Genomic DNA, 57,450 nt, shown 5'->3' on the forward strand with positions numbered 1-57,450 from the left:
GCACGCAGCCACCCCCGAGGCGGACGCGACGAGGTAGATGTTGGCGACCTTCCGGGAGCGCGGGTCCTGACGGAGCACCATCAGCGCCCGCGCACCGTAGCCCAGCAAGTAAATCAGGGTGGCGCACAGCAGCAGCCAGTACATATTGAGCCAGAAGTCGGTGGGCACCGTGAAGAAGTCGGGCCGGTAGATCTTGGCGCCGTTGCCGAGCGTGAAGGTCACCAGCAGCAGCGGGATGCACAGCGTTGCGGGTAACTCGACGTACTGCTTGAACGAGCGCTGCAGGTCATGGTCGTCTTGAAGCCGGCCGAGGGTGTTGTAGACGACCGCGGAGGCGGCGACGATGTAGAGGTCGTGGCCAATGTAGTCCTCGAGATTGTATTTGCCGGTGAGCGAGTGCAGCACGACGCCGACCGTCTCGGACGCCCACGGCGACATCAGCAAAACGGCGCCGCCTTGCAAGGCGATGTTCAGTGTCGCCGCAAACTCCCACCGTGATGACCACGTGACCCGGCGAATCCACAAGCTCCATGCGATACAGCAAAGGGTGATCACGATGAGTGTCGCCAGAGCCATTTGATTCGCCTTAGAACTGCGGTGTACTCAGCAAAGTATAGGGCTAGAGCGGGGGTGCGTCACTGCGTGGCTTGAGTTCAGAAAGTTTGGGACGTCGCGACGTACGCGTGGCTTTCGTTTCGCGTACAGCAGTGACGGTGAAAGCGGGAGACTCGACGTAGCTCCACACCTCTTGGCGGCTCATCAGGCCGAATCGGATTTGCAGGTCCGGATAGCTGAGATCGAACCTCTCAGCCACCCGCCGCAGCTCCTCGGCGTTGGGATAGTCGGATTCCTTGATGCGCCGGTAATACGTGCTGCTCGACGTTCCCAGCGCGTCGTAGATGTCCTTGGCTTCGACCTCGCCGTCAAGGAGATAGTCGAGCAAGGCCTTGAGCTGTCTGCCGTTCTCGTCGGTGCGTGGCACCCCATCACCTTAAACCAATCTCCTGGTCTTGGGCAGTGCCAACCGCAAACAGGAAAAGGTTGCTTTAATTGACACAGCCGTCACAGTTTTGGGAGGGGTCTCCCATATTTGGGACATGTCCGCTATCTTGATGCCCATGGTTGCTCCTTTTCTGGACACGCCCGCAAAACAGGTTGGGTACCCGGTCGGCAATTTTGCTCTAGCAACAGTCAGCATCGCCGACTACGACATCGCCGAAGCTGCGAGTACCGACACGTCGGCCGCGATGGCGAAGGTGTCCACCCCGGCGAACGACGAGTTGACCGCTGAACTCGACGGCGCCACCGAGTGGCTGGGTCTGGCCCCGGGCGAGATCCTGCTGGCCGCACTGACCCGGACCATCGCCCGCACCCTGGGTGAGGGCATCGTCGCGGTGGATGTCGCCAGTGGGCGCGGACCGCTGCTCGACGCCGTACCGCTGGTATGCGCGACCTCGCACCAGATGAGCGCCACCGACGTCCTCGCCGGCGTGCACCGCGCGCTGGCGGCAGGCTCCGAAAGCCTCGCGTCGGCGCCCTCGGAGGTGTACTTCAACTTCATCGGCGAGGCGCCGGACGAGGCGCAGCCCGTGCAGGAGACGCCGCCGACCCTCGGCCACTTGCTGGAGGTCCGGATGTACCGCGCCGACGGCGACATCCACATCGACTGGTGGTACGACACCCGCCGGTTCACCGGCCACACGATCACTGAACTGTGCGAGCAGTTCCCGCTGGCCCTCTACGAGATGACCTCGGACGCGCTGCCGCCGTTCTGACGATTAGAATCGGGTCATCGGCGTCGAACCGGCCATCACCGGGGAGCCTTCGGAAGAACAGCTGAGCCAGCCCAGTAGAACCGAACGGGTGGGTCCGTCATCGCCCGAAGTGAGTGGCGCACATCAAGTGCGCAAGCGGGGTGGTACCGCGGCGCTCGCGTATCGCGCGACGTCGTCCCCGTGCCTGGACTTGTGGCACAGGAGACAACGCAGCACCGTGACCGCCTATCCGAAGCCGAGCAGCGGAGCGCCGGACTTCCCGGCGCTCGAAACCGACGTCCTCGACTACTGGGAGCGCGACGACACGTTCCGGGCGAGCATCGCCCGACGTGACGATGCGCCGGAATACGTGTTCTACGACGGCCCGCCGTTCGCCAACGGCCTGCCGCACTACGGGCACCTGCTCACCGGGTACGTCAAGGACATCGTGCCGCGCTACCGCACCATGCGCGGCTACAAGGTCGAGCGCCGGTTCGGCTGGGATACGCACGGCCTGCCCGCCGAACTCGAGGTGCAGCGCCAGCTCGGCATCACCGACAAGGCCCAGATCGAAGAGATGGGCATCGAGAAGTTCAACGACGCCTGCCGGGCGTCGGTGCTCAAGTACACCGACGAATGGCGTGCGTACGTCACCCGCCAGGCGCGCTGGGTGGACTTCGACAACGACTACAAGACGCTGGACCTGGGCTTCATGGAGTCGGTGATCTGGGCGTTCAAACAGCTCTGGGATAAGGGCCTGGCCTACGAGGGCAACCGGGTGCTGCCGTACTGCTGGAACGACGAGACCCCGTTGTCCAGCCATGAGCTGCGCATGGACGACGATGTCTACCAGAGCAGGCAGGACCCCGCGATCACCGTCGGCCTGAGAGTCACCGACGGCCCGTTCGAAGGGGCCTATCTGTTGATCTGGACCACCACGCCGTGGACGCTGCCGTCCAACCAGGCCGTAGCCGTCAATCCGGATGTCACCTATGTCCAGGTCCAGGGGCCCGACGGAAGGCGCTACCTGCTGGCCCAGGCGCGGCTCGCGGCGTACGCGCGCGAACTCGGCGAGGAGCCCGAGGTGCTGGACACCGTCGCCGGCCGCGACCTGCTCGGCGCGCGCTACCTGCCACCGTTTGCGTACTTTGTCGATGATGACAAGGCGCACAACGCATTTCAAGTGCTACCCGCCGAGTTCGTCAGCACCGAGGACGGCACCGGGATCGTGCACATGTCACCGGCCTACGGCGAGGACGATATGGCCACCGCTCAGGCTGCGGGCATCGTCGCCGTCACACCGGTCGACGCCAAGGGCCGGTTCGACGACACCGTGCCCGACTACACCGGCCAACACGTCTTCGACGCCAACCCGCAGATCATCCGCGATCTGAAGGACGGTGCCGCGGGCGCAGCCGTCAATGGCGCGGTGCTGCTGCGCCACGAGACGTACGACCACTCCTATCCGCACTGCTGGCGGTGCCGCAACCCGTTGATCTACCGCGCGATGTCGTCGTGGTTCATCAAGGTCACCGACTTCCGCGACCGCATGGTAGAGCTGAACCAGGACATCACCTGGTATCCCGAACACGTCAAGGACGGTCAGTTCGGCAAGTGGCTGGCCGGCGCGCGGGATTGGTCGATCTCGCGAAACCGCTACTGGGGCACGCCGATTCCGGTGTGGAAGTCCGACGATCCAAGATATCCGCGCATCGACGTCTACGGCAGCCTCGACGAGTTGGAACGCGATTTCGGGGTGCGCCCCAAGGACCTGCACCGGCCCTACATCGACGAGTTGACCCGGCCCAACCCCGACGACCCCACCGGCCGCTCGACCATGCGCCGCATCGAGGATGTGCTCGACGTGTGGTTCGACTCCGGATCCATGCCGTTCGCGCAGGTGCACTACCCGTTCGAGAATCAGAAATGGTTCGACGGGGTCAGCGCCGGCGACGGGGCCGAGGACTCTGACCAGCGCGTCGAAGCGCACTTTCCGGGCGACTTCATCGTCGAGTACATCGGCCAGACCCGCGGCTGGTTCTACACGCTGCACGTGCTGGCCACCGCGCTGTTCGACAAGCCAGCGTTCAAAACCTGTGTGGCACACGGGATCGTGCTGGGCAACGACGGGCAGAAGATGAGCAAGTCGCTGCGCAACTACCCCGACGTCACCGAGGTGTTCGACCGTGACGGTTCCGACGCGATGCGCTGGTTCTTGATGGCGTCGCCGATCCTGCGCGGTGGCAACCTTATCGTCACCGAGCAGGGCATCCGCGACGGCGTGCGCCAGGTGCTGCTGCCGCTGTGGAACGCCTATACGTTCTTGTGCCTGTACGCGCCGAAGACGGGCACCTGGCGCACCGACTCCACGCACGTACTGGACCGCTACATCCTGGCCAAGCTCGCCGCGTTGCGCGACGATCTGACCGAGGCGCTGGATGTCTGCGACATCTCCGGCGCCTGCAACCAGTTGCGCCAGTTCACCGATGCGCTGACGAATTGGTATGTGCGGCGGTCGCGTTCGCGGTTCTGGGAGGAAGACCCCGACGCGATCGACACGCTGCACACCGTGCTGGAGGTCACCGCCCGGTTGGCGGCGCCGTTGCTGCCGTTGACCACGGAGAAGATCTGGCGTGGCGTGACGGACCAGCGGTCGGTGCACCTGACCGACTGGCCGGAAGCCGATCTGCTGCCCGCCGACACCGACCTGGTTGCGACCATGGACCTGGTTCGGGAGGTGGCCTCCGCGGGCTCGTCGTTGCGCAAGGCCAAGAAGCTGCGGGTGCGGCTGCCGCTGCCGAAACTGACTGTGGCGGTGGAGAACCCGCAACGTCTGCAGCCGTTCATCGACCTGATCGCCGACGAGCTCAACGTCAAGTCGGTGGAGCTGACCGACGATATCGCGGCGTACGGTCGCTTCGAGCTCACCGTCAACGCCAAGGTCGCCGGGCCGCGGCTCGGCAAGGACGTACAGGCGGCGATCAAGGCGGTCAAGGCGGGCGAGGCGGTGGTGAATGCCGACGGCACGCTGACGGCGGGTCCGGCGGTGCTTGGGCCCGAGGAGTACAGCTCGCGGCTGGTGGCCGCGGATCCCGACTACACTAGTGCGCTGCCCGACGGGGCGGGCCTGGTGGTGCTGGACGCGACCGTGACACCCGAACTGGAGGCCGAAGGCTGGGCGCGCGACATGATTCGCGAGTTCCAGGAAGCCCGGCGGCGCTTCGCCCTCGATATCGGCGACCGCATCGAACTGGAGTTGACCATTCGAGATTTTCCCGATGGTTGGCGCGGCGGCTTGTCGGATCTCATCGCCAACGAGCTGTTGGCGACGAGCTTCACCATCAAGACCGACCCGAGTCTGCAACTTCACGCACAGGATGATTCCGGGCTCGACATGGTCAGCGGTGCATTGAAGCGCGAGGATGGCGAGTGGATGACGGGGACTGTGGGCGGCGGCTACCCATTCCGCCTCAGGAGAAGGAACGAGAGCCAGAAGAGCTAACTTTCGCGCGTGCGTTAGCCCCGCTGGGAGCACGCCGCCGAGTGTGGCCTAGATATACGCGTTTCGCGAATCTGCGTGACATAACCCCACACTCGGCGCCCGGAGTGAGCGTTAGGCGCGCACGACCACCGCGGTGCGCCCGGCGAGCGATACCTCGTCGCCGGCGCTGAGCTTTCGACCGCGTCGTTGCTCGACTTCGCCGTTGACGCTGACCAGGCCGTTGGCGATGACGGCCTTGGCGTCGGCGCCGGAATCGATCAGCCCGGCGAGCTTGAGAAACTGGCCGAGCCGAATGGTGTCGTCGGTGATCGCGACTTCATCAGTAGCCACCCCGCCAGGATGACACGACCCCAATAGCATCAGCAGATGTGGACGGTCGCTGGGTGCTGCACCTCGACATGGACGCATTCTTCGCGTCCGTCGAGCAGCTGACCCGGCCCACCCTGCGCGGGCGTCCCGTGCTGGTGGGCGGGCTCGGCGGTCGCGGCGTCGTGGCGGGCGCGAGCTACGAGTCGCGGGTGTTCGGCGCCCGCTCGGCGATGCCGATGCACCAGGCGCGCCGGCTGGTCGGCGTGTCCGCGGTGGTGTTGCCGCCGCGCGGTGTCGTCTACGGGGTCGCGAGCCGCCGGGTGTTCGACACCGTGCGCACCGTCGTGCCTGTGCTGGAACAGCTTTCGTTCGACGAAGCGTTCGGCGAGCCCGCCGAGCTGGCGGGCGCGTCGGGTGACGAGGTGGAGGCGTTCTGCCGGGCACTGAAAGCCAGGGTGTTCGACGAGACCGGGCTGGTGGCCTCCGTCGGCGCGGGATCAGGCAAGCAGGTCGCCAAGATCGCCTCCGACCTGGCCAAGCCCGACGGCGTACGGGTGGTGCGCCGCGAGGAGGAGCGTGCGCTGCTCGACCGGTTGCCGGTGCGCCGGCTGTGGGGCATCGGGCCCGTCGCCGAGGAAAAGCTGCATCGGCTCGGCATCGAGACCATCGGGTCGTTCGCCGCGCTGAGCGACGCCGAAGCCGCCAACATCCTCGGCGGCACCGTCGGTCCTGCACTGCACCGGCTCGCCAGGGGCATCGACGAGCGGCCCGTCGCCGAGAACGCGCCCGCCAAACAGATCAGCGCCGAATCCACCTTTCCCGCCGACCTGATCACCCTGGATCAGCTGCGCGAGGCGGTCGCCACCATCGGCGAACACGCCCACACCCGGCTGGAGCGCGACGGCCGCGGCGCACGCACGGTCACGGTCAAGCTGCGCAAGTCCGACATGAGCATCCTCACCCGCTCGGCCACCCTGCCGTACGCCACCGTCGACGCCGCCACGTTGATCGCCACCGCCCGGCGGCTGCTGCTGGACCCGGTCGAGATCGGCCCGATCCGCCTTGTCGGCGTTGGTTTTTCAGGGTTGTCCGAAGTGCGCCAGGAGTCACTGTTCCCCGATCTGGACCTCGTCGCAGAAGAGGTGTCCGACACCGAGTTGCCGCCCACGCTGACCGACGTCGCGGCCACCGCTGTAGCCTGGCGCATCGGCGACGACGTGACGCACACCGAGCACGGACACGGCTGGATCCAGGGCGCCGGGCACGGTGTGATGACGGTGCGGTTCGAGACCCGCGCCACCGGCCCCGGCGTCGCGCGCACGTTTCCCGACGACAGCGCCGACGTCACCCGCGCCAACCCGGTCGACAGCCTGGACTGGTCGGACTATCTCGACGAGCTCAGCCGCTACCAGAGCTCGCCGTAGCCGGTTGCCAGAAGGAACCCGTGTGAGTTGTAGGTCTCACAGCGCACCAAGCCGACGTCTTCGACCGCGCACGAGGCACCCCAGTTCTCCAGCCGCTGTCCCACCGGGAGCACGTCGACGTCGCGGGTGAACGTGGCGGTGTCGGAGTGGCGGTACTGCGCGGGCGCCCAGCTGTTTACGACGGTCTGGTTGGTGCCCGGCGGCGCGTCGCCCGGCACGGCGTCGCAACCCACCGGACCTCCGTTCGGCCCGATTCCGCAGGAGCGGCCGTCGGGCGTCTTGAAGAAGACGTAATAGAAATCGTCGGGTGTGCTGTACCGGCCCTGGGCAACCGGGTAGTCGCGGATGTCCTTGACGTCGAGGTCGGGTGCCGGTTGGGCGGCCGCGACCGGTGCCACGGTGACAACCAGGCCGACGAGGGCGGCGGCGAGGGCGGCGCAACAAACAGTCACCGCTCCTCTTTATCAACCCCAGCGGGCGAAGGCATCCGCGATGGGGCAATCGGCGCCCAGCGCCGCCATCAACAGCACCCGGGCCTGCGGCGAGCGCAGCCGCGGCACCACGACGGCGCCCGCGTCGGCCAGTTCGGCGCCGGGTCCGTAGCTGGCGGTCACCCGCCCGCCGGGGACGCGCGTGGTCACTGCCACCGCGACACCCGCACCGCAGTGCCGTCGCACCCCGTCGATCAGCGCTTGCCCGGCGTTGCCCGCACCGAGCGCCTCCAGCACGATGCCCCGGGCTCCCGCGGCCACACACGCGTCCAGCGCCGCCGTGTCCGCGCCGGGATAGGCGGTGACGATGTCGACCCGCGGGGCGGCGGCCGCCGACAGCGCACCGAGGTACGGCCGTTCCTTCGAGGCGTGCAGCGTGACGTCACCGTCGGCGACGGTGCCGAGCGCCCGGCCGGCAAAACACTGCAGGTCGTCGGTCGTCTCCTTGTGCATCGCCAGCGGCTGCCAGACCGTGTGCGCGAAGCACACCGCGACGCCCAGACCGCGCGCCGTCGGGCTCGCGGCCAGCGTCAGCGCGTCACGCAGGTTGGCCGGTCCGTCGGCGTCGGCGGCGTCCGCACTGCGTTGGGCGCCGGTGAGCACGACTGGCACCGCACCGTCGTAGGTGAGTTCCAACCACAGCGCCGTCTCCTCCATCGTGTCGGTGCCGTGGGTGATCACCACACCGGCCGCTTCGGCGGGCAACGCTGAACGGATCCGGTCCCAGTCGGCCGGGGTCAGCTGCGAGCTGTCGACGGCCATCAGGTCCACGACCTCCACGTCGAGGCCCGAGGTCAGGTCCGCGCCGCTGCGGGCCGGGCGCTTGATGCCGTCGTCGCCGGCGGCCGCGGCGATGGTGCCACCGGTGGTGACGACAACGAGGCGAGCCATGGGCCGAATTCTTCCTCATCGAATCTTTGGAATGATGGGGGAGTGACTGATGAAGCCCGGCCCGTGACCGACGAGGGCGAGCACGCCGCAGTGCCGGCCGACGCGGCGCCGCAGCCTGCGCCGAAACGCCGGCTGCGCATGCTGCTCACCGTCGCTGCGGTGGTGTTGGCGGCCGACATCGTCACGAAGGTGCTCGCGGTGAAACTCCTGACGCCAGGGCAGCCGGTGTCGATCATCGGCGATACCGTGACCTGGACCCTGGTGCGCAACTCCGGGGCGGCGTTCTCGATGGCGACCGGTTACACGTGGGTGCTGACATTGATCGCGACGGGCGTGGTGATCGGCATCATCTGGATGGGCCGCAGGCTGGTGTCGCCATGGTGGGCCGTCGGACTGGGCATGATTCTCGGTGGTGCGATGGGCAACCTGGTCGACCGGTTCTTCCGCTCGCCGGGTCCGCTGCACGGCCACGTCGTCGACTTCCTGTCCATCGGCTGGTGGCCGGTGTTCAACGTGGCCGACCCCTCGGTGGTCGGTGGTGCCATCCTGCTGGTGGTGCTGTCGCTGTTCGGGTTCGATTTCGACACGGTCGGTAGGCGTAGCGCCGGCAACGACGGCGGCTGATGGCCAGCCGATCGATGCCGGTCCCCGACGGGCTGGCCGGGATGCGCGTGGACGCCGGATTGGCGCGGCTGCTCGGGTTGTCGCGGACGGCGGTTGCCGCCATGGCCGACGACGGCGGCATCAACCTGGACGGTTCGCGGGTCGGCAAATCCGACAAGCTCACGGCCGGGGCGTGGCTAGACGTGCAGTTGCCGGAAGCCCCTGCGCCGGTTGAGAATACGCCCGTCGAGATCGAGGGCATGGCGATCCTGTACTCGGACGCCGACATCGTGGCGGTCGACAAACCGCCCGGCGTGGCGGCCCACGCCACCGTCGGGTGGAGCGGGCCGACGGTGCTGGGCGGGCTGGCCGCCGCCGGGTATCGCATCAGCACGTCGGGCATCCACGAGCGCCAAGGCATCGTGCACCGCCTCGACGTCGGCACCTCGGGTGTCATGGTGGTGGCGCTGTCCGAGCGTGCGTACACCGTGCTGAAGCGGGCGTTCAAACAACGCACCGTCGAGAAGCGCTATCACGCGCTGGTACAAGGACATCCGGATCCGTCGAGCGGAACCATCGACGCGCCGATCGGGCGGCACCGGGGCCACGACTGGAAATTCGCGGTCACCGAGCACGGCAGGCACAGCATCACCCACTACGACACCCTGGAAGCCCACCAGGCCGCCAGCCTGCTCGACATCGAGCTGGAAACCGGGCGTACCCACCAGATCCGCGTGCATTTCGCCGCGCTGCATCACCCCTGTGTCGGTGACCTCACCTACGGCGCGGACCCCACCCTGGCGAAACGGCTTGACCTGACCCGCCAGTGGTTGCACGCCAGGTCGTTGGCCTTCGCGCATCCGGCCGACGGCCGGCGCGTGGAGATCACCAGCCCATACCCGGCCGATCTGCAGCACGCCCTTGACGTGCTGCGCAATCACGAACTGTGACCCAGACCCGTCGATCCGGGTTGTTGTTCGGGGTCGGCGCCTACGTCTGGTGGGGTTTGTGCCCGGGTTTCTTCCTGCTGCTGCTGCCGGCCACCGCGACCGAGGTGCTGGCGCACCGCTTCGTGTGGAGCGCCGTGTTCCTGCTGACGATCCTGGCGGTCGCGCACCGGATCGGTGACCTGCGTCGGCTCAGCAGGCGGGCCTGGCTGCAGCTGTTGGCCGCCTCGGCGTTCATCGCGATCAACTGGGGCACCTACATCTGGTCCGTCACCAACGGGCACGTGGTGGACGCCGCGCTCGGGTACTTCATCAACCCGTTGATCAGCGTGGCGCTGGGGGTGGTGATTTTCCGGGAGCGGCTGGGTACCTGGCAGCTGGTGGCGTTGGTGCTGGCGGTCGTCGCGGTGGCGATCCTGACCGTCGAGGTGGGCGAGCCGCCGTACATCGCGCTCGTGCTGGCCGTGTCGTTCGGTCTGTACGGGCTGATCAAGAAGGTGGTCGATGCCGACCCGCGGGTGAGCGTGACGGTGGAAACGCTATGGGCGCTGCCGGCGGCGATCGGCTACCTGCTGTGGCTACAGGCCGTCGGGCAGGCGCACTTCGTCAACCACGGGCCCGACCAGGCCGCGCTGCTGTTGCTGGCCGGACCAGTGACCGCAATCCCGTTGCTGCTCTTCGCCGCTGCGGCGCAGCGTTTGCCACTTGTGACGCTGGGCGTGTTGTTCTACCTGAACCCGGCGCTGCAGATGGCCTGGGGCGTGGTCGTCGGAGGTGAGCCGATGCCGCCTGCGCGCTGGCTGGGCTTCGCGTTGATCTGGATGGCGCTGCTGGTGTTCAGCGTGGACGCCGTGCGGCGCGCGCGAGACGATCGGCGCGCGTTGGCGTTGGCCGCTGACAGCTAACTTCGCGTGCCCTCGGCGACACGTTGCTGTTGACCTTGATTCAGCAATGCCCTAGCGTTTGCTCGTGACCTGTCGGAACGAGCTGGCGCGAGGTGGACGCGGACGTGGCCGTCCGGCCGGATCCGACTCAGGCGAGACGCGCGCGAGCATCCTGCGCGCGGCACGCCACGTATTCAGCGAACGCGGCTACGAGGCGACGACGTTTCAGGCCATCGCGCAGCGCTCCGGGTTCAGCCGCCCGACGATGCATTACTACTTCGACACCAAAGAGCAGATCTACGACGAGCTGGGCCGACAAGCCCATGCGATGGTGTCCGATTGCATCGCGGTCGCCAAACGCGAGCAGAACCTGCTGAAACAGTTAACGGCGTTCGTTGCCGCCGTGCGCCGGGCGGACACTCCCGACGGCTCGGCCACCCGGTTCGTCATCACGTCGCGCCTGGACCTGCACCGCAGCCCCGCGCTGCGCGGCGGCAGCTCACTCATCGCCGAAGCGGTGGGCGGATTCTACCGCTGGCTGGTCGAGGGCGCGGCACGGCGCGGCGAGGTCCCCGCCGACGTCGACGTGGCCGCCGTCGCCGATCTGCTGGCCGCGATGTTTTGGGGGGTGGGTTTTTTCGCCGGCTTCGTGCATTCGTCCACCGACGTCGACGAAATTGCCAAGCAACTACATCGACTCCTGGCGGGGAGATTGCTGAACGGTCCGTCGTGCACCCGGCCGCTCACTGCCGCCCCGACCTGAGAAGGGCCGGCCAGAGACACGCAGCGCGACACGCCGGGAAGTGTCGCAGCTCGGCCATAGACTGGCCTGCCTATGAGCGGTTCGTCTTCGCGGTCCTTCGTGCACCTCCACAACCACACCGAGTACTCGATGCTGGACGGTGCCGCGAAGATCACGCCGATGCTTACCGAGGCGCAGCGCCTGGAGATGCCTGCGGTCGGGATGACCGACCACGGAAACATGTTCGGCGCCAGCGAGTTCTACAACAAGGCGACCGAGGTGGGAATCAAGCCGATCATCGGTGTCGAGGCCTATATCGCCCCGGCGTCGAGGTTCGACACCAAACGCATCCTGTGGGGTGATCCGGGCCAGAAGAGTGACGACGTCTCGGGCAGCGGTTCCTACACCCATATGACGATGGTCGCCGAGAACGCGACCGGGTTGCGCAACCTGTTCAAGCTGTCGTCCCTGGCGTCCTTCGAGGGCCAGTTGGGCAAGTGGTCGCGGATGGACGCCGAACTCATCGCCGAACACGCGGCCGGCATCATCGCTACCACCGGCTGTCCTTCCGGCGAGGTGCAGACCCGGCTGCGGCTCGGCCATGACCGCGAGGCGCTCGAGGCGGCCGCCAAATGGCGCGAGATCTTCGGGCCCGACAACTTTTTCCTCGAGTTGATGGATCACGGCCTCGACATCGAACGGCGCGTGCGCGAGGGTCTGTTGGAGATCGGCCGCAAGCTCGGCATCCCGCCGCTGGCCACCAACGACTGCCACTACGTCACCCGCGACGCCGCCCAGAACCACGAGGCGCTGTTGTGTATCCAGACGGGAAAAACGCTGTCGGATCCCAACCGGTTCAAGTTCGACGGTGACGGCTACTTCCTGAAGTCCGCCGCCGAGATGCGCGCCCTGTGGGACGACCAGGTGCCCGGAGCCTGCGATGCCACGCTGCTGATCGCCGAACGGGTGTCGTCCTACGCCGACGTGTGGGAACAGCGCGACCGGATGCCGACATTTCCGGTGCCGGAAGGCCACGACCAGGCGTCCTGGCTGCGCCATGAGGTCGACGCGGGGCTGGCGCGACGCTTCCCGGCGGGGGTCCCGCAGCACTACGTCGACCGCGCGGCCTACGAGATCGACGTCATCTGCGCGAAGGGCTACCCGTCGTACTTTCTGATCGTGGCCGACCTGATCAACTACGCACGCTCGGTCGACATCCGGGTGGGTCCGGGCCGCGGATCGGCGGCGGGATCGCTGGTCGCCTACGCGCTGCGGATCACCGACATCGACCCGATCGAACACGGGCTGCTGTTCGAGCGGTTCCTCAACCCCGAACGCGCGTCGATGCCCGACATCGACATCGACTTCGACGACCGTCGCCGCGGTGAGATGGTGCGCTACGCCGCCGAGCGCTGGGGTAACGACCGGGTGGCCCAGGTCATCACGTTCGGCACCATCAAGACCAAGGCCGCGCTCAAGGACGCGGCCCGGGTGCACTACGGGCAGCCCGGCTTCGCCATCGCCGACCGGATCACCAAGGCGCTGCCGCCGCCGATCATGGCCAAGGACATCCCCGTCGCCGGGATCACCGACCCCAACCATGAGCGGTACAAGGAAGCCGCCGAGGTCCGCAACCTGATCGACACCGACCCCGACGTGCGCACGATCTACGAAACCGCGCGCGGCCTCGAGGGTTTGGTCCGCAATGCGGGCGTGCACGCCTGCGCGGTGATCATGAGCTCCGAACCGCTGATGGATGCCATCCCGCTGTGGCGGCGTCCGCAGGACGGCGCCGTCATCACCGGTTGGGACTACCCGTCGTGCGAAGAAATCGGCCTGTTGAAGATGGACTTCCTCGGGCTGCGCAACCTGACGATCATCGGCGACGCGCTGGAGAACATCAAAGCCAACCGCGGCATCGACCTGGATCTGGACACCGTCCCGATGGACGACCCGGCGACCTACGAGCTGCTGGGCCGCGGGGACACGCTGGGGGTGTTCCAGCTCGACGGCGGGCCGATGCGCGATCTGCTGCGCCGCATGCAGCCCACCGGGTTCGACGACATCGTCGCGGTGCTGGCGTTGTACCGGCCCGGCCCGATGGGCATGAACGCCCACAACGACTACGCCGACCGCAAGAACGGCCGCCAGGGGATCAAACCCATCCACCCCGAGCTCGAGGAGCCGTTGCGCGACATCCTCGCCGAGACCTACGGCCTGATCGTCTACCAAGAGCAGATAATGCGCATCGCGCAGAAGGTGGCCGGTTACTCCCTGGCCCGAGCCGACATTCTGCGCAAGGCCATGGGCAAGAAGAAGCGCGAGGTGCTCGACAAGGAGTACGAGGGCTTCTCCGACGGGATGAAAGCCAACGGGTTTTCCGCCGGTGCCATCAAGGCGTTGTGGGACACCGTATTGCCGTTCGCCGACTACGCGTTCAACAAGTCGCACGCAGCCGGCTATGGGCTGGTGTCGTACTGGACCGCCTACCTCAAGGCCAACTACAAGGCCGAGTACATGGCGGGGCTGCTGACGTCGGTGGGCGACGACAAGGACAAGGCGGCCGTCTACCTCTCCGACTGCCGCAGGCTCGGCATCACGGTGCTGCCCCCGGACGTCAACGAGTCCGCGGTGAACTTCGCCTCCGTGGGGGAGGACATCCGGTACGGGCTGGGCGCTGTGCGCAACGTCGGTGCGAATGTCGTTGCGTCGCTGATTAATACCCGTACGGAGAAGGGTAAGTACATCGACTTCTCCGACTACCTGAACAAGATCGACATCGCCGCCTGCAACAAGAAGGTGACCGAGTCGCTGATCAAGGCGGGCGCGTTCGACTCGCTGGGCCATCCGCGCAAGGGTCTGTTCCTGATTCACACCGACGCGGTCGACTCGGTGCTGGGCACCAAGAAGGCCGAGGCGATGGGCCAGTTCGACCTGTTCGGCGGCGCCGACACCGCCACCGACGCGGTGTTCACGATCAAGGTGCCCGACGAGGAGTGGGAGGACAAGCACAAACTCGCGCTCGAACGCGAGATGCTGGGCCTGTACGTATCGGGCCATCCGCTCAACGGAATCGCCCATCTGCTGACCGCGCAGGTCGACACGCAGATCCCAGCCATCCTCGACGGTGACGTCCCCAACGACACTCAGGTGCGCATCGGCGGCATCCTCGCCTCGGTGAACCGCCGGGTCAACAAGAACGGACTGCCCTGGGCCTCAGCGCAATTGGAGGACCTCACCGGCGGGATCGAGGTGTTGTTCTTCCCGCAGACCTACTCCATGTTCGGTGCGGAGATCGCCGACGATGCGGTGGTGCTGGTCGGCGCGAAGGTGGCGATCCGCGACGACAGGATCTCGGTGATCGCCAACGAGTTGGTGGTGCCGGACTTCTCCACCGCCGTATTGGACCGGCCGGTGGCGGTCAGCCTGCCGACGCGGCAGTGCACGGTCGACAAGGTCAGCGCGCTCAAACAGGTGCTGGCCCGCCACCCGGGCACCTCGCAGGTGCATCTGAGGCTGATCAGCGGTGAGCGGATCACCACCCTGGAACTGGATTCGTCGCTGCGGGTGACGCCGTCGTCGGCGTTGATGGGTGATCTCAAGGCCCTGCTCGGTCCCGGCTGCCTCGGCGGTTGATCCGCGGCCGTCGATCAGCGTCGGACGCCGGCCCAGGGTTGTTCGTTTCTTTCGCGCCGGTCAGCTTCGTCGGCTCGGTCTTTTATCCAGCGATCTTCGAAGCTCTCACCCGGACGCACGTTGGGTAGGCGGTTCATCACACGGCTGAGCCGCTCGGGCGCGGTGGCCGGTTCCCACTGTGGCAGCGCCATGGTGAGTGCGTACAGGGTTTTCAGCACCACAAAGATCCCGAACAACGCTGCGGGCGTATCGGTCATCGCCATACCGAAAAGACCGAAAATGAGTGTCAGATGGACGACGCCGACGCGTCCGAGGCCGCGGTAGGCCGTCCGCTCGATCCGCAAGAAGGTCCAACTGCGCACCCGAACGAGATCGACAGCGAGATCGATGACGAGTAAGACCAGCACGATCACGCACCCGGTCAGCACGCTTGGCCAGGCCACCACAGCGAGACCGCGCTGGCCACTGTGGTCGAGCAGGAGCAAAATCACGCCGAGGAAGATGCCGTGCGCCGCGCAGAACGCCAGGCTGGTGATGAGAAAACCGCTGATGAAGGACGACGACTGGGCGCCGCGCCGGTCGGGTGCCTGATACGCGAAATGTCCGCGGCGAGGACGCAACCGCTGATGCGCGGCGATGAGGACCGCGACACACACCGATCCCGCAAGGTTCTCGAACCAGTACACCGCGAGGGTCGTCCCGGCTGACCAGTCCCCGATGAACCAACCTGCAGCCGGAACAGCGTTGACTGCCAGCAGCGTGATCAACCGGGTCACGGCGAGTATCGTCGCACGCTCGCCCGGTACATCGACCGCGCCGAAGCATACGAATTTGACGCCCGACGCTGCCCCGGTGGCCGCCGGCCTATCGACGTTGCGTCAACTCGTCCAGAATCAGTCGGTGCTGCCGGAACGCTGAAACGGGCGCAGAAAAAGCCACGTCACGGTGGCTGCGGCCGCGGCGGCCAGCACAGCCGGCGCCGCCGACATCGTCGCGAACGCCACGATCGCCAGGACCACGAAACCGATGACCAAAGACAGCACCTTGTACACCGGCCAGGGAACGCCGGCGATGCTGACTTCGTCGCGTACGGTCATATGGCCACGATAGCTCGTAACCGAAGTTTCGGCTAGCCGAAACACTGGATCCGGGGATCGGATCACATAGCGGATCTAAGGTGGTCACATGGCTTTTTCCGGAGAATACGAGCCCAGCCCGTGGGACTGGGTGCGCGAACACGCCGACAAGATCCTGGAGTCCGGCACCACCACCGGCGTGGACCTGAATGGTAGGCCGATCATCCTGCTGACCACGGTGGGCGCGAAGACCGGCAAGATCCGCAAGACGCCGCTGATGCGGGTGGAACACGACGGTCAGTACGCGGTCGTTGCGTCGTTGGGCGGCGCGCCGAAGAATCCGGTCTGGTACTACAACGTCAAGGCGCATCCGCTGGTGCAGTTGCAGGACGGCGCGGTCACCAAGGACTACGAGGCGCGCGAGGTCTTCGGCGAGGAAAAGGCGCTGTGGTGGGAGCGCGCGGTCGATGCCTACCCGGATTACGCCGACTACCAGATCAAGACCGACCGGGCGATCCCGGTGTTCGTGTTGACCCCGATTAGCTGATAACCGCAGGTTGGTGGCACCATTGTCCGGTGACCGCTGAACTGAGCCAGAGTATCCGCACGCGTGCGCGGCAACTTCGTGCTGCGGACATTGACGATGCGGCTCAGCGAATTGCCGGCGTGGTGCTGCGCAGCCCGCTGCAGTTCAGCGAACGGCTCTCGGATGCGACCGGCGCCACGGTGTACCTCAAGCGCGAGGATCTACAGCCGGTCCGCTCGTACAAGCTGCGCGGCGCCCACAACATGTTGATGCAGTTGTCCTCGGAGGAGACTGCCGGCGGGGTGGTGTGCTCGTCGGCGGGCAACCACGCCCAGGGGTTCGCGATGGCGTGCCGGTCGATGGGTATCCACGGCCGCGTCTACGTGCCGGGCAAGACACCCAAACAGAAGCGGGACCGGATCCGTTATCACGGCCGTGAGTTCATCGAGTTGATCGTCGTCGGCAAGACCTACGACGAGGCCGCGGCGGCAGCGCTCGACGACGTCGCGCGGACCGGTGCGACCTTGGTGCCGCCCTACGACGATCTGCGCACGATGGCCGGCCAGGGCACCATCGCCGCCGAGATCCTCGATCAACTCGACGAGGAACCGGATCTGGTGATCGTTCCGGTCGGCGGCGGCGGCTGTATCGCCGGTATCACCACGTATCTGGCCGAACGGACATCGGGCACCTCGGTGCTCGGCATCGAACCCGCGGGTGCGGCGGCGATGATCGCCGCGCTGGCCGCCGGCGGGCCGGTGACCCTGAATTCCGTCGACCAGTTCGTCGACGGTGCGGCGGTGAACCGGGCGGGTGAGTTGACGTACGCGGCGCTGGCCGCCGCAGGGGACATGGTGTCGATCACCACGGTCGACGAGGGCGCGGTGTGCACGGCGATGCTCGACCTGTACCAGAACGAAGGCATCATCGCCGAACCTGCGGGCGCGCTGTCGGTCGCGGGGTTGATGGAGGCCGAGATCGAACCCGGATCCACCGTGGTGTGCGTGGTGTCCGGGGGCAACAACGACGTGTCGCGCTACGGGGAGGTGCTCGAGCGTTCACTGGTGCACCTCGGCCTAAAACACTATTTCCTCGTGGACTTTCCGCAGGAGCCCGGCGCGCTGCGGCGTTTCCTCGACGGCGTGCTGGGGCCGGGCGACGACATCACGCTGTTCGAGTACGTCAAGCGCAACAACCGCGAGACCGGTGAGGCGCTGGTCGGTATCGAGCTCAGCTCGGCGGCCGACCTCGAAGGGCTGCTGGAGCGGATGGCGGCCTCCGATATGCACGTGGAGGCGCTCGAACCCGGTTCGCCGGCATACCGTTTCCTGCTCTAGTCACACCGCGGCGTCCACGCGAGGCTCCACAAGCACGAGCGACTCGTCGTGCGCACGGAAGATCGGCTCGAGCGCAACCTCGTGGGCGGCAGCGGCTTCGGTCAACAGCGCCGACCACCGCCGGTCCAGGTGCGAGACCGGCCCGATGCCCGGCCGTGTCAACAGCAGTGCCACCGTGGTGCCCTGTGGAAAGTCGAGCAGGACGTCAGACACCCCGGATATGACCAATTCGGCGAGTTCCGGGTTGGCCCCCGAGCCCAGCGGAATCTGGCTGTACGCCTTGATCATGCACTGGTCGGGACCGACGAAGCCGACCCACAGCAACCGCTGGCCGAATCCGAGCGGCCCCATCAGGGCGCGCCATCGTTGGCATAGGTCGGCGGTCGAGTGGATCGGGTCGGTTGCGGTTTCGATGGGCGGCGGGGGATAGCAGTCGGTCATACCGCCGAGCATCACCCGCGCTCGACGAATTGCGCCAATCAGTTATCCACAGGGTCGTCGCCTGTGGACAGCGACTTGACAACCACGAACGAATGACCCGGCAGCCGGGTGGCTTCCGCGCCGACCGTCGGATCGTCCGAGGCCAGCACCACCTCGCCGGTGACCGGGACGTCGACGGCTTCGATGCCGAGATTGCACGCCACCGCGAACGCGCCGCGGTGCATCACGATCCACCGCTGCGCCTCGTCGTACTCGATCCGCAGGTGGTCCAGCCACGGGTCGGTGAAATCGGAGTGGTTGTCACGCAACGCGATCAGCTGCCGGTAGAGGTCGAGCAGCCGGGCATGGTCGCCGTCGTCGACTTCGTCCCAGTTGAGTTTGGACCGCAGAAACGTCCCGGGGTCCTGCGGGTCGGGGATCTCGTCGGCGTTCCAGCCGTGCTCGGCGAACTCGCGTTTGCGCCCCTCGGCGGTGGCCCTGGCCAACTCCGGCTCCGGATGGGAGCTGAAGAACTGAAACGGCGACGACGAACCCCATTCCTCGCCCATGAACATCATTGCCGTGTAGGGGGATCCGAGTACCAGCGCCGCCTTGACCGCGAGTTGGCCGGTCGTCAGGTTCTGCGACGGTCGGTCACCGACCGCCCGGTTGCCCACCTGGTCGTGGGTCAGCGTGTAGGCCAGCAGTCGGGTCGCCGGAATTGTCGACGTGTCCAACGGCCGGCCGTGGCGGCGGTGCCGGAACGAGGAGTAGGTCCCCGCGTGGAAGTAGCCGTTCTTCAGTGTGGCAGCCAGCGCGTCCAGCGATCCGAAATCGCCGTAGTAGCCCTGACGTTCACCTGATACCGCGGCGTGGATGGCGTGATGGATGTCGTCGTCCCACTGGGCGGTCATCCCGTAGCCGCCGCGGTCACGCGGCGTGATCAGCCGCGGGTCGTTGAGGTCGCTTTCGGCGATCAGCGACAGTGGGCGACCCAACTCCGCTGCCAGCGCGTCGGTTTCGGCGGACAGTTCCTCGAGGATGTGGATGGCGGTGGTGTCCACCAGCGCATGCACGGCGTCCAAGCGCAGCCCGTCAGCGTGGAAGTCCCGCATCCACCGCAGCGCGCAGTCGAGGATGTAGCGGCGCACTTCGTCGGCGTCGGGGCCGGAGATGTTGATGGACTCGCCCCACGGGTTGCTGCCCGACGACAGGTAGGGCCCGAACCGCGGCAGGTAATTCCCGGACGGACCGAGGTGGTTGAAGACGGCGTCGATCAGCACGCCCAGGCCGCGCGCGTGGCAGGCGTCGATGAGGCGGACCAGCCCGTCGGGTCCGCCGTACGGTTCGTGCACCGCGTACCACAGCACACCGTCGTAGCCCCACCCGTGTGTCCCGCCGAACGCGTTCACCGGCATCAACTCGACGAAGTCGACCCCCAGGTCGACCAGGTAGTCCAGTTTTTCGATCGCGGCGTCGAACGTGCCCTCGCCAGTGAAGGTGCCGACGTGCAGCTCGTAGATCACCTGACCCTCGATCGAGCGGCCCGTCCACCCGTCGTCCGTCCACACCGACGGATCCGGCTGCCACAGTTGCGATCTGTCGTGCACACCGTCCGGTTGGCGGGCGGAGCGCGGGTCGGGCAGCACGGTGTCGTCGAAACCAGCACCGTCGTCGAGAACGAAGCCGTAGCGGGCGTCCGGGCGGGCGGTCACCTCGGCACGCCACCAGCCGTCGTCGCCGCGGTCCATGTCGTAGCGGGTGCCGTCGACGTCGAGACGGACCCGCTCGGGCACCGGCGCCCAGACCGCGAACTCAACCATCGATCTGCTCCAGCAAGGCCACCGGCAGGTCGGCGAACAGCTCAGCGGCCAACACGTCGCCACGGTGCCGGACACCCGAGAGCCGGTCTGCCCACATCCCCGCTGGCAGCGTCAATGACGTGTCGCCCCAGCCGGTTTCGGACAGTCGCACGGAGTGGCGGGTCACTGCGGTCAGCACGTCACAACCGCGCAGGAAGCCCAACAGGTGCTCGGCGGCGGGTCCGTCGGCCAGCATCGGACGGTAGCCGCCCTCAGAAAACGTATCCGGGCGCTCCCGCCGCAGCGCCAGCGCCGCCGCCACCACCCGCAGCTTCGGATGTCGCATCGCGTGCAACGCGTCGCGGCGCACCGAATAGTCGACGGGCCTGCGGTTGTCGGGGTCGACGAGGCTGTCCTCCCACAGTTCGGTGCCCTGGTAGACGTCGGGAACACCGGGCACAGTGAGGCCCAGTAGCTTCTGGCCCAGCGCGTCGCTGTGCGCGTGCGCGTCGAGGCGGGCCACCAGCGACGTCATCTCGGACGCCACCGGCCCGTCGAACACCGCGTCGAGCCACGCGTGCACCGTGGACTCGAAGTCGCTGTCGGGATCGTTCCAGGTGGTGTGCACCGCGGCTTCGCGGATTGCCTTCTCGGCGTAGCCGTGCACTCGCTGCCGCAGGGTGTCGGTGATGTCCCCGTCGGCTGGCCATACGCCGAACAGGTTCTGCCACAGGAAAAGACCGGTGGCCGCATCCGGCGGCGGGGTGGACAGGCCCCATTTGCCGGTCAGCTCCGCCCACAGCGCAGGGACCTGGGACAGCACCCCGATCCTGGCGCGCACATCCTCACCGCGTTTGGTGTCGTGGGTGGTCAGACCGACCATCGCGGCCGGCCATATCCGCGCACGCACCGCCGCCCGTTGATGAAACTCCGCGACGCTGACCCCGAACAGGTGCGGTTCCGAGCCGACCTCGTTGAGCGAGACCAACCGCGCGTCGCGGTAGAACAGGCAGTCCTCCATGGACTTCGCCGTCGCGGCACCGCACAGCTGCTGTAACCGGACGTCGACTTCCGGGCGCGCAGCCAACGCCGCAGCGACCAGCGCTAGCGGGGCCGCCAGATCCGGTCGCACGGTAGCGGTTTGGGCGAACGCGATGGGCAGCACTGCCGACAACGACCGGTAATCGGATCGGTAGACGCCGACGCGGCTGAGCAACGCAGCGATCGCCGCGGGCAGATCGTCGTGGTCGGCGCCGGTGGCGGCCACGACGGTGCGGCGCAACCGGGCCAGCTCGCTGGCCAGGGTCTCGGTCACGGCCTCGGACTTGAGGTTTCGGGCCAGCTCCGGCATCGAGCTGTAGGGCACGCCGGCGGAGTCGAACAGGTTGGTCAGCGGCTGCTCACCGCCGGAATCGAGGAACACACCACCGATTTCGCGCATCACGTCGTATCCGGTGGTGCCTGCGATCGGCAGCGTCGGTTCCAGCGGCTCGTCGGGCGCCAGGATCTTCTCGACGACGATCCACGCATCCGGTCCGGTGAGCTCACGCAACCACGCCAGGTATCCCGTGGGGTCCGACAGCCCGTCGGGGTGGTCGATGCGCACCCCGTCGACCAGGCCCGCGTCGAACCAGCGTTTGACCTCGACATGGGTGGCGTCGAACACCGCCCGGTCCTCCTGACGGAGTCCGGCCAGTGAGGTGATCGAGAAGAAGCGGCGGTAGCCGCAGATGCCGTTTCGCCACCCGATGAGACGGTAGTGCTGCCGCTCATGGACTTCGGCGCCCGATCCGTCACCGGTCCCGGGGGCGATCGGGTACACCAGATCGCCGAGGCGCAGCACGTCACCGTCGACCTGCAGATCAACGACGTCGTCGTCGGAACCCAGCACCGGAAGCACGACCCGCCCGTCGCCTAGCTCCCAGTCGATATCGAAGAACGAGCTGTACGCGGAATCACGGCCGTTTTTGAGCACATCCCACCACCACGGGTTCTGCTCGGGCCGCTCGACGCCGACGTGGTTGGGCACGATGTCAACGATCAGCCCCATGCCGCGTGCCCGCGCCGCCTGCGACAGCCGCGCCAACCCCTGCGGTCCGCCCAACGCCGCCGACACCGTCGTGGGGTCGGTGACGTCGTAGCCGTGGCTGGACCCCTCGGCGGCCGTCAGGATCGGCGACAGGTACAGGTGTGAAACACCCAGCGACGCAAGGTAATCGAGCTGAGCTTCGGCGTCGGCGAAGGTGAAGCAGTCGCCGCGCATCTGCAGCCGATACGTCGAAAGCACCCGGGACGGCATACGCTAGGCGGTCTTACGCATCACCAGCAGGGACCGCGCCTGCAGGGAGATCTTCTCGCCCGCTCCGACCACCAGATCGCTGGCGCCGGTGGGATGCGCGGTGTCCAGCGCGGCGCTCCACTGAGCGGCGTAGTACCCCGTCGGTGCGACGAAGTCCTGCGGTTGGTCGTAGGCGTTGAAACACAGCAGAAACGAATCGTCGACCACACGTTGACCGCGCGCATCCGGTGTCGTGATGGCATCCCCGTTGAGGAACACCGCGACGCATTTGCCGAGACCGTGCTCCCAGTCCTCCAGCGTCATCTCCTCACCCGCGGGGGTCAGCCACGCGATGTCGCGGACCTGGTCGCCGGAGCGGATCGGCTTACCTTCGAAGAACCGTCGCCTGCGGAACACCGGGTGGTCGGTGCGCAACTGCACGACCTTGCGGGTGAACTCCAGTAGGTCGGCGTTTCTCTCGCACAACGACCAGTCCATCCACGAGATTTCGGAGTCCTGGCAGTAGACGTTGTTGTTGCCGCCTTGGCTGCGGCCGACCTCGTCGCCGTGCGAGATCATCGGTGTGCCCTGCGACACCATCAGCGTGCCCATGATGTTGCGCATCTGCCTGGCGCGCAGCGCCAGGATGTCGGGGTCGTCGGTCGGGCCCTCCACACCGCAGTTCCACGACCGGTTGTGGCTCTCGCCGTCGCGGTTGTCCTCGCCGTTGGCCTCGTTGTGCTTCTCGTTGTAGGACACCAGATCAGCCAGCGTGAACCCGTCGTGGCAAGTGACGAAGTTGATGCTGGCGCTCGGGCGCCTGCCGGTCTCCTCATAGAGGTCCGACGATCCGGTCAGCCGCGAGGCGAACTCACCCAGGGTTGCGGGCTCGCCCCGCCAGTAGTCACGCACAGTGTCGCGATACTTCCCGTTCCACTCGGTCCACAAACCTGGGAAGTTGCCCACCTGGTAGCCGCCCTCGCCGACGTCCCACGGTTCGGCGATCAGCTTGACCTGGCTGACCACCGGATCCTGTTGCACCAAGTCGAAAAACGCGCTCAGGCGGTCGACGTCGTAGAACTCCCGGGCCAGGCTGGCGGCCAGGTCGAAACGGAAGCCGTCGACGTGCATCTCCAGCACCCAGTAGCGCAGCGAGTCCATGATCAACTGCAGCGTGTGCGGGTTGCGGGCGTTGAGGCTGTTGCCGGTGCCGGTGAAGTCCTTGTAGAACCTCAGGTCGTCGTCATCGAGGCGGTAGTAAGCGGTGTTGTCGATGCCCCGGAAGTTCAGCGTGGGGCCCAGGTGGTTGCCTTCGGCCGTGTGGTTGTAGACCACGTCGAGGATGACCTCGATCCCGGCTTCGTGAAACGCGCGGACCATGGCCTTGAACTCGGCGACCGCGCCGCCGGCATGTTTGTTCGCTGCGTATTCGTAGTGCGGGGCGAAGAAGCCGAACGTGTTGTAGCCCCAATAGTTTCGCAGACCCAAGTCGATCAGCCGGTGATCGTGGAGGAACTGGTGCACGGGCATCAGCTCGATCGCGGTGACGTTGAGCGACTTGAGGTGGTCGATGATGACCGGATGCGCCAGGCCGGCGTAGGTGCCGCGCAGCTCCTCGGGAATGCCGGGATGGGTCTGGGTCATGCCCTTGACATGCGCCTCATAGATCACCGTCTCGTGGTACGGGGTACGTGGTGCGCGATCCGACGCCCAATCGAAGTAGGGGTTGATCACCACGCTGGTCATGGTGTGGCCCAGGGAGTCGACCTGCGGAGGCACGCCGCCGGACGCCGGGTCCTCGGCGTCGAGGTCATAGGAGTACAGCGCCTGCGAGAAGGCGAAGTTGCCGTGGAAGGACTTGCCGTACGGGTCCAGCAGCAGCTTGCTCGGATCGCAGCGGTGGCCTGCCGCGGGGTCCCACGGCCCGTGCACCCGATAGCCGTAGCGCTGCCCCGGCACGACGGTGGGCAGGTAGCAGTGCCACACGTAGCCGTCGACTTCGTCGAGTGCGATGCGCTGTTCGGTGCCGTCCTTGGCGATCAGACACAGTTCGACCTTCTCGGCCACTTCCGAGAACAGCGAGAAGTTCGTACCGCCACCGTCGTAGGTGGCGCCCAACGGGTAAGGCGCACCGGGCCATACGGTCAATACCGGTGCGCGTCCTGATGTCATCAATCAACCCACCAGCCGGTGGCGGCGGCCATCTGACGACCGAGTTCGGCCGTCATCGTGCGCATGTAGGTGCTGGAGATGTGGTGCGCGTCGTGGTAGACGAGCACATTGCCTTCCACCACGCGGCAGATGTCCTTGCGGCACACCGCATCGCTCATGTCCAGCGGGCGCAGGTTCGGGAATCGCGCGAGGTAGTTGCGCGTGGGGTTGCGCGACGACAGCACGTCGGACCGTTTGATCCCGCACGACGTGGCGTCGCCGCCGTTGGCGATGCAGTCGGCGGCCAGATACGGCTTGTTGTTGCGCACCAGCCAGGGGGTGTCCCGCATAGCCAGCACGGGAATACCGTTGTCGGCGAACGCCTGCCAGATGCCGAGATAGAAGCTCGGCATCACGTCACCGGGTTTGATGTTCCACGGCCGGGTGGATGTGGTGAATACGTAGTCGGGCCGATCGGCGATGAGCTGCGGCAGCACCCGCTCATTCCATTGGCGACATTTCGGGTACGGCCGGTTGTTGCCCATCACCCTCGGCATCTTCTCGGTGCTCAACGGGCAACCCATCTTCAGATAGGTGACGACCTTGAAATGGTGCAGGCGGCCGAGCAGGTCGAGGGCGGTGATCCAGTGCTCGGCGTGCGATCCGCCGGCCAGCGCGATGGTGCGGATGGCGTCTTTGTCGCCGTAGGTGCAGTTGATGATGTCGACGTCGTCGAAGTCGCTGATGCAGCCGTCGGTGGTGGTCTGCGGGATGTCGTTCTTGGCCTCCAGCACCGTCGGGCGCATCGGCAGCTTGGGCACCCGAACCTTCTCGACCAGCGCGCGGGCACCGGGATAATCGCGTGACGAAAGACCGGCCAGCTCTTTGCCGCTCGCGCGTTCGACGATGATGTGCTCCCGCCACGTGAACGATGTCGCGGTCAACGCGACCCCCAGCAGCGCGACCATCGAGCCCAGCACCATCGTCGGCCGTCGCAGCCGGATCCGCAGCGGCACCACAGGCGCCGACGACGCCTGAGCGCGGTAACGCAGCGGGTTCTCCACGTACTTGGTGGTCAGCCAGGCCAGCACACAGGAGACCAGCAGCACGCCGGCACCCTCGAGGAAGCCGGCACTGTTGTGCCCGGTGTAGGCCAGCCAGAAGATCAGCAGCGGCCAGTGCCACAGGTACAGCGAGTACGCCATCGATCCGAGCGAGACGAACGGCGCCGACGCCAGCAACCGGTTGGGCGCGGGCATCCGGCCACCGGTGTGTGGATCGGCCGCCCGGTTCGCCGCCGACAGGATCAGCAGGACCGTCGCGCCCACCGGCACCAGCGCCCACGGGCCGGGGAACTCGTTGACCCCGTCGATCAGCGCGCCGCAGGACAGGATCGCGGCCAATGCCACCACCGCGACCGTCGTGCGCAACCACATCGGCCAGCGCACGTAGGGCACCAGCGCGCCGACCAACGCACCGAGCAGCAATTCCCACGCCCGCGCGAAGCTGTTGTAGTAGGCGGCCGACTGATCGGCGTTGTGGGCGAAGATCGCGTAAACGAACGACGCGACGGTCAGCGCGGTCAGCAGCGCGACGAACACGGCCCGCATATGCCGCCCGAGGATGCGACGGAACAGGTACGCGAACCCGAAGATCAGGATCAAAAACGCGATGTAGAACTGGCCCTGCACCGACATCGACCAGATGTGCTGCAGCGGGCTGACGGCTTCACCGGCGCGTAGGTAGTCCGCCGCGGAGGTGGCCAACTCCCAGTTCTGGTAGTAGCCGAGGCTGGCCAGGCTCTGGGAAGCGAAGGCTTCCCAACGGGTTTCGGGTTGGATGAGGATCGTCAGCACTGCCGACGCCGCGAGCACCACCACCATCGCCGGCAGCAACCGCCGCACCAGCCGCGTCACCTCCGGCACCGGCGACAGCGACGCCCCCGGTTTCATCGCCGCGCGCAGCAGCTTTCCGCCGAAGAAGAATCCCGACAGCGCAAGAAACACGTCCACGCCGCCGGAGACCCGCCCGAACCACACGTGAAAGACCGCGACCAGAAGGATCGCGATGCCACGCAGACCGTCGAGGTCGTGCCGGTAGAACCCCGATGCGCGCGCACTCGTGTTCGCCGTATTGGCGCGCGAGGACTGTCCCGGTCCGGTGGCAGACGCCGGCCGGGGAGGGGCGAGGGTCATCATGGTTGACCGATAATCTACCTAAGGTGCCGAAAATGACGCCTGCCGAGATCATCGCGGTCGACGCCGCGCACGTCTGGCATCCGTACAGCAGGATCGGTGCGGGCGCACAGGCTCCGGTCGTCGCCGTCGGCGCGCGCGGCGCCTGGTTGACGCTGCACCACCGCGGCCGCGACGTCGAGGTGCTCGACGCGATGGCGTCGTGGTGGACCGCCGTCCACGGCCACGGTCACCCGGTGCTGGACGCGGCGATCACCGAGCAGCTCGCCACCATGAACCACGTCATGTTCGGCGGGCTGACCCACGAACCCGCCGCGCGGCTCGCCCAGCTGCTGGTCGAGCTGACACCCGACGGGCTGGACACCGTGTTCTTCAGCGACTCCGGGTCGGTGTCGGTGGAGGTGGCGGCGAAGATGGCGCTGCAGTATTGGCGCAGCATGGGCCGCGCTGCCAAGCACCGGCTGATGACCTGGCGTGGCGGATATCACGGCGACACCTTCACGCCGATGAGCGTCTGCGACCCCGACGGCGGCATGCACCAGCTGTGGACCGATGTGCTCACCCGGCAGGTGTTCGCGCCGCAGGTGCCGTCGGACTACGACCCCGCCTACAGCGAGGTGTTCGAGAAGCAGCTTGCGGGCCACGCCGATGAACTGGCGGCCGTCATCGTCGAACCCGTGGTCCAGGGCGCGGGCGGCATGCGATTCCATGACCCGCGCTATCTGAGCGACCTTCGCGAGATGTGCCGTCGCCACCACGTGCTGTTGATCTTCGACGAGATCGCCACCGGCTTCGGCCGCACCGGCGAACTGTTCGCCGCCGACCACGCTGGGATCACCCCCGACATCATGTGCGTCGGCAAGGCGCTGACGGGCGGTTACATCACGCTGGCGGCCACGCTGTGCACCCGCGAAGTGGCGCAGACGATCGGCGGCTCCGAACCCGGCGCGCTGATGCACGGCCCGACGTTCATGGCCAACGCGCTGGCGTGCGCGGTCGGGGTGGCGTCGGTGGAACTTCTCCGCGACGACGACTGGCGGGCGCGCGTGGGCGCCATCGAGGACGGCCTGCGTTCGGGGCTGGCGCCCGCCGCGACGCTGCCCGGCGTCGCCGACGTCAGGGTGCTGGGCGCGATCGGCGTCATCGAGATGGAAAGCCCCGTGGATCTGGAGGTGGCCACGCCCGTCGCGATCGAGCACGGGGTGTGGCTGCGTCCGTTTCGCAACCTCATCTACGTCATGCCGCCCTACATTTGCACGCCCGAGGAGATCGCCAAGATCTGCTCGGCGATGCTCGCCGTCGTCCGTGCACTAACCTGAACGGTGTTCAACTGTCGGCTCGCCGACGTGTTCAACTGTCGGCTCGCCGACGTGTTCAAGTCCCGGGAGGTGCTCAAGTGACGCGCGCACGTCTATCCCCGCTGGCGTGGCTCGGCGACGTCGAGCAGCAGCGCCGCGAGGCCGGGCTGCGGCGGTCGCTGCGCACCCGAGCACCCGTCGGCACCGAGCTGGACCTGGCGTCCAACGACTACCTCGGCCTGTCCCAGCACCCCGACGTGATCGACGGCGGGGTGGCCGCGCTGCGCACCTGGGGCGCCGGATCCACGGGCTCGCGGCTGGTCACCGGCAACACCGAACTGCACGAAGGCTTCGAGCAGGCGCTCGCCGACTTCGTCGGTGCCGAATCGGCCCTGGTGTTCTCCTCGGGCTACACCGCCAACATCGGCGCGGTGGTCTCGCTGTCCGGTGCCGGGTCGCTGGTGGTGCCCGACGCCCTGACGCATGCCTCGTTGGTCGACGCCTGCCGGCTCTCCCGTGCCCGGGTGGCGGTCACCCCGCACCGCGACGTGGACGCGGTGAAGGCGGCGCTGGCCGGCCGCGACGAGGAGCGCGCGGTGGTGGTCACCGATTCGGTGTTCTCCGCAGACGGTGCGCTGGCCCCGCTGCGGGCGCTGCACGACGTCTGCCGGCGGCACGGGGCGCTGCTGATCGTCGACGAGGCGCACGGGCTGGGGGTGCGCGGCACCGGCGGACGCGGGCTACTGCACGAGGTCGGGTTGGCCGGTGCGCCCGACATCGTGATGACGACGACGCTGTCGAAGGCCCTCGGCAGCCAGGGCGGGGTGGTGCTCGGACCCGCCGCGGTGCGCGACCATCTCATCGACGCGGCGCGGCCGTTCATCTTCGACACCGGCCTGGCGCCCGCGGCCGTCGGGGCGGCGTGGGCGGCGCTGAACGTGTTGATCGCCGAGCCGCAGCGCGCCGACGACGTGCTCGCCCACGCGCAGACGCTGGCGTCGGTGTGCGGCGTGCCGACGCCACCGGACTCGGCCGTGGTGTCGGTGGTCCTCGGTGAGCCGGAAGTGGCGTTGGCCGCCGCGGTGGCATGTCTGGACCGCGGGGTGCGGGTCGGTTGTTTTCGCCCGCCGACGGTGCCCGCGGGCACCTCGCGGCTGCGACTGACGGCCCGGGCGTCGCTCACCGAGCACGAGATGGCGTTGGCGCGTGCGGTTTTGGCCGACGTGCTCGGACAAGCGCGCCGGTGAGCACGCTCGTCATCACCGGGACCGACACCGGCGTCGGAAAGACGGTGGCGACCGCGGCGCTGGCGTGTTCGGCGCGGTTGGCCGGGATCGACGTGGCGGTGTGCAAACCCGTGCAGACCGGAAGCCCCCGCGACGACGACCTCGCCGACGTGGGCCGGCTGTCCGGGGTGACCGCGCTGCACGGCGAGTGGCGTTATCCGGAACCGTTGGCACCGCGCGCGGCCGCACAGCGGGCGGCCATGGCGCTGCCCAGCCGCGCGGAACTCTTGGCGTCGGTGCGCGGTGTCGGTGCGCAGTTGGTGCTCGTGGAAGGGGCAGGTGGCCTGCTCGTCGAACTGGGGGACGACGGAGTCACGTTGCGCGACGTGGCGGCAGATCTCGGCGCGCAGGTGCTCGTCGTCGTCGCTGCCGGGATCGGTACCCTCAACCACACCGCGTTGACCCTGGAAGCCCTTGCTGCCCAAAGTATTTCATGTGCCGGTCTGGTGATCGGCGCGTGGCCGCCAGATCCCGGTACCGCCGAGGAGGGCAACCGAAAGGCGCTGGCGGGGCTGGCGCCGCTGCGCGGTGTGCTGCGCTCTGGCGCGGGGACGATGAGCGCGTCGCAGTTCGAGACCATGAGCGCGAACGCTTTCGACGCCGACTGGGTCAACAGCCTGGTGTAGCCATGGTGCATTCCGTTGAGCTGGTGTTCGACCCTGACACCGAGGCGACGATCCGCGGCATCTGGGATCAACTGCGCGACGCCGACATTCCCAGCCAGGCGCCAGCGAGCAGACCGCACGCGACGCTGGTCGTCGCCGAGCGCATCGATCCTGAGGTCGACGCCCTGTTGGCGCCGGTGGCCGCGCGGCTGCCGATGCCGGTGCGGATCGGCGCACCGTTGCTGTTCGGGCGAGCGAAGCTGATCCTGACCCGTCTGCTCGTTCCCACCGTCGGGCTGCTCGAGATGCACGCCGAGGTGTACCAACTGGCGCTACCGCATGCACACCCCGCGCCGATGGCCAACTCGCTTCCTGGGCGGTGGACCCCGCACACGACGTTGGCGCGGCGGGTGGTGCCTGCCCAGATCGGTCGCGCGGTGCGGATCGCGGGGAAACCCGCCGAGACCGAGGGCACCATCGTCGGACTGCGCCGCTGGGTCGGCGAGACCAAGCGCGAATTCGCGATCTGAGGAGTCTCAGCCGCGGTGAGCGCGGGTGCCGCTCCACAAATCACAGCGAATGGAACCGGGTGAGGGTTCGGCGCGTCCATTCATAGTGTGCTGGATGAATATCTGCGCCGGCAGGACGGCGTCATCACGCTGGCTCAGGCCAAACGATGCGGGCTGAGTCAAGATGCCGTCGATCGACGCATCAGGTCCGGTCGCTGGCTTCGGTGCTCCCAAGGCGTCTACTTCGCAGACGACCGGCCGTTCACCGACGCCGCACGCGTCCGGGCGGGCGTGTGGGGTTACGGTGCTCAGGCGACCGCGAGCGGCCTCGCAGCGGCGTGGGTGCACAGCCTCACGCGGTTCGCCCCTACCATCGTCGAGGTCACCGTCCCCAGAACTGCGCGCTTGCGGCGGCGGCCAGGAACTAGGCTGCGCAGGCGCGACCTGGACGAGTCCGATGTTGTCGAGTTGAACCGGCTGCGGGTGACCGCGATCGCCCTGACCGTGGTGGAAGCCGCCGTTCGACGACGTGATGGCGCCAAATTGATGGATGCGGCATTGCAGCGACACACCGATCTGCGTGCGCTGTGGTCGGCGCACCTTCGCAACAAAGGCCGCCACGGCTCGCCTGCAGCGAGAACGCTCCTGCAGGCGGCTTCGGACGGGGCGCGCTCAGAGGCCGAGCGGCTGTTGGTCAAACTGCTGCGAGCGGCTGGAATAACGGGATGGGAGACGAATTACCCCGCCGCCGGTTACAAGATCGACGTGGCGTTCCCGGTGCAGAAGGTGGCCGTCGAAGTCGACGGGTTGGCTTTTCACAGCGACACAGACGACTTTCACAACGATCGCAAACGCCAAAATGCCCTTGCGTTACGGCACTGGCAGGTGCTGCGGTTCACCTGGCTGGACCTCACCGCGTATCCGCACCGGGTGATCGCGGAGATCAAGTCCGCCCTGGCGATTTGAGGAGTCTCAGCCGCGGTGAGCGCGGGTGCCGCTCCACACATCGCTGTGGCGGTGAGACGCGATACCGTTCAGCAGCAGGCGCAACCCGAACGCAAAGCGTGCGTCGGCGTCGTCGCTCAGCACCGACTGTTCGTCGGGCACCTCGGCGCCTGCGGCGTCCCACTGCAACCGCGACTGTTCGTCGACGGTGAAGCCCAGCACGTAGTAGACGACCGTGCGAGCGGCCAGGTCGGCGTGCGTGCCGTCCAGGCCGGCTTGGGCCGCCGCGGCGGCGAGCGACGCCAGAACTTGCTTCATCGCCTCCGACTGACCCGCGGCGAAACTGGCCGACACCAACTCGGCACCGTCGGTATGCGACAGCAGGGCATTCCGCAGCCGGGTGCATACATCGACGAAGTCCACGGCAGCGGAAAGCCCGTCGAGGATCCCGTCGGATACCGCGCCCAGCAGTTCCTGCTTGTTCGCGAAATGCCAGTACAGCGCGCCGGGGGAGACCTCGAGCTCGCGGGCCAGCCGGCGCATCGTCAGGTCGGCGAGCCCGTAGTTGTCCAGTAGGGCGGCCGCGGCCGCCACCACGTCGCGTTTGGTCAGCTGCACGCCCGTACCCTAACCTGAACAGCGTTCAATTATCGGCTCGCCGACGTGTCCAATTATCGGCTCGCCGACGTGTCCAATTATCGGCTCGCCGACGTGTTCAATTGTCGGCTCGCCGACGTGTTCAAGAAGCAGGAGGAGCCCACCGGTGAACGACATTCTGGTTCAGGCGCGCGAACAGGTGCTCGAGCGCGGCGAAGGCCTCGACCAGGACCAGACGTTGCAGGTGCTGCAGCTTCCCGACGACCGGCTCGACGACCTGCTAGCCCTGGCCCACGACGTGCGGATGCGCTGGTGCGGACCCGACGTCGAGGTCGAGGGCATCATCAGCCTCAAGACCGGCGGCTGCCCGGAGGACTGCCACTTCTGTTCGCAGTCAGGACTTTTCGCGTCACCGGTGCGCAGCGCGTGGCTGGATGTGCCGAGCCTGGTGGAGGCGGCCAAGCAGACCGCCAAGACCGGTGCGACGGAGTTCTGCATCGTGGCCGCGGTGCGCGGTCCCGACGAGCGGTTGCTGGCTCAGGTCGCGGCGGGTATCGAGGCGATCCGCAACGAGGTCGACATCCAGATCGCCTGCTCGCTGGGCATGCTCACCAAGGACCAGGTCGATCAGCTCGCCGAGATGGGCGTGCACCGCTACAACCACAACCTCGAGACCGCCCGGTCGCACTTTCCCAACGTCGTCACCACCCACACTTGGGAAGAGCGGTGGGACACGCTGCAGATGGTGCACGACGCCGGCATGGAGGTCTGCTGCGGCGGCATCCTCGGCATGGGCGAAACCCTCGAGCAGCGCGCCGAGTTCGCCGCCAACCTCGCCGAACTCGACCCGCACGAGGTGCCGCTGAACTTCCTCAACCCACGGCCGGGCACCCCGTTTGGAGATCTGGACGTGCTGCCCGTGTCGGAGGCGCTCAAGGCCGTCGCCGCGTTCCGGCTCGCGCTGCCGCGCACCATGCTGCGTTTCGCGGGGGGCCGCGAGATCACGCTGGGCGATCTGGGCGCCAAGAAGGGCATCCTCGGCGGCATCAACGCCGTCATCGTCGGCAATTACCTGACCACGTTGGGCCGCCCGGCCGAGTCCGACCTGGAACTGCTCGACGATCTGCAGATGCCGATCAAGGCGCTCAACGCCACCCTGTAAGACTTCTTGGATGGCGTTCAACGTCTACACCGGCGAACCCGACGGCACCATGGTGCCGACCGCGGCCCAGCTTGGGCTGGAACCGCCCCGGTACTGCGCCGAGTGCGGTCGCCGGATGATCGTTCAGGTGCGCCCCGACGGCTGGTCGGCCAAATGTTCCCGGCACGGCGTCACCGATTCCAAGGACGTGGAGCTGCGATGAGCGCTTGCGCGAAGAGCCGAGGATTGCGATGAGCGCTTGCGCGAAGAGCCGAGGATTGCGATGAATGATGTTGGTGCACCCCGTATTTCACGTCGTCGCGCGGCGGTGATCATCGTCGCCGGGCTGACGTTGGCCGGTGTGGCGGTCGGGGCGCTGTGGGCCTGGCTGGCGCCGGCGATCCACGGCGTCATCGCGCTCACCAAAGACGGGGACCGCATCCGCGCCTACCTCGGCAACGAAGGCGACCACTTCTTCACGGCGGCGTTTCTGCTCCTCGGCATGACCAGCGTCGTCGCGGTGGTGGCCGCAGTGCTGGTCTGGCAGTGGCGCGCGCACCGCGGCCCGATGTTGGCAGCGGCGCTTTCGATCGGTTGCGCGGCCGCCGCTACCGTCGCCGCGGTGGTGGGTGCCGTGCTGGTGCGCATGCGCTACGGGATCATCGACGTCGCGGCGGCACCAGTCTCACCCGAGAACCGCGTCCACTATGTCGTCGAGGCGCCGCCGGTGTTCTTCGGGCATACGCCGCTGCTGATCGCCGTGACGCTGATGTTTCCCGTGGCCACCGCGGCGTTGGTGTACTCACTGATCGCCGTCGCGACCCCGCGCGACGACCTGGGGGCGTGGCCGCCGATCGACGAAGCGCCGGTCGGGTCTGCCCTCACAGCGGGCGGCGCTCCACCGTCCGCCCCGTGATCACCTTGGCGGCGATCTTCACCAACCGCGCCATGCCCACGTAGGTGATCGGGTTCAGCAGCGTCGGCCACTTGGTCCGCACCAGATGCTCGTTGACCGGCCTGCCGTCGAAGCGATCGATCAGCCAGCGCAACGCCATCGGCGCCGACATCGGGTGCAGCAGCATGTGCTCGCTGAACATGTCGCGGTGGTAGGTCACCGAGGCCCCACCAGAGATGTACATCTCGGTCAGCTCATCGATGTCGTCGACGGCCACGATCCGGTCATGCACCGCCTGCACCACCAACACCGGGGGTGTGGGCACCGCCGTGCCGAGCTTGATGCTGTCGAAGACGTTCTTGACCTCGGGCATGTCGAGGATCGCCTCGAGCGGCATATCGACCAGCTTGTCCATGTCCATACCGATCAACCGCAACACCGCGTGTGCAGTGGTCATGTTCTGCACCCGCAGCAGCATCGCCTTGCCCGCGTCGGTGGCGTGCTCCTGGATGACCCGGTCGAGGTCGGGATAGACGTGCGAGAGCGCCGCGACCACCATCGCGGGCAGCCCCGAGTACAGGCTTCCGTTGAGCCTGCGGAAGGCGTGGCCGAGATCGGCGACCGGCGAGCCCAACACGGCGCCGACGATGTTGAGCTCGGGGGCGTACTGGGCGTGCATCTCGGCCGCCCACGCCGACGCCAGACCGCCGCCCGAGTAACCCCACAGCCCGATCGGCGCGGTCGGGGCCAGGCCCAGCCGTTCGCAGCTCACCGCGGCCCGCAGGCCGTCGAGGATGCGGTAGCCCGGCTCGAACGGGGTGCCCCAGATGCCGCGCGAGCCCTCGTGGTCGGGCACCGAAACCGCCCAGCCCTCGGCCAGCGCGGCGGCGATCAGGAAGAACTCGACCTGCGCGAGCGCACCCGGCGCCACGGCCCCGCGGCGCAACGCATACGACGGAAAGCAGCGCGACGTCACCGCGTCGATCGCGCACTGGTACGACAACACCGGAACCACCGGCCGGTCCGTGCGCTCAGCAGGCACGATCACCGTGGTGACGGTCGCCTCCGGGTTTCCGTTCATGTCGGAGGTGCGGTAAAGCACCTGGGTGGCGGTGAACTTCTGCGGGATCAGGCCGAAGAAGGCCAACTCGACGTCGCGGCTGCGCAGCACGGTGCCCGGCGTCGCATGCTGAAAACCAGCCGGTGGTTCATAGAACGGGTCGTCGACAGGCAGTTTCGGGCGGCTACCACCGCGGACCAGGTCCTCGTGCGGTACGCGGCCGATCCACTCGGCACCGGTTGCCGGTGCGGCGCTGCCCAGGTCCATTCGGTCCTTTCTACCTTAAGAAAGCTTTAAGAAGCTAGCCGGGTCAGCCTGGTGGCCGAAGCGCGGCGAACTCGTCGGTTACCCGGTAGCGCGCGTCGGCGAACCTGTACAGCGCCGCGGGCCGCCCGCCGCTGCGACCGGACCGCGCCGTAGTGCCGGTGCGGGTGATGACCTTGCGTCGCTCCAGCACACGTTGCAGGTTCGTCGCGTCGACCTGGTGTCCGAGCGCCGCGTGGTAGATGTCTCGCAACGTGGACAACGCGAATTCCGTTGGCGCCAGGGCGAAGCCGATGTTGGTGTAGGACAGCTTGGCGACCAGTCGGGCGCGGGCGTGCTCGACCATGGGCCCGTGGTCGAACGCCATCTGCGGCAGCGCGCTCACCGGGTGCCAGCGGGTGTCGGGTGGCAGCTCGGGCGTCGCGGGGGAGGGCACCAGGCCGAGGAACGTCGACGCAATGGTGCGCACGCCGGGCACCCGATGGGGATCGGAGAACACCGCCAGCTGCTCGAGGTGAGCAAGTTCACGAAGATCGACTTTTTCGGCCAGTTGCCGGCGAACGGAGCTGGTCAGATCCTCGTCCACGCCCAGCCGGCCACCCGGTAACGACCACTTGCCGCGTTCGGGTGCCAGCGCCCGCTGCCATAACAGCACGTGAAGTCCCGGTTTCTCGGATTCGTCCTGCGGGTGCACACCCCGAACCTGGAACACGACGGCGAGCACTTCATGTGCGGTGTTACCATATTGCATGTTTTCGATTGTAAGTCGAAAACCCCGATACGGGATGGAGGAGACACCGTGACGGTTCTCGACCGTATGCCCGCCAACGATCTGGCCAGCCGGATCACCGACGGCGCGACCGGCTACTCCGGCGTCGACGGCGACGAGCAATGGGCCGCCGAGGTGCGTCGGTTGGCCGATCTGCGGGGCGCGACGCTGTTGGCGCACAACTACCAGCTGCCGGCGATTCAGGAGGTGGCCGACCACGTCGGCGACTCCCTGGCGCTGTCGCGCATCGCCGCCGACGCGCCCGAAGACACCATCGTGTTCTGCGGCGTGCACTTCATGGCCGAGACGGCCAAGATCCTGTCTCCGGACAAGACCGTGCTGATCCCGGACCAGCGCGCCGGCTGTTCTCTGGCCGACTCCATCAGCGCCGACGAGCTACGCGCCTGGAAAGCCGAACACCCTGGGGCCGTGGTCGTTTCCTACGTCAACACCACGGCTGCGGTGAAAGCCGAGACCGACATCTGCTGCACGTCGTCCAACGCGGTCGACGTGATCGAGTCGATTCCGGCCGACCGAGACGTGTTGTTCTGCCCCGACCAGTTTCTGGGCGCCCACGTGCGACGGGTCAGCGGCCGCGAGAACATCCACGTGTGGGCGGGTGAGTGCCACGTGCACGCCGGCATCAACGGTGATGAGCTCGCCGACCAGGCGCGCAGCCATCCGGACGCCGAACTGTTCGTCCATCCCGAATGCGGTTGCGCCACCTCCGCGTTGTACCTGGCCGGTGAGGGCGCATTTCCGCAGGACCGGGTGAAGATCCTGTCCACCGGCGGCATGCTGGAAGCCGCCCGTGAGACCGGCGCGCGGCAGGTGCTGGTGGCCACCGAGGTCGGCATGCTGCACCAGTTGCGGCGGGCCGCACCGCAAGTCGACTTCCAAGCGGTCAACGACCGGGCGTCGTGCAAGTTCATGAAGATGATCACGCCTGCCGCCCTGTTGCGTTGCCTGCTGGAGGGCAAGGACGAGGTCGACGTCGACCCGGAGACGGCGCGGCTGGCGCGGGCCAGCGTGCAGCGGATGATCGAGATCGGCCGGCCCGGCGGCGGCGAATGACGCGTCCCGCGGCCTGCGGCGGGTCGGGCCCCTGGGCGGGCCACTGGCAGCAGCGCGCTGACGTCGTTGTGATCGGCACCGGGGTCGCCGGGCTGGTCGCGGGTCTGGCCGCGCACCGGCTCGGCCGCAAAGTGGTGGTGCTGAGCAAGACTGGCCAGTTGTGGGGGACCACCGCAACCTATTTCGCGCAGGGCGGTATCGCCGTGGTGTTACCGGACGCGCTGCGCGAGGACGGGGATTCGGTCGAGGCGCACGTCGCCGACACACTGGCCGCCGGTGCGGGCCTGTGCGACCCCGAGGCGGTGCGCTCGATCGTGGCGGACGGCTATCGGGCCGTCAGCGACCTGGTCGGCGACGGTGCCCGATTCGACGAAGCTGTGCCGGGGCGGTGGTCGTTGACCCGGGAAGGGGGCCATTCACGCAGGCGGATCATCCACGCGGGGGGAGACGCGACCGGCGCGGAGGTGCAGCGGGCACTCAACGGCGCGGCCGCGGTCCTGGACATCCGACACAACCATGTGGCCGTCGAACTGCTCTGCGATGACGATGCGGTCACCGGGGTGCTGGTGCTCAGCGACGACGGTCCCGGCGTCCTGCACACACCATCGGTGATCCTGGCGACCGGCGGACTGGGCCATCTGTACTCGGCGACCACCAACCCTGCCGGGTCGACCAGTGACGGTGTGGCGCTGGCGATGTGGGCGGGGCTGCCAATCGGCGACCTGGAGTTTGTGCAGTTCCATCCGACCATGCTGTTCGACCGAAACGCCGGCGGTCGACGTCCGCTGATCACCGAGGCGGTCCGCGGCGAAGGCGCTGTTCTGATTGACTCCCAAGGGATTTCGGTCACCGAGGGCGTGCACCCGATGGGGGATCTGGCTCCGCGCGACGTGGTCGCCGGTGCCATCCACGCCCGGCTGGAGGCCACCGGCGACGAGTGTGTGTATCTGGACGCTCGGCGGATCGCCAACTTCACCACCCGGTTTCCGACCGTCACCGCCGCCTGCCGGGCCGCCGGTATCGACCCCACCGTTGAGCCCATTCCGGTGGTTCCCGGCGCGCACTACAGCTGCGGCGGCGTCCTCACGGACGTGCACGGCCGCACCGACATCGCGGGCCTGTTCGCCGCGGGTGAGGTGGCCTGTACCGGCATGCACGGCGCGAACCGGCTGGCGTCCAACAGCCTGCTCGAGGGACTGGTGGTCGGCGGTCGCGCCGGAAACGCCGCTGCCGCACATGCTCTGACGGCCGGACCGGTGACGGCACAGCCGCCTGAGCCGGTGACACGGTGCGCACTGCGGCGCGTGGACCTGCAAGCAGCGATGTCACGCCACGCGTCGGTGATGCGCGACGCAGACGGCCTCGGCGTGCTGGCAGCGCAGCTGGAGGACGCGCCGCAGCGCGCCATCCGCTCGCGCACCGATTTCGAGGATGTCGCGCTGAGCACGACTGCGGGTGCCCTGGCCTCGGCGGCCCTGGCCCGCACCGAATCCCGCGGCTGCCACCATCGGCGTGACCATCCGGCCACCGATCCCGCGCTGACGCGCAGCCTGGTTGCCGCGGCGGCGTACTGCTGATGGAACTGACCGCCGACGAGTTGACCGAGGCGCGCCGGGTGATCGCCCGCGCGCTCGAGGAGGACCTGCGCTACGGCGCCGACGTCACCACACTAGCCACGGTTCCCGCCGATGCGACGACGACCGCGTCGATGGTCGTCCGCGAGGCGGGGGTGATCGCCGGTGTGGATGTCGCGCTGCTGGCGTTCGACGAGGTGCTCGGCGCGGACGGATACCAGGTGTCGCACCGGGCGGCCGATGGGACACGGGTGGAACCCGGCGCCGCCGTGCTGACCGTCGAGGCGCCGACTCGGGGCCTGCTGACGGCCGAACGGACGACGCTGAACCTGGTATGCCATTTGTCGGGTATCGCGACGGCCACCGCGGCGTGGGTGGATGCGGTGTCCGGGACGAAGGCCAAGATCCGCGACACCCGCAAGACGCTGCCGGGTCTTCGTGCCCTGCAGAAGTACGCGGTGCGCGTCGGCGGCGGCGTCAACCACCGCATGGGTCTGGGCGACGCAGCGTTGATCAAGGACAACCACGTGGCGGCCGCCGGTTCAGTGGTCGCCGCGCTGCGGGCCGTACGCGCGGCCGCACCGGGGCTGCCGTGTGAAGTCGAGGTTGATTCGCTCGAACAACTCGATGAAATCCTGGCCGAGGATCTCGGCGATGAAGCGCTGGTGCTTCTCGACAACTTCCCGGTGTGGCAGACGCAGATTGCCGTGCAGCGCCGCGACTCCCGTTCGCCGGCAACCAAACTCGAGTCCTCCGGCGGATTGTCGCTGGCAACCGCCGCCGAGTATGCGGGCACCGGAGTCGACTATCTGGCCGTGGGCGCGCTCACGCACTCGGTGTCGGTTCTCGACATCGGCCTGGACATCTAGGCGATATCGGCGACGAGCACACCCATTTTCTTGGCCTGCAGGCGGGCCGGAAACGGCAGGCCTTCCGCGTCGCCGCCGGCCGGCACGATCCGCGGATTGACGATGCGGATCGTACGCGAGCCGAAGACCACCTCGGCCTCGTCGGCAGCGAGCACGTTCTTCACCCAGTCCGTCTTGCCGTGGCCCAGCACGATGGCAACGGTGTTGTCCTTGCGGAACGGGGTGATGACGGTCTCATAGGTCTTCCCGGACTTGCGGCCGCGGTGGCGGATCTTGGCAAGGCCGGGCAGAAACCGCGCCATCCGTTTGACAACCGGGTTCATGTACTTGATCTGCAGGCGCTCGAACGCCGGCGGATAAACCATCGGAACGCCCGGAGCGTGGTTGGGGTGATCCTTGGCGGACATGAACGTTGAGATTACGTGACGATGCCCGCCCCACAAGGGGACGGGCATCGCCATTTTGGTGCGGTGTCAGCCGATGGGACAACTACTCATCGGAGTCGCTGCTATCCGTGCTGTCCGCGCTATCGGCGCTGTCGCTGCCATCGTTGCCGTCCGGGCCATCGCTGCCATCGTTGCCGAAGATGCCACCGGAACCGCCGTTGCCGCCGTTGCCGCCGGTCGAATCGCCACCGCTGGCATTTCCGCCGCTGGCACCGTTGCCACCGTCGGAGAAGAAGCCGCCGTTGCCGCCGTCACCACCGTTACCGCCGTTGGTGTTGCCGCCCGCGGACGTGGCGTTGCCGGCGTTGCCGCCGTTACCGCCATCGCCGACGAACCCGCCGCTGCCGCCGTCACCACCGTTGCCGCCGGCGGATGTGCCGGTGGTTGAGGTGGAGTGACCGGCGTTGCCGCCGCTGCCGCCGCCGCCGAAGAAGTCGGCGTTGCCCGCGTCGCCGGCGTCGCCGCCGGTAGCCGCGCCGGTGCCGACAGCGTTGGCGTTGCCGCCATCACCGCCGTCACCACCACCGATGGTGCCGTTGGCGCCGTCGGCGCCGGTGCCGCCAGTGGCCGTGCCGGTGCCGAGTGTCTGGGCGTCGCCGCCGTCGCCACCGGAGCCGCCGGTCCCGACGAATCCGCCCTGGCCGGCCGCGCCGCCGTTGCCACCGGTCGCATCGCCGACGAGAACGCCGAGATCGTCGCCGCCGTCGCCGCCGTTGCCGCCGTTACCGAAGAAGCCGCCGTTGCCACCGGCGCCGCCGTTCTGAGCGGGACCGATCCCGAGGAGTCCATTGGCACCGTTGCCACCGTTGCCGCCATTGCCGCCGAAGAGGCCGGCGTTGCCGCCATTGCCGGCGGGGATGAGAAGACCGTCGATCTCGGTCGGGCTGTAGCCGTCGCCACCGCTGCCGAACAGGAAACCGCCGTTGAAGCCGTCGGGGTGCAGCGCGTTGCCATCGGCGCCGTTGCCGATCATGCCGAAGGTGAACACCAACGTCAGCGGGTTGTCGAGGATGGGATTGAACAAGTTCACCGCATCGCCCGGGTTGAACGCGAGAGCCTGCGGCGCACCGCCGTCGCCGACCAAGCTGCCCCCCGCGAAATCACAGAACAGTGGGCAATCAAGCGGTGCGGCCTGGGCCGTACCGACCGAGCCGAAACCGACGAATGCCGCGGCCATGGCCCCGCCAGCCATTGCGCCGCCAACCGCGCGCCGGACGTTGGTACCTCGTGCAGCTGCGCGGTGTTTACCGACAGAAGTTGCAGTGGACATGTTTCTCCCCTTCATGAAATGGATCACGCACCCGACCCCCGCCGATTACCATTCGCGCAACCGTGGACCGATTTTCTTCAGCCCCCAACGTCTGGTCTTCACACAGCTAATCGATGAATGCCGGTTGGGAACATATTGACAGTTCTGAAGAGCAAAGGCCAGCAACTTGGCCAAATCAGATTCAGAATTTTTCGCAAACCGTTCTGACGTGCTGACACAGCCGTTGATTTCCTAGTGGTCGCTTGCTGCGCGCGACGTTGTCGAGTCTGGCGCATGAGCCTGTGGCGACTATCCGTCCCGACCTCGGTGTTACTAAAAACGCAGGTAGACACGTAGAGTCTGGACGGTCCTGCAAAGGTCTGCAACGCCAAGGGGCCCGTAGGGGTGCCCAGTCGGCCGGCGGCTGGTCCCGTCGGAGTGTTCGCTGGCGCACCCTTTCGTCGCCGGCAAGTTACGCGTCCGGTAACTAGAACCATCTAAATGTTCGTTATTTGGCTAACGGTCAAGATCAGCTACTTTCAAGCGAAACTATCTCTTCTAGCAATGCTAGCTAACTGATCTTGATAGCCAGGAAATTGGCAAATTATTCCTGCACGAGTTTGCTGAAATTGCGTCGGGCTTCGCATTTCCCGGTCAGAGAGCAACAACAGACGCCACCGGGTTCTTGCCGTATTCGTCATTTGCTGCACGCGTGACGCAGTTTCTGCGTACTCGCCGACCCAACTTCGCAGTCGAGCCGGGCGCGGTCGCTACGATCGGCCGCATGTCTGAAGCATCGGGGTCGTCAAGAAGTTTCATCGTTTCCGTCGCGGCGTTGGTCGTCGCGCTTGTTGCAGGGGGTCTCGCCGTCTGGGCGTTGATGAAGGAACCGGAGCAGCCGCCGCAGTCCACGTCGCTGTTCGCCGGCACGCCCACCGACGACCCCAAGGCCAGCATCTGCCAGACCTTCGCCGTCGTGCGCAACGGCGTACAGATCAACACCAACCTTGAACCCCCCGGCGGACCGGAAGACGTCACCGGCTCACTGGCGGTCGCGGCCAACGCCCGCCTCGCGCTCTACGACGGCGGCCAGTACTTGCTGGCCCGGCTGCAGCCCGACACCCCACAGGAGCTTGCGGACGCCGTGCGGACGTTCGCCAACCATCTGATGGACATCGGTTCGCGCTCCACCGCAGGCATCCCCAACACCGATCCCGAACAGACCGCGCGGTTGCAGGAGGCTGATGCCGCCAGCAACAAGCTCATCGAACTGTGCCAGTAAGCGCCTGCTCTAGCTGACCGCAGAGCCTTGCCGTTGCCGCGGCGATATCGATTTGGCCTGTTCTGGGACAATGGCAGGGTGAGCGCATCGTCCCCGGATACCTCCCCGGATGCCAAGGCCACCGCGATGGCCACCGCGATGGCGCGCATCGACCTGCGCGGCGCCGAACTTTCGGCTGCCCGGTTACGCTCGGCCCTGCCCAGGGGCGGTGTCGATGTCGACGCCGTGGTGCCCAAGGTCCGTCCGATCGTCGATGCGATAGCCGCACGCGGCGCTGAAGCGGCCCTGCAATACGGCGAATCGTTCGACGATGTGCGTCCCGACCGGGTACGGGTGCCGCACGAGCGTCTGCAGGCGGCGCTGGCCGAACTCGACCCCGAGGTACGCACCGCGCTCGAGGTGGCCATCGACCGTGCTCGCGCCGTGCACGCCGACCAGCGTCGCAGCGATACGACGACGACGCTGGCCCCCGGCGCGGCGGTCACCGAGCGCTGGGTGCCCGTCGAACGAGTCGGGCTGTATGTGCCGGGCGGCAACGCTGTTTACCCCTCCAGCGTGGTGATGAACGTCGTGCCGGCGCAGACGGCCGGGGTGGCTTCCCTGGTGATCGCCAGCCCGCCGCAGTCGGAGCCCGGACCCTTCCGTGGCCTGCCGCACCCCACGATCCTGGCCGCCGCCGCGCTGCTCGGGGTCGACGAGGTGTGGGCGGTCGGCGGTGCACAGGCCGTCGCGCTGCTGGCCTACGGCGGAGCGGACACCGACGGTGCCGAGTTGGCCCCCGTCGACATGATCACCGGGCCCGGAAACATCTACGTCACCGCCGCCAAGCGCATCTGCCGGTCCCAGGTCGGCATCGACGCCGAGGCGGGTCCGACCGAGATCGCGATCCTCGCCGACCACACCGCCGATCCCGCGCATGTCGCCGCGGACTTGATCAGCCAGGCCGAGCACGATGAGATGGCCGCCAGCGTGCTGGTCACCCCCGACGTGGCGCTGGCCGACGCCACCGAGCGTGCGCTTGCCACCCAGCTCGAGACCACAGTGCACCGCGCCCGGGTGACAGCCGCGCTCGGCGGCAGGCAGTCGGCGATCGTGCTCGTCGACGACCTCGACGCGGCCATCCGCACGGTCAACGCGTACGCCGCCGAGCACCTGGAGATCCAGACCGCCGACGCGCGCGCCGTCGCACAGCGAATCCGTTCGGCCGGCGCGATTTTCGTCGGGCCCTACGCACCGGTCAGCCTCGGCGACTATTGCGCGGGGTCGAACCACGTGCTGCCCACGGCAGGCTGCGCACGGCACTCCAGTGGCCTTTCGGTGCAGACTTTTCTGCGCGGCATCCACGTCGTCGACTACGACGAGACTGCGCTCAAGGACGTCTCCGGATACGTCATCACGCTGGCCGAGGCCGAAAACCTGCCCGCGCACGGCGAAGCGGTGCGGCGGAGGTTCGAAACGTGACGCTAGCCAAGAACGTCACGCTCGACGACTTGCCGCTGCGCGACGATCTGCGCGGCAAGTCGCCCTACGGGGCACCGCAGTTGGACGTTCCGGTCCGGCTCAACACGAACGAAAACCCGCATCCGCCGACCAAGGCGCTCGTCGACGACGTGACGGTTTCGGTCCACGCGGTCGCCGGCGAATTGAACCGGTATCCGGACCGCGACGCGGTCGCGCTGCGCGCCGACCTGGCCGCGTACCTCACCGTGCAGACCGGTACCGCGCTGAGCATGGAAAACCTCTGGGCCGCCAACGGGTCCAACGAGATCCTGCAGCAGCTGCTGCAGGCCTTCGGCGGCCCGGGCCGCAGCGCGATCGGTTTCGTGCCGTCCTACTCGATGCACCCGATCATCGCCGACGGCACCCAGACGACGTGGCTGGTGGCCAACCGGGCCGCCGACTTCAGCCTCGACGCCGACGCCGCCGTCGCGGCCATCAGGACGCACCGACCGGACATCGTATTCATCGCGAGCCCGAACAATCCGTCGGGACAGAGCATTACGCTCGACCAGCTGCGTCTGCTGCTGGAGGCCACACCGGCAGGGGTCGTCATCGTCGACGAGGCTTACGGCGAGTTCTCCTCGCAGCCCAGCGCGGTCAACCTCATCGACGACTATCCGACCAAGCTCGTCGTCACCCGCACCATGAGCAAGGCCTTCGCTTTCGCCGGCGGGCGACTCGGATATTTGGCGGCCGCGCCTGCGGTGATCGAGGCGCTGCTGCTGGTCCGGTTGCCGTATCACCTCTCGTCGATCACCCAGGCCGCCGCGCGTGCCGCGCTGCGCCACGCCGACGACACCCTCGGCAGCGTCGCCGAGCTGATCGCCGAACGTAACCGCGTGACAGCGGCGTTGGGCAGCATGGGGTTTCGCGTCATCCCCAGCGACGCCAACTTCGTGCTGTTCGGCGAGTTCGCCGACGCGCCCGCGACCTGGCAGCGCTATCTGGACGCCGGGGTGTTGATCCGCGACGTCGGCATCCCCGGATACCTGCGCTCGACCATCGGTCTGGCCGAAGAGAACGACGCGCTGCTGACCGCCAGCGCCCGAATAGGAGCATCGTGACCGAACCCGTGCGCGCGCCACGCCGCGCGAAAATCGAACGCAAGACCAAGGAATCCGACATCACCGTCGAGCTCGACCTCGACGGCTCCGGCCGCGTCGACGTGAAAACCGGCGTGCCGTTCTACGACCACATGCTCACCTCGCTGGGCAGCCATGCCAGCTTCGACCTGACCGTGCGCGCCGACGGCGACGTCGAGATCGAAGGCCACCACACCATCGAGGACACCGCGATCGTGCTGGGCCAGGCGCTGGGTCAGGCGCTGGGCGACAAGAAGGGCATTCGCCGCTTCGGCGACGCCTGGATCCCGATGGACGAAACCCTGGCCCACGCCGCCGTCGACGTCTCCGGTCGGCCCTACTGCGTGCACACCGGTGAGCCCGAGCACATGCTGCACACCACGATCGCCGGCTCAGAAGTGCCGTACCACACCGTGATCAACCGGCACGTGTTCGAGACCTTGGCTTCCAACGCCCGCATCGCGCTGCACGTGCGCACCATCTACGGCCGAGATCCGCACCACATCACCGAGGCGCAGTTCAAGGCCGTCGCCCGCGCGTTGCGTCAGGCAACCGAATACGACCCGCGGGTCAGCGGGGTGCCGTCCACCAAAGGGCTGCTATGAGCACCAAAGCACATTCGCGGCACCGCCGCGTCGTCATCCTCGACTACGGTTCGGGCAACCTGCGCTCCGCGCAACGGGCACTCGAGCGCGTCGGTGCCGACGTCACGGTGACCTCAGACACCCAGGCCGCCGAGAACGCCGACGGTCTCGTCGTTCCGGGTGTCGGCGCATTCGGAACCTGCATGACGGGGCTGCGCCGAATCGGCGGTGAGAAGGTCATCGCCGGTCGGGTGGCGGCGGGCCGCCCGGTGCTCGGGGTGTGCGTCGGCATGCAGATCCTGTTCAGCCGCGGCGTCGAGTTCGGCAACGAAAGCGAGGGCTGCTGCCAATGGCCAGGCGCGGTCGTGCGGCTCGACGCCCCGGTCATACCGCACATGGGCTGGAACGTCGTCGACGCGGCGCAGGGCACCCGGCTGTTTGACGGGCTGGACGCCGAAACCCGCTTCTACTTCGTGCACTCCTACGCCGCGCAGCAATGGGAAGGTCGGCCCGACGCGCAGTTGACGTGGGCCACCCACCACGTCCCGTTCCTGGCCGCGGTCGAGGACGGAGCGTTGTCGGCGACACAGTTTCACCCCGAGAAGAGCGGGGACGCCGGTGCCGCGTTGCTGACCAACTGGGTCAGGGGGCTAGGTTGACCGATGTGTCGAAGCGACTGATCCTCCTTCCCGCCGTAGACGTCGTCGAGGGCCGCGCGGTGCGCCTGGTACAGGGCCAGGCCGGCAGCGAAACCGAATACGGTTCGGCGCTCGACGCGGCGATGACGTGGCAACGCGACGGCGCGGAGTGGATCCACCTGGTCGATCTCGACGCGGCGTTCGGCCGCGGCAGCAACCGGGAACTGCTCGCCGAAGTGGTCGGCAAGCTCGACGTCGCGGTGGAGCTGTCCGGCGGCATCCGCGACGACGAATCGTTGGCCGCCGCGCTGGCCACCGGGTGCGCCCGCGTCAACCTCGGGACCGCCGCGCTGGAGGACCCGACGTGGTGCGCCGGCGTCGTTGCAGAACACGGCGACCGCGTCGCGGTCGGGTTGGACGTGAAGATCGACCCCTCCTCGCCTGGCGGCGCGCACCGGTTGCGCGGGCGCGGCTGGGAAACCGACGGCGGGGAGCTTTGGGAAGTGCTGGAACGCCTTGACCGCGAAGGATGTTCACGCTTCGTGGTCACCGACGTCACCAAAGACGGCACGCTCAAAGGCCCTAACCTCGAGTTGCTCGGGCAGGTCACCGAACGCACCGAGGCCCCGGTGATCGCGTCCGGCGGCGTCTCGAGCCTCGACGACCTTCGGGCCATCGCGACCCTGACCGACCGTGGCGTGGAAGGCGCGATCGTCGGCAAGGCGCTATATGCCGGGCGGTTCACGCTGCCGGAGGCGCTGGCCGCGGTGAGGTCGTAGATGGCGCTTGACACAACCGAACTCGACAGGCTCGTGACTGAGGCCACTGCGATCCTCGACGATGCGGCCAAGCCGTTCATCGAAGGCCACCGCGCGGAATCCGCTGTGCAGAAGAAGGGCAACGACTTCGCCACCGAGGTGGATTTGGCCATCGAACGGCAGGTGGTCGAGGCGCTGAGAGCCAACACCGGCATCGACGTGCACGGCGAGGAATTCGGTGGCGCCGACCTGGATTCGTCGCTGGTGTGGGTGCTTGACCCGATCGACGGCACATTCAACTACGCGGCCGGATCTCCGCTCGCCGCGATCCTGCTGGGCCTGCTGCAGGATGGTAAGCCGGTGGCCGGTCTGACGTGGCTGCCGTTCACCGGTGAACGGCTCACCGGCGTCCAGGGTGGACCGCTGCGCTACAACGGCGTCGAGCAGAACCGGCTGCAACCCAGCGAACTCGACGACTCCATCGTCGGGGTTAGCACCTTCAACGTCGACTCACGCGGCAGGGTTCCCGGACGGTACCGCCTCGCGATCATCGAAAGCCTGAGCCGGAAATGCTCGAGGCTGCGGATGCACGGCGCGACGGGTATCGACCTCGCCTACACCGCCGCGGGCATCCTCGGCGGCGCAGTCAGTTTCAGTGGCCACGTGTGGGACCACGCCGCCGGGATCGCACTGGTGGAGGCCGCCGGCGGCATCGCCACCGACCTGGCCGGAAACGAATGGACAGCGCAGTCACCGTCGGTGCTGGTCGGAGCGCCCCGCGTGCACGGGCGGCTGCTCGAACTAGTCCAATCGGTCGGTGAAGCCAAGGATTACTGATGAACCCCAAAGACCTTGCGGTGCGGATCATCCCGTGTCTCGATGTTGACGACGGCCGGGTGGTCAAGGGTGTCAACTTCGAAAACCTGCGCGACGCAGGCGATCCGGTCGAGCTGGCCGCCGTCTACGATGCCGAAGGCGCCGACGAGCTGACGTTCCTCGATGTCACGGCGTCGTCGTCGGGCCGGGCCACCATGCTGGAGGTCGTCAAGCAGACGGCCGAGCAGGTGTTCATTCCGCTGACCGTCGGCGGCGGGGTGCGGTCGGTGGCCGACGTGGACGCGCTGCTGCGGGCCGGCGCTGACAAGGTCTCGGTCAACACCGCCGCGATCGCCAACCCCGAACTGCTGGCCGAGTTGTCGCGTCAATTCGGGTCGCAGTGCATCGTGCTGTCCGTCGATGCCCGCACGGTTCCGCAGGGCGAGCAGCCGACATCGTCGGGTTGGGAGGTCACCACACACGGCGGCCGACGCGGCACCGGCATCGATGCCGTTGAATGGGCCTCTCGCGGGGCCGAACTCGGCGTCGGTGAGATCCTGCTGAACTCAATGGACTGCGACGGCACCAAGGCGGGTTTCGATCTGCCGATGATCAAGGCCGTCCGCGGGGCGGTCACCGTGCCGGTGATCGCCAGCGGTGGTGCCGGGGCGGTGGAGCATTTCGCACCCGCGGTGGCCGCCGGCGCCGATGCCGTGTTGGCGGCCAGCGTGTTTCACTTCCGCGAACTGACTATCGCCGAGGTGAAGGCGGCGATGGCGGCCGAAGGGATCGTGGTGCGATGAGCGCTTGCGCGAAGGGCCGAGGGTACAGGTGAGCAGCCTGGATCCGCAGATCGCGGCGCGGCTAAAACGCGACGCCAACGGCCTGTTCGTCGCTGTGGCGCAGGAACGCAGCACCGGTCAGGTTCTCATGGTGGCGTGGATGAACGACGACGCGCTGGCCCGCACGCTGGAAACCCGTGAAGCGACGTACTATTCGCGCTCACGCGGCGAACAGTGGATCAAGGGTGCGACGTCGGGCCACACCCAGTACGTGCACTCGGTGCGGCTGGACTGCGACGGAGACACTGTGCTGCTGCAGGTCGATCAGGTCGGCGCGGCCTGCCACACCGGCGCTCACACCTGCTTTGACGCCGACGAGCTGCTCGGGCCCGCATGACCGAAGCAGAGCCCGCGACCGCCGTCGCAATAAAGGGATCGGGTATCGAACCGCCGGTCGACCCGGGGGTGCGTCGGGCGTTCTGGTGGCTGGAGCGCATCGCGCCCGTCATCGGGTCGCGATGGGCGGTCGAACTGTGGTGCACCCCGCCGGTGATGGATTTTGACCTCCGCCTGCCGCCAGGTGTCGCCCCCGGCGAGCCGCTGGAAGCGCACTGGGACGGCCATCGAATCGTGGGCGAATCGTGGGGCGAGGGGCCACCGGTCTATCTCGTGCATGGCTGGGGCGGGCGACGCCCGCATTTGGGCATGTTCATCAAACCGCTCGTCGAATCCGGCCACCGGGTGATCGCGTTCGACCTGCCCAGCCACAACGAGTCCGGAGCGGGGGCGCTCAAGCCCGGGCGCACCACGCTCATCGAGTGCGCAGAAGCGGTACGGGCCATGATCGGAGAACACGGCCCGGCGCGAGCGGTGATCGCTCATTCCCTCGGCGCCAACGCGACCACGTTCGCGGTCGCGGATGGCGCGCAAGTCGAGCGTCTGGTGTATCTGGCGCCGATGGGCGAATTCCCGCTCTACCTTGATCTTTTCGCTGTACGCCACGGCTTTGGTCCGCGCATCCGCGCGGGCCTGCATCGGCGTCTGGAACGTCGCATCGACATGGCGCTACACGAAACCAACATGACCGTCGTCGGCGCCCGCACCGGCTATCCGCCGCTGTTGCTCATCCATGATCCGGACGACCCGGACACGCCCTACGAGACGAGCGAACGGGTCGTCGCGTCCTGGCCGGGCGCACAGCTGATGACCACCAAGGGTCTGGGCAGATTGGCGCATTACCGGCTGCTGCGGCATCGCCCCGCGATCCGCGCGGCGGTCGACTTCATCGGCCCTGCTTCACCGTGAGCGGGTCATGCTGACTGGCGCTGCCTGAGCACTTCGAGGGCTTTGTCGGCGTGGCTGTCCATACTGACCTCGGAGGCGATCACGGCGAGCACAGTGCGGTCGCTGTCGATGACGAAGGTGGTGCGCTTGACCGGCATGAACTTTCCGAGCAGGCCGCGCTTTACGCCGAACTGCTCGGCTACGGTGCCGTCGGCGTCCGAAAGCAGCGGATAGTCGAATCCCTCTTTGTCGGCGAACTTGGCCTGCTTGTCGACGGGATCCGTACTGATCCCGACCCGGCTAGCGCCGACCGCGGCGAATTCGGCCGCCAGGTCGCGGAAGTGGCACGCCTCCTTGGTGCAGCCCGGGGTCATCGCGGCGGGATAGAAGAACAGCACGATGGGCCCGTCGGCCAGTAGCTCGGTGAGGCTGCGGACGGTGCCCGTCTGGTCCGGCAGTTGGAAGTCGGCAACTTTGTCACCCTTTTTCATGCACGTCACGCTACGCCCTATCGCCAGGCCGACGATTTGGTTGGTTTCGGGCGACCAGATCGACCATTGCGTCGGTTTCGAGGAGAGAATATTCGGCGATGCCCGAGACCATCGATATCCACGCGTTCATATCCGACGGCTACCTCAAGCTCGAGCAGGCGGCGCCGCGCGAGACCGGCGATGCGGCGCGAGACCTGCTGTGGCGTCAACTCGGGCTGTCCCCGCAGGACCCAAACGGATGGTCGGAACCGGTGCGGTGGGCCGTCGACCCGGCCGGCGCGGGCCCGTTCGGCGAGCTGCTGAAAAGCCCGACGCTGGCCGCCGCGCTGGATCGCATCTGCGGTGTCGGCGGGTGGCAGCCGCGCGGCACATTGGGCAACATCCCGGTGCGCTTTCCGGTCGCCCCCGCCGCCGACGACCGCGGCTGGCATATCGACGCGAACACACCGCTACCGGACGGGGCGTGGGCGGTCACCGGGCGTCCGCATACGATGCTGCTGCTCACCCTGCTCTCCGACGTCGGACCACACGACGCGCCGACGCGCATCCGGGTCGGGTCACACCGCGACGTGGCCAAAGCCCTCGGGCCCGAACCGGTCGACTTCACCGAGATGGGCGCGCTGGTGGACCGCGTCAGCACCGGACGCGACGTGGCGTACGCGACCGGGGCGCCCGGCGATATGTACCTGCTGCACCCGTTCACCGCACATGCCGCCGACGAGCACCGCGGCACCACCCCACGGTTCATGGCCCAGTCACCCGTCGTGCTCACCAGCCCCCTGACACCGGCGTCGTCCTCGGCCCTGGGCTGCGTCTGGGAGGATTGACAGGTGCCAACCACCGCCAGCCTGTCCGTGACCACGTCGCGCGAAGATTTCCGGGCGCTGGCCGGCGAGCACCGGGTGGTGCCGGTGACACGCAAGGTGCTCGCCGACAGCGAGACGCCGCTGTCGGCCTACCGCAAGCTCGCCGCCAACCGGCCGGGAACGTTTCTGCTCGAGTCGGCCGAGAACGGCCGGTCCTGGTCGCGCTGGTCGTTCATCGGCGCGGGCGCCCCGTCGGCGCTGACGGTGCGCGACGGGGAAGCGGTATGGCTGGGCACCACACCGCAGGACGCGCCCAGCGGCGGCGACCCGCTGGCGGCGCTGGCCGCGACACTGACACTGCTCGAAACCGAACCCCTGCCGGGTCTACCGCCGCTGTCGAGCGGTCTGGTCGGCTTTTTCGCCTACGACATGGTGCGCCGCCTCGAGAAGCTGCCGTCGCTGGCGGTCGACGACCTCGGCCTGCCCGACATGCTGCTGCTGCTGGCCACCGACATCGCCGCCGTCGACCACCACGAGGGCACCATCACGCTGATCGCCAACGCGGTGAACTGGAACGGCACCGACGAACGCGTCGACTGGGCCTACGACGACGCGGTCAAGCGCCTCGACGTGATGACCGCGGCGCTCTCCGAGCATCTGCCGTCGACGGTGGCCACGTTCAGCCGGCCCCAGCCGCGGCACCGCTCGCAGCGCACACTCGAGGAGTACACCGCGATCGTCGACAAGCTCGTCGGCGACATCGAAGCCGGTGAGGCGTTCCAGGTGGTGCCGTCGCAGCGGTTCGAGATGGACACCGACGCCGACCCGCTCGACGTGTACCGGATGCTGCGGGTGACCAACCCGAGCCCGTACATGTACCTGGTCAACGTGCCCAACGCCGATGGCGGGCTGGATTTTTCGGTGGTGGGCTCGAGTCCGGAGGCGTTGGTGACGGTCAAGGACGGCCGCGCCACCACGCACCCGATCGCAGGCACGCGGTGGCGCGGGGCGAGCGAGGAGGAGGACCTGCTGCTCGAAAAGGAGTTGCTGGCCGACGACAAGGAACGCGCCGAACACCTGATGCTCGTCGACCTCGGCCGCAACGATCTGGGCCGGGTCTGCACGCCCGGGACCGTGCGGGTCGAGGACTACAGCCACATCGAGCGTTACAGCCACGTCATGCATCTGGTGTCGACGGTTACCGGGCTGCTCACCGACGGCAAGACCGCGTTGGACGCGGTGACGGCGTGCTTTCCGGCAGGCACGCTGTCGGGGGCGCCGAAAGTGCGTGCGATGGAGCTCATCGAAGAGGTTGAAAAGACCCGCCGCGGCCTCTACGGCGGCGTGCTGGGCTACCTGGATTTCGCGGGCAACGCCGACTTCGCGATCGCGATCCGCACCGCGCTGATGCGCAACGGCACCGCCTACGTGCAGGCCGGCGGGGGAGTCGTGGCGGACTCGAACGGGCCCTACGAGTACACCGAGGCGGCCAACAAGGCCCGCGCGGTGCTCAACGCCATCGCCGCCGCCGAAACCCTGGCCGAGCCGTGATCCGGATCGCCCAGGTCGCCCTCGTGCTCGCCGCGGCCGCGCTGTGGGGTGCGTCGCGCATGACGTGGGTCGAGGTGACATCGTTCGACGGTCTGGGACAGCCCAAGACCGTCGCGCTGTCCGGCGCCCAGTGGTCGACGGCGGTGGTGCCGCTGGCCGTGCTTTTGGTGGCCGCTGCTGTCGCGGTGTTGGCGGTGCGGGGCTGGCCGCTGCGGTTGCTGGCGCTGCTGGTCGCGGCCAGCAGCGGTGGAATGGCTTATCTGGCGATCACCCTGTGGACGACGGCCGACGTCGCGGTACGCGCGTCGCACATCGCCGAGGCGCCCGTCGCACACCTGATCGGCAGCCAGCGCCACTACGGGGGCGCGGTGCTTACGTTGGTCGCCGCGGTGGTCACGCTCGTCGCCGCGGTGCTGCTCCTGCGGTCGGCGACCACGAAACGCTCCGGTGTGTCCCGCTACACGCGCCGGGCCGCGGCGCCGTCCGAGGAGCCCGGTGACGAAATGTCCGAACGCAGGATCTGGGACGCCCTCGATCAGGGCGCCGATCCGACGCGCGACCCGGCCGATCCAGAGACCAAGGGCCGGTGATCGACGGTGGCGTGCGGCCGGTACCCTTCGATGCAGACCATTGGGCGCGACGGCGGAAGGGATTCGGACCCATGAGTTCGGCAACCGTACTCGACTCGATCATCGAGGGAGTCCGCGCCGACGTCGCCGCCCGTGAGGCCGTCATACCGTTGGCCGAGATCAAGGCACGCGCCAAGGACGCCCCGCCGCCGCTTGATGTGATGGCTGCGTTGCGTGCGCCCGGCATCGGCGTGATCGCCGAAGTCAAACGTGCCAGCCCCTCGCGCGGCGAGTTGGCGCCGATCGGTGATCCGGCCGAGTTGGCCCGCGCCTACGAGGACGGCGGCGCACGCATCGTCAGCGTGCTGACCGAACAGCGCCGGTTCAACGGATCCCTTGAGGATTTGGACTCTGTGCGCGCCACGGTGTCAATTCCGGTGTTGCGCAAGGATTTCATCGTCCGGCCGTATCAGATCCACGAGGCACGCGCACACGGCGCGGACATGCTGCTGTTGATTGTCGCGGCGCTGGAGCAGCCGGTGCTGGATTCGCTGCTGGAACGCACCGAATCGCTGGGCATGACTGCGCTCGTCGAGGTGCACACCGAGGAGGAAGCCGACCGGGCGCTGTCGGCCGGTGCCACCGTGATCGGCGTCAACGCACGGGATCTCAAGACGCTCAACGTCGACCGTGATTGCTTCGCGCGGATCGCGCCGGGGTTGCCGACCGACGTCATCCGCATCGCGGAATCCGGGGTGCGCGGCCCCGCCGACCTGCTGGCCTACGCCGGCGCGGGCGCTGACGCGGTGCTCGTCGGCGAGGGGTTGGTCACCAGCGGCGACCCCCGCGGCGCCGTTGCCGATTTGGTCACTGCCGGCGCGCATCCGTCGTGCCCTAAACCCTCACGCTGACACGTGGCCGACCTCACCGGGCCGGAACTGCCGCGTTCGAGCGCCGGCGTCGCCGAACCCAGCGGCCATGACCCCGACACCCGCGGCCACTTCGGCGCCTACGGCGGACGGTTCGTTGCCGAGGCGCTGATGGCGGTCATCGAGGAAGTCACCGCCGCCTACGAGAAGGCCCGCGGCGATCAGACGTTTCTCGACGAATTGGACCGGCTGCAACACCATTACAGTGGACGGCCGTCACCGCTGTACGAAGCTGAGCGGCTCTCCGAGCACGCCGGCGACGCACGGATCTTCCTGAAGCGAGAAGACCTCAACCACACCGGATCCCACAAGATCAACAACGTTTTGGGCCAGGCCCTGCTCGCGCGGCAGATGGGCAAGACGCGGGTGATCGCCGAGACCGGGGCGGGCCAGCACGGGGTGGCTACCGCGACGGCGTGCGCGCTGCTGGGCTTGGAGTGCGTCATCTACATGGGCGCCGTCGACACCGCGCGCCAGGCGTTGAACGTGGCGCGGATGCGGCTGCTCGGCGCGGAGGTGGTGTCGGTCGAGGCGGGTTCCAAGACCCTCAAGGACGCCATCAACGAAGCGTTCCGCGACTGGGTCACCAACGCCGACAGCACCTACTACTGCTTCGGCACGGCCGCGGGGCCGCACCCGTTCCCGATGATGGTGCGTGACCTTCAGCGGGTGATCGGCCTGGAGGCCCGCGCGCAGATCCAGGCCCAGGCGGGCAGATTGCCCGACGCGGTGACGGCGTGTGTGGGTGGCGGCTCCAACGCGATCGGCATCTTCCACGCGTTCATCGATGATCCGACGGTGCGGCTGGTCGGCTACGAAGCCGCCGGTGACGGCGTTGAAACCGGCCGCCACGCCGCGACTTTCACCGGCGGTTCACCGGGGGCCTTCCAGGGTTCGTTTTCGTATCTGCTGCAGGACCAGGACGGCCAGACCATCGAATCGCATTCGATTTCAGCCGGTTTGGACTATCCGGGCGTCGGCCCCGAACACGCCTACCTGAAGGACATCGGCCGTGCGGAGTACCAACCGATCACCGACGCCGAGGCGATGGACGCGTTCGGGCTGCTGTGTCGCACCGAGGGCATCATCCCGGCCATCGAATCGGCGCATGCGGTGGCAGGCGCTTTGAAGTTGGGCCGCGAAATCGGCCGCGGCGGCGTCATCTTGGTTAACTTGTCCGGCCGTGGCGACAAGGATGTCGAGACCGCCGCGAAGTGGTTCGGGCTGCTGGACGGTGCATCGTGAGTCGACTGGGGCCACTGTTCGAAGCGTGCCGTGCCGAGCAGCGCGCGGCGTTGATGGGCTATCTGCCGACCGGGTTCCCCGATGTGCCGACGTCGATCTCGGCGATGACGACGTTGGTGAAGTCGGGCTGCGACATTGTCGAGGTCGGGATCGCGTATTCGGATCCCGGGATGGATGGCCCGACGGTCGCGGCGGCCGCAGATGCGGCGCTGCGCGGCGGGGTGAGGGTGCGTGATGCGCTCACCGCGGTCGAGGCGATCAGCGACGCCGGCGGCCGAGCCGTGGTGATGTCGTACTGGAATGTGGTGCTGCGCTGGGGCGTCGATGCGTTCGCGCGTGATCTGGCATCGGCCGGTGGGCTGGGCATCATCACCCCGGATCTGATCCCCGACGAGGCAGACGAGTGGTTCGCAGCGTCAGATGCCCACGATCTGGACCGAATCTTCCTGGTGGCGCCGTCGTCGACGCCGGAGCGGCTGGCGACGACGGTGGAGGCGTCACGCGGGTTCGTCTACGCCGCTTCGACGATGGGGGTGACGGGCGCACGCGACGCGGTGTCGGCGGCGGCCCCCGAACTGGTGCGTCGCGTGAAGGACGTGTCCGACATCCCGGTCGGGGTGGGGCTGGGTGTGCGCTCGCGGGAGCACGCCGCGGAGATCGCGGCCTACGCTGACGGGGTGATCGTGGGCTCAGCGCTGGTCTCCGCGCTGGAAAACAGCGTGGAAGTGCTCGGAAAGCTGAGCGAGGAACTGGCCGACGGTGTCCGGCAGAGGGTCACCGCGTGACGACGACCGTCCTGGCCTACATTCCCAGCCCGTCGCAGGGCGTCTGGCAGCTCGGCCCGGTGCCGCTGCGGGCCTACGCGCTGTTCATCATCGTCGGCATCGTGGCGGCGCTGATGATCGGGGACCGGCGTTGGGCGGCCAGGGGCGGCGAACGCGGCGTCATCTACGACATTGCGCTCTGGGCCGTGCCGTTCGGTCTCATTGGCGGTCGGCTCTATCACGTCATCACTGACTGGTGGCGCTATTTCGGCGAGGGCGGTGCGGGCCTCGCCGGGGTGATCCGGATCTGGGACGGTGGCCTGGGCATCTGGGGCGCGGTGGCGTTCGGCGGGGTGGGGGCGTGGATCGCATGCCGTCGCCGCGGTATTCCGCTACCGGCGTTCGGCGATGCGATCGCGCCGGGAATCATTCTGGCCCAAGGCATCGGCAGGCTCGGCAACTACTTCAACCAGGAGTTGTACGGCCGCGAGACGACGGTGCCGTGGGGTTTGGAGATCTACGAGCGCAGGAGCTCCAACGGTCTCATCGACAACCTCAACGGCGTGTCGACCGGTGAGGTGCTGCAGGTCGTACACCCCACGTTCCTGTACGAACTACTGTGGAACCTCCTGGTTTTCGCGTTCTTGATCTACGTGGACCGTCGGTTCACGCTCGGGCACGGCCGGTTGTTCGCGATGTATGTCGCGGGTTATTGCCTCGGCCGGTTCTGGATCGAGCTGTTGCGGGTCGATGATGCGACGCTCATCGACGGCGTGCGAATCAATTCGTTCACGTCGACGTTCGTGTTCATCGGTGCGGT

General features: G+C 67.6%; 56 protein-coding genes (2 of these 56 running past the window's edge). 38 read left to right on the forward strand and 18 right to left on the reverse strand.

Annotation, left to right across the window (positions count from 1 at the left end):
* Together ABQF13_RS19185 and ABQF13_RS19190 are read right to left on the reverse strand one after the other, a co-directional pair.
* A protein-coding gene (locus ABQF13_RS19185; RefSeq protein WP_448394368.1) for a hypothetical protein crosses the window boundary here: on the reverse strand, positions 1-576 show its 5' portion. The gene continues 162 nt to the left of window position 1, outside the view; only the first 576 of its 738 coding nucleotides appear in the window; its start codon is at positions 574-576; its stop codon lies off the left edge, out of view.
* 43 nt (positions 577-619) lie between these two features.
* Positions 620-982, reverse strand: a complete 363-nt coding sequence (locus ABQF13_RS19190) for an XRE family transcriptional regulator (RefSeq protein WP_448394369.1) — start codon at positions 980-982, stop codon at positions 620-622.
* 136 nt (positions 983-1,118) lie between these two features.
* On the opposite strand from ABQF13_RS19190, the gene ABQF13_RS19195 reads away from it, so the two are divergent.
* The gene (locus ABQF13_RS19195) at positions 1,119-1,775 is read left to right on the forward strand and encodes a hypothetical protein (protein WP_448394370.1); all 657 of its coding nucleotides are present in this window, start codon (positions 1,119-1,121) and stop codon (positions 1,773-1,775) included.
* A 217-nt stretch (positions 1,776-1,992) separates the two neighbouring features.
* On the forward strand, positions 1,993-5,256 hold the full coding sequence (gene ileS, locus ABQF13_RS19200; RefSeq protein WP_448394371.1) for an isoleucine--tRNA ligase: 3,264 nt from the start codon (positions 1,993-1,995) through the stop codon (positions 5,254-5,256).
* Positions 5,257-5,367: 111 nt separating this feature from the next.
* Here the strand turns inward: ileS and ABQF13_RS19205 are convergent, their stop codons facing one another.
* The gene (locus ABQF13_RS19205) at positions 5,368-5,586 is read right to left on the reverse strand and encodes an RNA-binding S4 domain-containing protein (RefSeq protein WP_448394372.1); all 219 of its coding nucleotides are present in this window, start codon (positions 5,584-5,586) and stop codon (positions 5,368-5,370) included.
* Positions 5,587-5,624: 38 nt separating this feature from the next.
* Between ABQF13_RS19205 and ABQF13_RS19210 the strand changes: the two genes are divergently transcribed.
* The gene (locus tag ABQF13_RS19210; RefSeq protein ID WP_448394373.1) at positions 5,625-6,989 is read left to right on the forward strand and encodes a DNA polymerase IV; all 1,365 of its coding nucleotides are present in this window, start codon (positions 5,625-5,627) and stop codon (positions 6,987-6,989) included.
* Here the strand turns inward: ABQF13_RS19210 and ABQF13_RS19215 are convergent.
* Both ABQF13_RS19215 and ABQF13_RS19220 read right to left on the reverse strand, forming a co-directional pair.
* Entirely contained in the window at positions 6,971-7,441 is a 471-nt protein-coding gene (locus ABQF13_RS19215) for a hypothetical protein (protein WP_448394374.1), read from the reverse strand. The genes ABQF13_RS19210 and ABQF13_RS19215 overlap by 19 nt on opposite strands.
* A gap of 12 nt (positions 7,442-7,453) precedes the next feature.
* The gene (locus tag ABQF13_RS19220) at positions 7,454-8,371 is read right to left on the reverse strand and encodes an asparaginase (RefSeq protein ID WP_448394375.1); all 918 of its coding nucleotides are present in this window, start codon (positions 8,369-8,371) and stop codon (positions 7,454-7,456) included.
* 63 nt (positions 8,372-8,434) lie between these two features.
* On the opposite strand from ABQF13_RS19220, the gene lspA reads away from it, so the two are divergent.
* The 5 genes from lspA to dnaE all read left to right on the forward strand — a co-directional run bounded on the left by lspA (position 8,435) and on the right by dnaE (position 15,183).
* Positions 8,435-8,995 carry a signal peptidase II gene (gene lspA, locus ABQF13_RS19225; RefSeq protein WP_448394496.1) on the forward strand — a complete coding sequence of 187 codons (561 nt, stop codon included), beginning with the start codon at positions 8,435-8,437 and terminating at the stop codon, positions 8,993-8,995.
* Positions 8,995-9,924, forward strand: a complete 930-nt coding sequence (locus ABQF13_RS19230) for an RluA family pseudouridine synthase (protein ID WP_448394376.1) — start codon at positions 8,995-8,997, stop codon at positions 9,922-9,924. The genes lspA and ABQF13_RS19230 overlap by 1 nt, the downstream gene beginning before the upstream one ends.
* Positions 9,921-10,826, forward strand: coding sequence for an EamA family transporter RarD (rarD, locus tag ABQF13_RS19235; protein ID WP_448394377.1), 906 nt, complete (start codon positions 9,921-9,923; stop codon positions 10,824-10,826). Before ABQF13_RS19230 ends, rarD begins: the two co-directional genes overlap by 4 nt.
* Positions 10,827-10,890: 64 nt before the next feature.
* Entirely contained in the window at positions 10,891-11,568 is a 678-nt protein-coding gene (locus tag ABQF13_RS19240; protein WP_448394378.1) for a TetR/AcrR family transcriptional regulator, read from the forward strand.
* A 72-nt stretch (positions 11,569-11,640) separates the two neighbouring features.
* Positions 11,641-15,183, forward strand: a complete 3,543-nt coding sequence (gene dnaE / locus ABQF13_RS19245) for a DNA polymerase III subunit alpha (RefSeq protein ID WP_448394379.1) — start codon at positions 11,641-11,643, stop codon at positions 15,181-15,183.
* A gap of 14 nt (positions 15,184-15,197) precedes the next feature.
* On the opposite strand, the gene ABQF13_RS19250 is transcribed toward dnaE, so the two are convergent.
* Both ABQF13_RS19250 and ABQF13_RS19255 read right to left on the reverse strand, forming a co-directional pair.
* Positions 15,198-15,968 carry a DUF6498-containing protein gene (locus ABQF13_RS19250; RefSeq protein WP_448394497.1) on the reverse strand — a complete coding sequence of 257 codons (771 nt, stop codon included), beginning with the start codon at positions 15,966-15,968 and terminating at the stop codon, positions 15,198-15,200.
* A gap of 108 nt (positions 15,969-16,076) precedes the next feature.
* Positions 16,077-16,280 carry a hypothetical protein gene (locus tag ABQF13_RS19255; protein ID WP_448394380.1) on the reverse strand — a complete coding sequence of 68 codons (204 nt, stop codon included), beginning with the start codon at positions 16,278-16,280 and terminating at the stop codon, positions 16,077-16,079.
* Positions 16,281-16,368: 88 nt separating this feature from the next.
* Here ABQF13_RS19255 and ABQF13_RS19260 point away from each other — a divergent pair, with 88 nt between their 5' ends.
* Positions 16,369-16,806, forward strand: coding sequence for a nitroreductase family deazaflavin-dependent oxidoreductase (locus tag ABQF13_RS19260; RefSeq protein WP_448394381.1), 438 nt, complete (start codon positions 16,369-16,371; stop codon positions 16,804-16,806).
* Positions 16,807-16,835: 29 nt separating this feature from the next.
* A complete protein-coding gene (gene ilvA / locus ABQF13_RS19265; protein ID WP_448394382.1) occupies positions 16,836-18,122 on the forward strand; it encodes a threonine ammonia-lyase IlvA in 1,287 nt (428 codons plus the stop codon).
* Here the strand turns inward: ilvA and ABQF13_RS19270 are convergent, their stop codons facing one another.
* The 5 genes from ABQF13_RS19270 to ABQF13_RS19290 are packed head-to-tail and all read right to left on the reverse strand — an operon-like array spanning position 18,123 to position 26,971.
* The gene (locus ABQF13_RS19270) at positions 18,123-18,563 is read right to left on the reverse strand and encodes a hypothetical protein (RefSeq protein WP_448394383.1); all 441 of its coding nucleotides are present in this window, start codon (positions 18,561-18,563) and stop codon (positions 18,123-18,125) included. It abuts the gene before it with no gap.
* 38 nt (positions 18,564-18,601) lie between these two features.
* Positions 18,602-20,365, reverse strand: a complete 1,764-nt coding sequence (gene treZ, locus ABQF13_RS19275) for a malto-oligosyltrehalose trehalohydrolase (RefSeq protein ID WP_448394384.1) — start codon at positions 20,363-20,365, stop codon at positions 18,602-18,604.
* Positions 20,358-22,643 (reverse strand): malto-oligosyltrehalose synthase, encoded by a 2,286-nt coding sequence (gene treY, locus ABQF13_RS19280; RefSeq protein WP_448394385.1) that lies wholly within the window; start codon positions 22,641-22,643, stop codon positions 20,358-20,360. Before treY ends, treZ begins: the two co-directional genes overlap by 8 nt.
* Before the next feature lie 3 nt (positions 22,644-22,646).
* Positions 22,647-24,794 (reverse strand): glycogen debranching protein GlgX, encoded by a 2,148-nt coding sequence (gene glgX, locus ABQF13_RS19285; protein ID WP_448394386.1) that lies wholly within the window; start codon positions 24,792-24,794, stop codon positions 22,647-22,649.
* Entirely contained in the window at positions 24,794-26,971 is a 2,178-nt protein-coding gene (locus tag ABQF13_RS19290; RefSeq protein WP_448394387.1) for an acetyltransferase SucT, read from the reverse strand. Before ABQF13_RS19290 ends, glgX begins: the two co-directional genes overlap by 1 nt.
* 23 nt (positions 26,972-26,994) lie before the next feature.
* On the opposite strand from ABQF13_RS19290, the gene ABQF13_RS19295 reads away from it, so the two are divergent.
* From ABQF13_RS19295 to ABQF13_RS19315, 5 genes are all read left to right on the forward strand, one after another.
* On the forward strand, positions 26,995-28,287 hold the full coding sequence (locus ABQF13_RS19295) for an adenosylmethionine--8-amino-7-oxononanoate transaminase (protein ID WP_448394388.1): 1,293 nt from the start codon (positions 26,995-26,997) through the stop codon (positions 28,285-28,287).
* A 77-nt stretch (positions 28,288-28,364) separates the two neighbouring features.
* Entirely contained in the window at positions 28,365-29,513 is a 1,149-nt protein-coding gene (locus ABQF13_RS19300) for an 8-amino-7-oxononanoate synthase (protein ID WP_448394389.1), read from the forward strand.
* Positions 29,510-30,178, forward strand: coding sequence for a dethiobiotin synthase (bioD, locus tag ABQF13_RS19305; RefSeq protein ID WP_448394390.1), 669 nt, complete (start codon positions 29,510-29,512; stop codon positions 30,176-30,178). Before ABQF13_RS19300 ends, bioD begins: the two co-directional genes overlap by 4 nt.
* 2 nt (positions 30,179-30,180) lie before the next feature.
* Positions 30,181-30,687, forward strand: a complete 507-nt coding sequence (locus tag ABQF13_RS19310; RefSeq protein WP_448394391.1) for a 2'-5' RNA ligase family protein — start codon at positions 30,181-30,183, stop codon at positions 30,685-30,687.
* A gap of 87 nt (positions 30,688-30,774) precedes the next feature.
* On the forward strand, positions 30,775-31,632 hold the full coding sequence (locus ABQF13_RS19315; RefSeq protein ID WP_448394392.1) for a PDDEXK-like endonuclease domain-containing protein: 858 nt from the start codon (positions 30,775-30,777) through the stop codon (positions 31,630-31,632).
* Between the two features lie 6 nt (positions 31,633-31,638).
* Here ABQF13_RS19315 and ABQF13_RS19320 read toward each other — a convergent pair whose 3' ends face one another.
* On the reverse strand, positions 31,639-32,229 hold the full coding sequence (locus ABQF13_RS19320) for a TetR/AcrR family transcriptional regulator (protein ID WP_448394393.1): 591 nt from the start codon (positions 32,227-32,229) through the stop codon (positions 31,639-31,641).
* A gap of 145 nt (positions 32,230-32,374) precedes the next feature.
* Between ABQF13_RS19320 and bioB the strand changes: the two genes are divergently transcribed.
* From bioB to ABQF13_RS19335, 3 genes are read left to right on the forward strand one after another with little or no spacing between them, the layout of a single operon-like run.
* On the forward strand, positions 32,375-33,370 hold the full coding sequence (gene bioB, locus ABQF13_RS19325) for a biotin synthase BioB (RefSeq protein WP_448394394.1): 996 nt from the start codon (positions 32,375-32,377) through the stop codon (positions 33,368-33,370).
* 10 nt (positions 33,371-33,380) lie between these two features.
* The gene (gene bsaP / locus ABQF13_RS19330; RefSeq protein ID WP_448394395.1) at positions 33,381-33,572 is read left to right on the forward strand and encodes a biotin synthase auxiliary protein BsaP; all 192 of its coding nucleotides are present in this window, start codon (positions 33,381-33,383) and stop codon (positions 33,570-33,572) included.
* 60 nt (positions 33,573-33,632) lie between these two features.
* Complete coding sequence (locus tag ABQF13_RS19335) at positions 33,633-34,265, forward strand: DUF2567 domain-containing protein (RefSeq protein ID WP_448394396.1); 633 nt, start codon at positions 33,633-33,635, stop codon at positions 34,263-34,265.
* On the opposite strand, the gene ABQF13_RS19340 is transcribed toward ABQF13_RS19335, so the two are convergent.
* Together ABQF13_RS19340 and ABQF13_RS19345 are read right to left on the reverse strand one after the other, a co-directional pair.
* Positions 34,231-35,571, reverse strand: coding sequence for a lipase family protein (locus ABQF13_RS19340; RefSeq protein WP_448394397.1), 1,341 nt, complete (start codon positions 35,569-35,571; stop codon positions 34,231-34,233). The two genes, ABQF13_RS19335 and ABQF13_RS19340, sit on opposite strands and share 35 nt — an antisense overlap.
* Positions 35,572-35,614: 43 nt before the next feature.
* Positions 35,615-36,319 carry an NUDIX hydrolase gene (locus tag ABQF13_RS19345; RefSeq protein ID WP_448394398.1) on the reverse strand — a complete coding sequence of 235 codons (705 nt, stop codon included), beginning with the start codon at positions 36,317-36,319 and terminating at the stop codon, positions 35,615-35,617.
* A gap of 66 nt (positions 36,320-36,385) precedes the next feature.
* Between ABQF13_RS19345 and nadA the strand changes: the two genes are divergently transcribed.
* Genes nadA through nadC form a run of 3 tightly spaced genes read left to right on the forward strand, consistent with a single transcriptional unit; the run spans position 36,386 to position 39,854 of the window.
* On the forward strand, positions 36,386-37,411 hold the full coding sequence (gene nadA, locus ABQF13_RS19350) for a quinolinate synthase NadA (protein WP_448394498.1): 1,026 nt from the start codon (positions 36,386-36,388) through the stop codon (positions 37,409-37,411).
* A complete protein-coding gene (locus ABQF13_RS19355) occupies positions 37,408-38,988 on the forward strand; it encodes an L-aspartate oxidase (RefSeq protein WP_448394399.1) in 1,581 nt (526 codons plus the stop codon). Before nadA ends, ABQF13_RS19355 begins: the two co-directional genes overlap by 4 nt.
* Entirely contained in the window at positions 38,988-39,854 is an 867-nt protein-coding gene (gene nadC / locus ABQF13_RS19360) for a carboxylating nicotinate-nucleotide diphosphorylase (protein ID WP_448394400.1), read from the forward strand. Before ABQF13_RS19355 ends, nadC begins: the two co-directional genes overlap by 1 nt.
* Here the strand turns inward: nadC and ABQF13_RS19365 are convergent.
* Positions 39,851-40,261 carry a nitroreductase family deazaflavin-dependent oxidoreductase gene (locus tag ABQF13_RS19365; RefSeq protein WP_448394401.1) on the reverse strand — a complete coding sequence of 137 codons (411 nt, stop codon included), beginning with the start codon at positions 40,259-40,261 and terminating at the stop codon, positions 39,851-39,853. The genes nadC and ABQF13_RS19365 overlap by 4 nt on opposite strands.
* 82 nt (positions 40,262-40,343) lie before the next feature.
* Entirely contained in the window at positions 40,344-41,492 is a 1,149-nt protein-coding gene (locus tag ABQF13_RS19370) for a PGRS repeat-containing protein (protein ID WP_448394402.1), read from the reverse strand.
* A gap of 841 nt (positions 41,493-42,333) precedes the next feature.
* Between ABQF13_RS19370 and ABQF13_RS19375 the strand changes: the two genes are divergently transcribed.
* The 10 genes from ABQF13_RS19375 to ABQF13_RS19420 all read left to right on the forward strand — a co-directional run bounded on the left by ABQF13_RS19375 (position 42,334) and on the right by ABQF13_RS19420 (position 50,296).
* Complete coding sequence (locus ABQF13_RS19375; RefSeq protein WP_448394403.1) at positions 42,334-42,831, forward strand: hypothetical protein; 498 nt, start codon at positions 42,334-42,336, stop codon at positions 42,829-42,831.
* A 138-nt stretch (positions 42,832-42,969) separates the two neighbouring features.
* Positions 42,970-44,292: a histidinol dehydrogenase gene (hisD, locus tag ABQF13_RS19380; RefSeq protein WP_448394499.1), complete on the forward strand. Its 1,323-nt coding sequence runs from the start codon at positions 42,970-42,972 to the stop codon at positions 44,290-44,292.
* The gene (locus tag ABQF13_RS19385; protein ID WP_448394404.1) at positions 44,289-45,395 is read left to right on the forward strand and encodes a histidinol-phosphate transaminase; all 1,107 of its coding nucleotides are present in this window, start codon (positions 44,289-44,291) and stop codon (positions 45,393-45,395) included. The genes hisD and ABQF13_RS19385 overlap by 4 nt, the downstream gene beginning before the upstream one ends.
* Complete coding sequence (gene hisB, locus ABQF13_RS19390) at positions 45,392-46,018, forward strand: imidazoleglycerol-phosphate dehydratase HisB (protein ID WP_448394405.1); 627 nt, start codon at positions 45,392-45,394, stop codon at positions 46,016-46,018. Before ABQF13_RS19385 ends, hisB begins: the two co-directional genes overlap by 4 nt.
* Positions 46,015-46,656 carry an imidazole glycerol phosphate synthase subunit HisH gene (gene hisH / locus ABQF13_RS19395; protein ID WP_448394406.1) on the forward strand — a complete coding sequence of 214 codons (642 nt, stop codon included), beginning with the start codon at positions 46,015-46,017 and terminating at the stop codon, positions 46,654-46,656. The genes hisB and hisH overlap by 4 nt, the downstream gene beginning before the upstream one ends.
* 5 nt (positions 46,657-46,661) lie before the next feature.
* The gene (priA, locus tag ABQF13_RS19400) at positions 46,662-47,414 is read left to right on the forward strand and encodes a bifunctional 1-(5-phosphoribosyl)-5-((5-phosphoribosylamino)methylideneamino)imidazole-4-carboxamide isomerase/phosphoribosylanthranilate isomerase PriA (RefSeq protein ID WP_448394407.1); all 753 of its coding nucleotides are present in this window, start codon (positions 46,662-46,664) and stop codon (positions 47,412-47,414) included.
* Positions 47,415-48,230: an inositol monophosphatase family protein gene (locus ABQF13_RS19405; RefSeq protein ID WP_448394408.1), complete on the forward strand. Its 816-nt coding sequence runs from the start codon at positions 47,415-47,417 to the stop codon at positions 48,228-48,230.
* On the forward strand, positions 48,230-49,012 hold the full coding sequence (hisF, locus tag ABQF13_RS19410) for an imidazole glycerol phosphate synthase subunit HisF (RefSeq protein ID WP_448394409.1): 783 nt from the start codon (positions 48,230-48,232) through the stop codon (positions 49,010-49,012). The genes ABQF13_RS19405 and hisF overlap by 1 nt, the downstream gene beginning before the upstream one ends.
* Before the next feature lie 28 nt (positions 49,013-49,040).
* Positions 49,041-49,388 (forward strand): phosphoribosyl-AMP cyclohydrolase, encoded by a 348-nt coding sequence (hisI, locus tag ABQF13_RS19415; RefSeq protein ID WP_448394410.1) that lies wholly within the window; start codon positions 49,041-49,043, stop codon positions 49,386-49,388.
* Positions 49,385-50,296, forward strand: a complete 912-nt coding sequence (locus tag ABQF13_RS19420; protein WP_448394411.1) for an alpha/beta fold hydrolase — start codon at positions 49,385-49,387, stop codon at positions 50,294-50,296. The genes hisI and ABQF13_RS19420 overlap by 4 nt, the downstream gene beginning before the upstream one ends.
* 5 nt (positions 50,297-50,301) lie before the next feature.
* Here the strand turns inward: ABQF13_RS19420 and ABQF13_RS19425 are convergent, their stop codons facing one another.
* Positions 50,302-50,766 (reverse strand): peroxiredoxin, encoded by a 465-nt coding sequence (locus ABQF13_RS19425; RefSeq protein WP_448394412.1) that lies wholly within the window; start codon positions 50,764-50,766, stop codon positions 50,302-50,304.
* Between the two features lie 98 nt (positions 50,767-50,864).
* Here ABQF13_RS19425 and ABQF13_RS19430 point away from each other — a divergent pair, with 98 nt between their 5' ends.
* The 7 genes from ABQF13_RS19430 to lgt form a co-directional block, all read left to right on the forward strand.
* On the forward strand, positions 50,865-51,593 hold the full coding sequence (locus ABQF13_RS19430; RefSeq protein WP_448394413.1) for a phytanoyl-CoA dioxygenase family protein: 729 nt from the start codon (positions 50,865-50,867) through the stop codon (positions 51,591-51,593).
* Between the two features lie 3 nt (positions 51,594-51,596).
* Complete coding sequence (locus ABQF13_RS19435; RefSeq protein ID WP_448394414.1) at positions 51,597-53,123, forward strand: anthranilate synthase component I; 1,527 nt, start codon at positions 51,597-51,599, stop codon at positions 53,121-53,123.
* Positions 53,120-53,713 (forward strand): TIGR02234 family membrane protein, encoded by a 594-nt coding sequence (locus tag ABQF13_RS19440; protein ID WP_448394415.1) that lies wholly within the window; start codon positions 53,120-53,122, stop codon positions 53,711-53,713. Before ABQF13_RS19435 ends, ABQF13_RS19440 begins: the two co-directional genes overlap by 4 nt.
* A 71-nt stretch (positions 53,714-53,784) precedes the next feature.
* On the forward strand, positions 53,785-54,603 hold the full coding sequence (trpC, locus tag ABQF13_RS19445; RefSeq protein WP_448394416.1) for an indole-3-glycerol phosphate synthase TrpC: 819 nt from the start codon (positions 53,785-53,787) through the stop codon (positions 54,601-54,603).
* A gap of 3 nt (positions 54,604-54,606) precedes the next feature.
* Positions 54,607-55,866 carry a tryptophan synthase subunit beta gene (gene trpB, locus ABQF13_RS19450; protein WP_448394417.1) on the forward strand — a complete coding sequence of 420 codons (1,260 nt, stop codon included), beginning with the start codon at positions 54,607-54,609 and terminating at the stop codon, positions 55,864-55,866.
* Entirely contained in the window at positions 55,863-56,651 is a 789-nt protein-coding gene (gene trpA / locus ABQF13_RS19455) for a tryptophan synthase subunit alpha (protein ID WP_448394418.1), read from the forward strand. Before trpB ends, trpA begins: the two co-directional genes overlap by 4 nt.
* Positions 56,648-57,450: the 5' portion of a prolipoprotein diacylglyceryl transferase gene (gene lgt, locus ABQF13_RS19460; RefSeq protein ID WP_448394419.1), read on the forward strand. Its footprint extends 1,399 nt past the window's final position; 803 of the gene's 2,202 nt are visible here — the first part of the coding sequence; its start codon is at positions 56,648-56,650; its stop codon lies beyond the right edge, outside the window. Before trpA ends, lgt begins: the two co-directional genes overlap by 4 nt.

Source organism: Mycolicibacterium sp. XJ879 (assembly GCF_053483935.1).

Excerpts from the sequence above, each read along its gene's own strand:
- hisD (WP_448394499.1), top strand. The coding sequence starts at position 42,970 with ATGGCGCGCATCGACCTGCGCGGCGCCGAACTTTCGGCTGCCCGGTTA.
- ABQF13_RS19430 (WP_448394413.1), top strand. The coding sequence starts at position 50,865 with ATGCCCGAGACCATCGATATCCACGCGTTCATATCCGACGGCTACCTC.
- ABQF13_RS19355 (WP_448394399.1), top strand. The coding sequence starts at position 37,408 with ATGACGCGTCCCGCGGCCTGCGGCGGGTCGGGCCCCTGGGCGGGCCAC.
- ABQF13_RS19425 (WP_448394412.1), bottom strand. The coding sequence starts at position 50,766 with ATGAAAAAGGGTGACAAAGTTGCCGACTTCCAACTGCCGGACCAGACG.
- ABQF13_RS19195 (WP_448394370.1), top strand. The coding sequence starts at position 1,119 with ATGGTTGCTCCTTTTCTGGACACGCCCGCAAAACAGGTTGGGTACCCG.
- trpC (WP_448394416.1), top strand. The coding sequence starts at position 53,785 with ATGAGTTCGGCAACCGTACTCGACTCGATCATCGAGGGAGTCCGCGCC.
- ABQF13_RS19405 (WP_448394408.1), top strand. The coding sequence starts at position 47,415 with ATGGCGCTTGACACAACCGAACTCGACAGGCTCGTGACTGAGGCCACT.
- ABQF13_RS19370 (WP_448394402.1), bottom strand. The coding sequence starts at position 41,492 with ATGGCTGGCGGGGCCATGGCCGCGGCATTCGTCGGTTTCGGCTCGGTC.
- nadA (WP_448394498.1), top strand. The coding sequence starts at position 36,386 with ATGCCCGCCAACGATCTGGCCAGCCGGATCACCGACGGCGCGACCGGC.
- ABQF13_RS19290 (WP_448394387.1), bottom strand. The coding sequence starts at position 26,971 with ATGATGACCCTCGCCCCTCCCCGGCCGGCGTCTGCCACCGGACCGGGA.
- bsaP (WP_448394395.1), top strand. The coding sequence starts at position 33,381 with ATGGCGTTCAACGTCTACACCGGCGAACCCGACGGCACCATGGTGCCG.
- dnaE (WP_448394379.1), top strand. The coding sequence starts at position 11,641 with ATGAGCGGTTCGTCTTCGCGGTCCTTCGTGCACCTCCACAACCACACC.
- ABQF13_RS19375 (WP_448394403.1), top strand. The coding sequence starts at position 42,334 with ATGTCTGAAGCATCGGGGTCGTCAAGAAGTTTCATCGTTTCCGTCGCG.
- ABQF13_RS19345 (WP_448394398.1), bottom strand. The coding sequence starts at position 36,319 with ATGCAATATGGTAACACCGCACATGAAGTGCTCGCCGTCGTGTTCCAG.
- ABQF13_RS19230 (WP_448394376.1), top strand. The coding sequence starts at position 8,995 with ATGGCCAGCCGATCGATGCCGGTCCCCGACGGGCTGGCCGGGATGCGC.
- hisH (WP_448394406.1), top strand. The coding sequence starts at position 46,015 with ATGAGCACCAAAGCACATTCGCGGCACCGCCGCGTCGTCATCCTCGAC.
- hisF (WP_448394409.1), top strand. The coding sequence starts at position 48,230 with ATGAACCCCAAAGACCTTGCGGTGCGGATCATCCCGTGTCTCGATGTT.
- ABQF13_RS19270 (WP_448394383.1), bottom strand. The coding sequence starts at position 18,563 with ATGACCGACTGCTATCCCCCGCCGCCCATCGAAACCGCAACCGACCCG.
- ABQF13_RS19220 (WP_448394375.1), bottom strand. The coding sequence starts at position 8,371 with ATGGCTCGCCTCGTTGTCGTCACCACCGGTGGCACCATCGCCGCGGCC.
- ABQF13_RS19340 (WP_448394397.1), bottom strand. The coding sequence starts at position 35,571 with ATGGACCTGGGCAGCGCCGCACCGGCAACCGGTGCCGAGTGGATCGGC.
- ABQF13_RS19260 (WP_448394381.1), top strand. The coding sequence starts at position 16,369 with ATGGCTTTTTCCGGAGAATACGAGCCCAGCCCGTGGGACTGGGTGCGC.
- treY (WP_448394385.1), bottom strand. The coding sequence starts at position 22,643 with ATGCCGTCCCGGGTGCTTTCGACGTATCGGCTGCAGATGCGCGGCGAC.
- ABQF13_RS19420 (WP_448394411.1), top strand. The coding sequence starts at position 49,385 with ATGACCGAAGCAGAGCCCGCGACCGCCGTCGCAATAAAGGGATCGGGT.
- ABQF13_RS19255 (WP_448394380.1), bottom strand. The coding sequence starts at position 16,280 with ATGACCGTACGCGACGAAGTCAGCATCGCCGGCGTTCCCTGGCCGGTG.
- ABQF13_RS19335 (WP_448394396.1), top strand. The coding sequence starts at position 33,633 with ATGAATGATGTTGGTGCACCCCGTATTTCACGTCGTCGCGCGGCGGTG.
- treZ (WP_448394384.1), bottom strand. The coding sequence starts at position 20,365 with ATGGTTGAGTTCGCGGTCTGGGCGCCGGTGCCCGAGCGGGTCCGTCTC.
- glgX (WP_448394386.1), bottom strand. The coding sequence starts at position 24,794 with ATGACATCAGGACGCGCACCGGTATTGACCGTATGGCCCGGTGCGCCT.
- nadC (WP_448394400.1), top strand. The coding sequence starts at position 38,988 with ATGGAACTGACCGCCGACGAGTTGACCGAGGCGCGCCGGGTGATCGCC.
- ABQF13_RS19310 (WP_448394391.1), top strand. The coding sequence starts at position 30,181 with ATGGTGCATTCCGTTGAGCTGGTGTTCGACCCTGACACCGAGGCGACG.
- ABQF13_RS19365 (WP_448394401.1), bottom strand. The coding sequence starts at position 40,261 with ATGTCCGCCAAGGATCACCCCAACCACGCTCCGGGCGTTCCGATGGTT.